Genomic DNA, 45745 nt, shown 5'->3' on the forward strand with positions numbered 1-45745 from the left:
GGCGGTCGCCCGCGACCTCGATGAGGCGCAGGCCAAGGCCACGGGCGCCCCGCCGCCCAAGCGCCGCAACATGATCGCGGTGATCGGCGACGGCTCGATGTCGGCCGGCATGGCCTACGAGGCCATGAACAACGCCGGCGCGCTGCATTCCCGCCTCATCGTCATCCTCAACGACAACGACATGTCGATCGCGCCTCCCGTCGGCGCCATGTCGGCCTACTTCGCGCGGCTGGCGTCGGGCGGCACCTACCGCTCCCTGCGCGAGACCGCCAAGCAGCTCGGCAAGCTGCTGCCGAAGGCCCTCTACCAGCGCGCGGCGGCGGCGGAGGAATACGCCCGCTCCCTCGTGGTCGGCGGCGGCACCATGTTCGAGGAGATGGGCTTCCACTATGTCGGCCCCATCGACGGGCACAACCTCGACCACCTGCTCCCCATCCTGAAGAATGTCCGCGACACCGAGCAGGGCCCGATCCTGCTCCATGTCGTCACCCAGAAGGGCAAGGGCTACGCCCCGGCGGAGGCGAGCGCCGACCGCTACCACGGCGTCGTGAAGTTCGACGTGCTGTCGGGCGTGCAGGCCAAGGCCAAGCCCAACGCCCCGGCCTACACCCGGGTGTTCGGCGAGAGCCTGATCAAGGCCGCCGACGCCGACCCGAAGGTGGTGGCGATCACCGCCGCGATGCCGGGTGGCACCGGCATCGACCTGTTCGGCAAGGCGCATCCGGACCGGACCTTCGACGTCGGCATCGCCGAGCAGCACGCCGTGACCTTCGCGGGCGGGCTGGCGACGGAGGGCTACAAGCCGTTCGTGGCGATCTACTCGACCTTCCTGCAGCGGGCCTACGATCAGGTCGTGCACGACGTCGCCCTGCAGAACCTGCCGGTGCGTTTCGCCCTCGACCGGGCCGGGCTGGTGGGCGCCGACGGCGCGACCCATGCGGGCGCGTTCGACCTCGCCTATCTCTGCTGCCTGCCGAACATGACCGTGATGGCGGCGGCCGACGAGGCCGAGCTCGTCCACATGGTGGCGACCTGCCACGCCCACGATTCCGGTCCGATCGCCCTGCGCTACCCCCGCGGCGAGGGCGTGGGCGTCGACCTGCCGGAGCGCGGCGAGGCCCTGCCCATCGGCAAGGGTCGGATCGTGCGCCGGCCCGAGGGGGCGCGGGTGGCGCTCCTGTCGCTCGGCACCCGCCTGGCCGAGGCGGGCAAGGCCGCCGACGCCCTGGAGGCCGAGGGCATCGCCGTGACGGTGGCGGATGCGCGCTTCGCCAAGCCCCTCGACGAGGCCCTGATCCTCGACCTCGCCGCGTCCCACGAGGTTCTGATCACCCTGGAAGAGGGGTCGGTGGGCGGCTTCGGCGCCATGGTGCTGCACCTGCTCACCGAAAAGGGCGCCCTGGACGCCGGCCGGGTGCGGGTGCGGACCCTGACGCTGCCCGACACCTACCAGGACCACAACACCCCCGACGCCATGTACCGCGAGGCCGGCCTCGACGCCGCCTCCATCGCCCAGACCGTTCGCGACATCCTCCCCGAGCGGAAGGCGCGCGGCGCGGCCAAGCTCGTCAGCGTCGGCCAGACCAAATCCGGCTGATCCCACCCCGGGATTCCGAAGGGGGCACCCCTTCGGCGGGTATCGGGCAAAGCCCGACGTTTCCCAGGGCCCTGCCCTGGACCCGCGAAGGGCTTGCCCTTCGAACCCGGATTTCGGTCAGGTTCCGTAATACGCGCGGTACCAGTCCACGAAGGCGGGGACCCCCTCCGACAGGGGCGTCTCCGGCACGGTGCCGATGAGGGCGCGCAGCAGCTCCGTGCTCGCGTGCGTGCGGGCGACGTCCCCCGGCGGCAGGGGTTTCAGCACCCGCTCGGCCTTGCGTCCGAGGGCCGCCTCCAGGGCGTCGATCATCGCGTCGAGGCGCACGGGCCGGCCGCCACCGATGTTGACGAGGCGGTAGGGCGCCACGGGGCTCAAGGTGTCGAACGCCCCCACGGGGCCGGCCCCGCCCGGCCCTTCCGGCGGCGCGTCCATCAGGCGGGCGATGGCCGCCACGAGATCGTCCACGTAGGTGAAATCACGCTCCGCCGCCCCGCCGGCGAAGACCTCGATGGGTTCGCCACCCAGGATCTTGGCGGTGAACAGGAACAGGGCCATGTCTGGCCGCCCCCACGGGCCGTAGACCGTGAAGAACCGGAACGCCGTGGTGGGAATGGAGAACAGGTGGCTGTAGGCGTGCAGCATCGCCTCGCCGGCAAGCTTGCTCGCCGCGTAGAGGGTGAGCGGCGACACCGCTCGGTCGGTCTCCCGGAACGGCGTCAGGGCGTTGCCGCCATAGGCCGAACTCGTCGAGGCGAACAGGAGGTGGCGCACGGGATGGGCCCGCACGGCCTCGACGAGGTTGGCGGTACCGACCATATTGGCCTGGACGTAGGCGGCCGGATTCTCGAGGCTGTGGCGCACGCCCGCCTGCGCGGCGAGATGCACGACCATGTCGGGCCGCACCCGTGCCATCGTGTCGAGGAGGAGGCCCTCCGTCTCCAGGCGCCCCTCCACGGCGTCGAACGCCGGATGCGCGGCGAGGTCCGCGTGGCGGGCGCGCTTGAGGCCGACATCGTAATAGTCGCTGAAACCATCGAGGCCCGTGACCGCGTGGCCCGCCGCCAGGAGGCGCCGGCCGAGGTGGTAGCCGATGAAGCCGGCGCTACCAGTCACGAGGACACGCATCGGATCCCTCATACGAATGCCGGTCGATTCGATCCGACGAGCCACATTCGGTCATCCGCGAAGTCCGGCCCAGATCCGGCGACACGATCCTCGCGTTGCGGGAGGCGGGATCGTATGACGGGGGCTTCGCGGAATGCCGTCCGGCGGCATGCCCGATTCCCGGCGTTCCCGCATCTCGAAAACCGCCTTCGGCCTCGGCATCGTCCTGCCGATGCGTTCAGGCCAGGGCAGGCATACGTACAAAGACTTGTTTGTGGGGCGAAGAACGCCATATATAACAGCAGCATGACGTGATCGCGTCCTGCCCGTTCCCATTTCGCCGCCTTGGTCGAGCCGTCACGTCCGTGCCGCGCGCGCTTTCAGGGCGTGAGAACCGAGCCTTCGGAGTGCGACGGGTATCCTCGATCATCCGCCGGGCCGTGGCCCGCGACACCCCGATCTTCATGAGTCGAACGCCAACATGAACCAGCTTGTCCGCATGTCCCAGGTCGGCGAGGCCGATGCGATCGCCGAACCGTCCGCCTCCCTGCGGGTTCCCTTCGCCCAGTCGGGGGCGTTCGTCTGCAAGTTCATCATCGGCGAGCCCAACGACCGCGCCGTGTGCTGCGGCGCCTCGGTGCCGGACGGCAAGAGCTGGTGCGCCTATCACCGCCGCATCGTGTTCGAGCCCGCCCGGCCCGGTCGCCTGCGCTGAGCGCCCCCGTCCCATCGCCGACCATCTCCCCCGCCGGGCCCCGCCCGGCGGGGTTTTTCGTAGGGTCCCGGTGTCGGTCACGAAGTGCCCGTCGCACCGGGCTCTGCTCGGCATTGAGACCGGCGGCCGGCTCTGGCGAACTCTTCAGTCGTCGATCTCATCGTCCACGGTGTAGGGACGGTAGCCGTAGAGGAAACGGCCGTCCGGCGCGGCGACGGTGGAGCGGCGCACGACGAGGTAACCGGCCGCCTCGGCCTGGCGGATGCGCCGGGTGCGGGGATCCTCGTCGAACACGGCCGGCGGCGGCGGCACGAAGCCATAGCGCACCCGGCGCGGATTGGGCATCCGCGCATGAACGATCCGGACGGGCGCGGGATGGAGCCGGGCCACGGCGACGGGCTGGCGCCGGATCGCCGCGACGCGGCGCTTGGGGGACACCGCGCGAAGGCTCGCGGCCGTGACACGGGGCTTGGACGACGCAGCGCGGGACTCGGACGACGCGGTGCGGTGTTCCGCCGTCGCGACGGCGGCCGGGGGCTTTTCGGCTTCCGCAGCCTTCGGCGCCTCGGGTGCGGGGCCCACGGCCGCCCCCCGGGCCGGAGGGTCGGTCCAGGCCCGGCCATCGGAGGTGGATTGCGCCGCAGCGGGACCGGCCGCGCCGAGGGCCAGCAGGGCGAGCAGGCGGGCGATGGAGCGGACAGGGATGGACATGGGGCTCTCCCGATCGGTCCCGACCCGCGTGAAGGGGAAGCCGAATCACATCCGCTCCGACCGGACCAGACGAAAGATTAAGAAAATCTCAACGCCGCGTCCACCGGATGCCCAGTGTCACGCGTGGGGCCGACTACACAGTTGCCGGCCGAGACGCCGAGGGCGATCGGCCGCCCCTGCCCCGTGAAAGCCCGGCCATCCGGGGTTTCGCGGGGCGCCATTATCGGTACGGTCCCGGATCGTCCGGGCGCTGGCTCCGTTGAGGCTTCACCAAGCCCCCGGCGTGGAGAGGAAGACCATCCCCATGAGACGCGTCCTGTCGATCATCCCCCTCCTGGCGCTCGCGGCCGGTGCCGCCCGGGCCCAGGAGACTCCCCCCGCCCAGACTCCGGCCGCTCCGGCCGCCCCCCAGACCTTCGAGAGCGACATCCGGAACGGCAAGGGCGAGACCATCGGCCGGATCGCCATCCGCGACGGGGCCAACACCCTCGTGATGCGGGTGACGATCAACCCCGGCGGCCTGCCGCCCGGCTGGCACGGCATCCACTTCCACGCGGTCGGCGATTGCTCGGACACGGAGAAGTTCGAAAAGTCGAAGGCCCACGTGAACCACGACCAGAGCAAGCACGGCCTGCTCAACGCCGATGGCCCGGACGAGGGCGACCTGCCCAACGTCTACGCCAACGCCGACGGCTCGGTGAACGCCGAGGTGTCGAGCGACACGCCGCTCACGGGCGAGGGCGCGCTCAAGGACGGCGACGGCTCGGCGCTCATCATCCACGCAAACCCCGACGACCACACGACGCAGCCCATCGGCGGCGCCGGCCCGCGCATCGCCTGTGCGGTGATCAAGTAGCAAGCCTCGCGCGGCCGGGTCCTACTCGGCCGCGAACAGGCCCGGCATCTCGGGCGCGGCTGGGGCGGGCGTGGCCTCGACCGCCGCAGCCCTGCCCTCGCCCACGGGCGCCTTGGGGTCGCCCGGCGCCGTCTCGCAGCCGAGGGCCGGCAGGGCGACGATGCGATTCCCGCGAAAATCCATCCGGCACACGATGGTGCCCCGCGTCTCGACATAGGCGAGCAGGCGTTTGGCACGGCCCGGCGAGCGGCTCCCGATGGCCCGCGCCAAGGCCTCGTCGCCGGGGCACGGCTCGCCGGCCAGCGCCGCGCGGGCGAGCATGAGGAACAGACCCTGGACCTCGTCGGGCAGGGCGGCGGCGGCGGCCTGCGCCTCGTCCCAGCGCCCGTCGGCCTCCCCCGCCGGCTCGGTCTCGTCGATCCCGGCCCGGGCGACGCCGAGGCGGCGACGGAAGGCGGCGAGGCTTAAGGATTCGCCGTCGAGGCCGCGCATGCGGCAGCGCACGAGAAAGTCCTGATACACCACCGCCACGGGCTGGCCGCCGGCATCGGGATCGGCGGCGATGCCGCGCAGCACCGCCTCGCAGCCCGCCCGCATCTCCGCCTCGCTCAAGGGTTCGGGCGCCTCCACGGGCTCGGGCCGGTAGGCGCTGAGTTCGCGCATGAGGTCGGTCGGGCTCGCGCGCGGAACCGGGGGGGTGCGCGGCGCCGGCGCCCAGGCCGGGCCGCTCTCCTCCTCCGAGCGGGTGAGGATGAGGGCGCGCAGGTCCGCGTCCGCCGGGGCCGGCAGGGGCACGAGCTTCGGCGAGCCGGACCGCGCCGAGGTGGTGACGGGGCCGATGCGCAGCGCGAGCGGCCGCCGGCTCAGGGCCGGCCCCAGGGCCACGAACTCGCCGCGCGCGAGATCGCGGAACCGCTCGGCGCCACGCCGGTCGAGGCCCAAAAGATCGGCGGCCCGCGCCATGTCGATGTCGAGGAAGGTGCGGCCCATGAGGAAGTTCGTGGCCTCCGCCGCGACGTTCTTGGCGAGCTTGGCCAAGCGCTGCGTCGCGATGATGCCGGCCAGTCCGCGCTTGCGGCCGCGGCACATGAGATTGGTCATGGCGCCGAGCGAAGCCTTGCGCGCCTCGTCCGAGACGTCGCCGGCGGCGGCCGGCGCGAAGATCTGTGCCTCGTCGACGACGACGAGGGCCGGGTGCCAGTGGGTGCGCTCGGCCTCGAACAGGCCGCCGAGGAAGGCGGCCGCCGCGCGCATCTGCGCCTCCATGTCGAGGCTCTCCAGGGTGAGCACCACGGAGACCCGATGCGCCCGCACCCGCGCGGCGATGGCCTGGAGGCTCGCCTCGCCGTGGGCGCCGTCCACCACCACGTGGCCGTAGGCCTCCGCCAGGGTGACGAAATCGCCCTCTGGGTCGACGATCACCTGCTGGACCGACCCGGCGCTCTGCTCGAGGAGGCGGCGCAGAAGGTGCGACTTGCCCGAACCCGAATTGCCTTGGACGAGGAGACGGGTCGCCAGCAGCTCCTCGAGGTCGAGGCGGGCGGGCTCCGCGCCCGGCCCCAGGCTCAGTCCCATCTCGATGCCGACGCTCATGCCCGCTCCGGTTGCCGCGCGCCGGGACCCGCCCCGCCGCATCACGGCTCTCGCACACAAAGCTTAACACGCGTGGGGGCGACGGGATCGGACCCCGCGTGGGGCATCCACAGGCTTGTTCCCTTATGTTCCCTATTCGTTTCAGAGGACTGGAATCAGACACATCGATTCAGCTATTTTATCCTAGGTCTTTAGTCCTAGGATAAAAGGCATAGAATTATTCTATCACTCGAAGCCTCATCACCATTGGAATAAATCAAGAACAAAAGAGGATCAGATCCACCCGAGTGCTGAGCCGGGTCAGTGCGACACGATGATCCGGCACTACCGTACAGGATCGGGTGCGCCCTGCTCTTGCCGCGTCGGCCGGGCGCTCCAGGTAAGCGGTCATGAACCCAGTCCTCGTCGTCGCCCTCGTCTGCGCCTCCACCGTCCAGGCTCCCGATTGCTCGCGGGAGACGGCGCTCGACATCATCACCGGTCCGGCCCACACGCTTCAGGAATGCCTGATGCAGGGGCCGGTCCTCGCCGCCAATGCGGGTCACGGCAACGACCCGGACACCTACGTGAAGACGCGCTGCGAACCACGGCGCTGATCCTCCAGAAGGAACACGCCATGGATGATGTCGCCCCCGACCGCGCGGTGATGATCCGCCTGCGCGCCCGCCTCGCCGTGGTGGAGCGCGCGGCTTGGTTCGGCCTCGTCCACGCCATGCGGACGCGGCCGGCCGAGACGGAAGCCTATCTTGCAGCCGAGCGGGCCAAATGCGCGGAAGGGTTCGGGCAGCGCGGCTGGGCCGCCGACCTCACCGACGCCGAGCGGGCGATGCTCGGCGCCGAGGTCGATGCGGGCCTCGCCGCGCTCATCACCGATGCCAAGGCTGAAGCGCAAGCCTGAGGCGGCCGCCCGTCAGCCCACCACCGGGTCCTTCTTCCGGGGCAGGGCGTCGATGAGCGCCCGGTCGATTCCCGTATGAGCCGCCACCAGGGCGTGGGGGGTGAGGGCGAGCCACTGGCGCAGGGAGATGTCGGCGTAGGTCGGCGTGCGAAACATCTCCAGGAAGGTGAGGGGCCCAGAGCCGGTGTTCTCGATGTAGTGGCCCATGGCGAAGGGCACGTAGCCGACGTCGCCGGCGCGGTAATCGAAGGTGCGCGCCTTCGATTCGGAGCCGAACACGGTCATGCGCCCCTCCCCCGCGATGTAGAACTGCCACTCGTCGCCGTTGGGGTGCCAGTGCAGCTCGCGCATGGCGCCGGGCTCGAGCTCGACGAGGGCCGCCGCGATGGTCTTCGAGGCGGGAAAGATCGTCGAATCCGTGATCCGCACGGTGCCGCCCTTGGTGCGGATCGGCTCCTGGGCCAGCATCCGGTGGCTGAAGGTCTCGGGGATGGGGCCGGCGCCACCCATCTTGTCCCCCGCGAGCGGCCCCGGCATCGGAGCGGGGAAGATGTAGAGTTCCTTCTCCGGGATATGCGCGAAGGCGCTCTCGGGCAGCCCGAAATTCTTGGCGAGCACGTCCTTCGGCGTGTGGGCGAGCCAGTCGGTGAGCAGGAAGGTCGAATCCTCCGAGAAGGCGCCGTCGTCGAACACGAGGAGGAATTCGCAGCCGTCGACGCCGTCGCTCTCCAGGGCCTGGATCGAGTGGGGGATGCCGGAGGGGAAGTACCAGAGGTCGCCGGGGCCGACATCGTCGGCGAAGGTACGCCCTTGCGCGTCGATGGCGGTGATGCGGGCGCGGCCCTGAAGCATGTAGGACCACTCCGCCTCCTTGTGCCAATGCATCTCGCGCACGACGCCGGCCTTGAGGCGCATGTTCACCCCCGCCATGGCCTTCGAGACCGGCAGTTCGCGGATCGTGGTCTGCCGGGCCCAGCCGCCCTCCTCCAGGCGCATGTGGCTGTCGGCGAACGACCATTTGAGGTTGGGCATGGTGCCATGGTCGGTCTTCGGCGGCCGCACCGTGAACGGGTCCTGCGCCTCGCGCGCCGGGTTGCGCGGGCCGATGATCGGGGCGCCGTCCGTCCCGCGTTCCGGGACGACGCCGCCCGGGGGGACAGCCTGGCCGGCGGCGCGGGCGGCCGACCCCATCAGGGCGCCCCCGGCGGTGGCGGCGGCGATGAGGCTGCGGCGGGAGAGATCGGTCATCGGGGGCTCGCTCGAAGGCTCGGTGTGGGAGATCGAGACCGGAATCGGCCTGGGGCGCCCGTCGCGCTCCGACGGGGCGGCTCGGATCCCCGGTGGGGCTCGGGGATCTAGCGGCGCTTGGGGCTCCGGCCGGGCAATGGCCCGGACCGGGGCCGTGTTCCGATTCGGCGATCACGGTTTCGCGCGGGGTCATTCCAAATCCGGTCGATCCCTTCGGGATGCCGATTTGGGCTTCGCTCAAGCACCGCGCGGGCCTCGTGATCCAGCGACCGCTTGGATCAAGCGGATGCCGGATCAGCCCCCTAAGCTGCTTCGCCCAAAGCACTGGTCCCAGGCCGGCGGCATCCGGTCGAAGCCCGGCAGGGCGGTTGCCCGGTGCACCCCGAGGGCGACGGCCCGCGCGAGCGTCCGGGCGGCGGCGTCGCCGAGGCGGGCGAGGTCGGCGATGGGATCGGAGAGGGGAACCCGGCCCGTCGCCACGGCGAAGACCACGTCGCCGTCCAACGGCGTGTGCACGGGGTGGATCGCGCGGGACAGGCCGTCCTGGGCCATCACGGCGAGGCGCTGGGCCTGGGCCTTCGTCAGGACCGCATCGGTGGCGACGATCGCCAGGGTCGTGCTGGCGCCCGCCAGCCCCTTGCGCGGCCAGTCGAACGCCTTCTCCGGCATGGTCCTCGGAAACCCCAATCCCCCGAACTCGTCGCCGACCTCGTAGGGCGCGGCCCAGAAGTTCGCCCCCTCCCCCACGGTCACCCGGCCAAAGGCGTTGACGGCGGCGAGGGCCCCGACCCGCGCGGCCACGCCCGGCACTGGCGCCGCGGCCGAGCCGAGCCCGCCCTTGAGGTTGGCGGTGCTCGCCCCCGTGCCGGCCCCGACGGAGCCGAGGGCGAAGGCGCGGTCCGCCGCCCGCGCCGCCGCGTAGCCCAGATCCCGGTAGGGCGGGAACCGGCCCCAATCCTTGTCGCCTCCGTTGAGGAGGTCGAACAGCACGGCGCAGGGGACGATAGGCACCCGGGCCGGCCCAACGGGAAAGCCGCGCCCGGCCTCCGCCAGGGCCGCCATCACGCCCGCCGCCGCGTCGAGGCCGAAGGCGGAGCCGCCCGAGAGCACGAGCGCATCGATGCGCTCCACCGTGCGCTCGGGGGCGAGGAGATCGGTCTCGCGGGTCCCCGGGCCGCCGCCGCGGACATCGACGCCGGCCACGGCGGGTTCGTCGAAGATCAGGGCGGTGACGCCGCTGCCGAGGCGAAGGTCCTGGGCGTGGCCGACCCGCAGGCCGGGAATGTCGGTGATGCGGCTCACGGGTGCACCTTCGGGTTGGCGAATGCGAAGGCGCGAAGGTCGCATGGCGGGTGCCCTCCGGGCGAGGGCGGGCGCCGATATCGGCCGGGACCGCGAGGGCATCGTCCCGAACGGTTAGCGTCCGTCTTTCGGGAAAGACGATGCAACATCAGGGACTTCAGGGCACCGTCCCAAATCCGTTCTTCGGAACGATGCCCTAGGCGGCCCCCGACACAACCGTTAGAGCGGAGCGCACCGCCTCGTTCACCCTCATGCGCCACACGAGACGCCCGGCGCCTTCGGAGTTCAGCATGACCACATGGACGGCAGGCTACGTCGCCGATATCGGCTACACCCACGGCTTCTATCGTGAGCTGACCCCGGCCCTGCTGGACTTCGTGATGCTGACCCGAGGGCAGCGCGGACCGGATTTCTCCGGACGCCTCGCCTATTGCGAGCTCGGCTGCGGCCAGGGCCTCTCGACCAACCTCCTGGCGGCGGCCAACCCGACCATCGAGTTCCACGCCACGGACTTCAACCCGTCCCAGATCGCCGGCGCCCGGGCGCTGGCGGCAGAGGCCGGCACCCCGAACGTCCACTTCTACGACCACAGCTTTTCGGAGTTCCTCCACGAGCCCGCCCTGCCGGCGGCCTTCGACGTCGTCGCGCTGCACGGCATCTACAGTTGGATCAGCCCGGAGAACCGGGCCCACATCGTCGAGTTCCTCCGCCGCCGCCTCAAGCCCGGCGGGGTCGTCTACATCAGCTACAACACCCTGCCGGGCTGGGCGGCGGCGATGCCCCTGCGCCGCCTGCTGACCGACCACGCCGGCACCCGCACGGGCCCGATCCTCCCGCGCATCGACGAGGCCGTGGCCTTCGCCGAATCCCTGCGGACGGCCAAGGCCGCGTACTTCACCCAGAATCCGGCGCTCGCCCCGCGCTTCGACAAGCTCAAGGGCCTGCCGCGCAGCTACCTCGCGCACGAGTACTTCAATCGGGACTGGACGCCGTTCTATTTCGCCGACGTCGCGGCGGACCTCGCCGAGGCCAAGCTCACCTTCGTGGGCTCGGCCGCCCTGCTGGAGGGGGTGGACGCCATCAACCTCAACGCCGAGCAGCAATCGATCCTGAAAGCCTGCGCCGATCCCGTGCGGCGTGAGACCCTGCGGGACTACATGGTCAACCAGCAGTTCCGCCGCGACGTCTACGTCAAGGGCGCCCTGCCCCACACGGTGCCGTCCTCCCGCGCCGCCTGGACCGCCTTGCGCTTCGCCCTCTCGACGCCCCGCACCGAGGTGCCCCTGAAGGTGCAGGGCAGCCTCGGCGAGGCGCAGCTGCAGGAAGAGGTCTACAGCCCGATCCTCGACGTGCTGGCCAAGGGTCCGGCCACCGTGCAGGCGATCTTCACCGACCCCGCCGTGAAGGCCCTCGACTGGGGCAAGCTCATGGAGGCCTTCGGCATCCTCGTCGGCTCGGGCCACGTCCAGCCCTGCCCGTCGGGCAAGGACGACGCGGCGCGCCTGAAGCGCACCCGGGCCTTCAACGCCGCCGTGATGCGGCGGGCCGAGGCCGCGGAGGAGATCCAGTTCCTCGCCTCGCCGGTGACCGGCAGCGGCGTGCCGGCCGACCGCATGGCGCAGCTGTTCCTCGCGGCACAAGCGAGCGGGGCCGATCCGGTGCAGCGGGCCTGGGCCGTGCTGCAGGCGCAAGGGCAGCGCCTCGTCAAGGACGGCAAGCCGCTGGACGGCGCCGAGGCCAACCTCGCCGACCTGCGCGAGCGTTACGACACGTTCGTGAAGACCCGCCTGCCGGTTCTGCGCCAGCTCGGGATCGCGTGACGGCGCCGGCCTTCGCCGAGACGTCGCGGGCGGGTCAGGCCGCCCGCGACCGGCGCGCCGCGCGGAACGCGTCCGCCGCGTAGAGGGCCAGCGCCAGCCAGATCAGGCCGAACATCGCCAGGCGGTGCGGCTCCAGGCGCTCGCCGTAGGCGGCGACGCTGAGCACGAGGAGGCAGCTCGGGGCGAGGTACTGCATCAGCCCGAGGGTCGCCAGGGTCAGGCGCTCGGCGGCTGCCGCGAACCAGATCAGCGGCAGGGCGGTGGTGACGCCCGTGAGCACGAGGAGCCCGGCCCGCGCGGGATCGCCCATCACCACGGGCGGCGCGAACAGGACGAGGTGGCCCAGGGCCACGGGCAGGAGCAGGGCGGTCTCGGCGGCGAACCCCACCATGGCATCGACCCCCACCACCTTGCGCACGAGGCCGTAGAGGGCGAAGCTCGCGGCGAGGGCCAGGGACAGCCACGGCAGGGTGCCGGCCAGCACCACCGCCAGGAGCACCGCCCCGGCGGCGAGGGCCACGGCGGCGGCCTGAACCGGGCGCAGGCGCTCGCCCAGCACCACGGCGCCGAGCACCACGCTCACCAGCGGGTTGATGAAGTAGCCGAGGCTGGCGTCGAGCATGTGCCCGGACTGCACGGCGCGCAGGTAGAGCAGCCAGTTCACTCCGATGAGGCCGGCCGAGAGCGCGAGCAGCCCGTGGCGGGGCCGCAGCGGGAACGGGCTGCGGATGCGGCGGCGCAGGGCCACGAGGAGCCCGGCCACGAGGACGGCCGACCAGACGATGCGGTGCGCCAGGATGCTGGTGGCCGGCACCGCGTCGAGGAGCCGGAAATGCACGGGGACGACGAGGCCCCAGCTGAGATAAGCGCCGAGCGCGTAGATCAGGCCCAAACGGTCGCTCCCTCGCGGGCCGTCCCGCGGGCGGGGCTTGTAGCAGAGCCGGATCAGCGCGTCCGCGACAGGGTCACCGCCGGATCGCCGCGCATGAGGGCGTTGAGGCGCTCGGTGTCGAAGCCCTCCACCGCCTTGCGGGCGGCCTTGGCCTTGGCCGGAGCGGGCGCCTCGGCGAGCGCGGCCACGATCGGCGAGGCCGGGGCGAGGGAGCCCGTCGCGGCGGGATCGGCCAGCGCCGGGGCGGCCGGGGCGGGCACCGGGGCCGCCACCCGTGCCGGATGGCCGAGGCGGTCGACGCAGGTGAAGCCGATGATCGTCAGGCTGACCCCGAACAGGCCAGCCGTCATGAGGGAACGCAGGATACGCACGGGAACGCACTTCCAAGATACGCAAGGAACGTGGACCGCAACAGCTTTAGCGCAGAGCCGTTAACGAACCGCACGGCGCGGTCCGCGCCGCCGTTTTCCCGAGGAGTCCCCATGGCCACCGATCCCGACGCCACGGTCACCGCCAGCGACAGCGCGTTCATCCAGGGGCGCAACGCCCGCCTCTACGGCAAGCCCGCCGATGCCTGCCCCTACCCGGAGGGCTCGGGCGACCGGCAGGCCTGGCTCCAGGCCTGGGAGGAGGCCGGCGCGCCGGAAGCCGAGGGCTGAGTGTCTCTCCCGAAACGCCCGCTGCGCCGCTATGCCCTGGGCGAGAACCGGCGGAGATCGGGCGTTTTGTGAGGCACTCTGACGGTTCGCTCCGCCGGGCGTCGCTGATAGAAGGCCCCCGGATGGACACCCGATCGCGGAGACGGATGCGCGTGGTTCGACCCAAGGCGGGCCTGCTCCTGGCCCTCGCACTCCCGGCCCTCGCGCTCCTCGCGCCCCTCCCCGCCCGGGCCGCCCCGGCACCGGCCGAGCGCACCCTGGCGGACATCAAGGCGCGCGGGCACCTCGTCTGCGGCGTCAGCCCCGGCGTGGCGGGCTTCAGCGTGCCCGACGGCCAGGGCCGCTGGACCGGCCTCGACGTCGATTTCTGCCGGGCGCTCGCGGCCGCCATCTTCGACAACCCGGAGGCGGTGCGCTTCATCCCGCAATCCTCGGCCGCGCGCTTCACCGCCCTGCAATCGGGCGAGATCGACGTGCTCGCCCGCAACACCACCTGGACCCTGTCCCGCGACACGGCGGCCATGAACTTTCCGGCCATTACCTTCTACGACGGGCAAGGGTTTCTCGTCCGCAAGGCCCTGAACATCACGGAGGTCAAGCAACTCGACCGGGCGACGATCTGCCTGCAGCAGGGCACCACCACGGAGCTCAACCTCGCCGACTGGTTCCGCACCCGGGGCCTGACCTACCGGGTCGTCACCTTCGCCAACAGCGAGCAGACGCTCGGCGCCTACGAATCCGGCCGTTGCGACGCCTACTCGACGGACCAGTCCTCCCTCTACGGCGAGCGCCTGAAGACCGCGCATCCCGACGATCACGTGATCCTGCGTGAGGCCATCTCGAAGGAGCCGTTCGCCCCCGCCGTGCGCCAGGGCGACGACCAGTGGCGCGACATCGTCGCCTGGACCCACTACGCCATGCTGGACGCCGAGGAGGCCGGGATCGCACAGGACAACGTCGAGCGGATGCACCGCGAGGCCCTGAGCCCCGATGTGAAGCGCATCCTCGGCCTCGAAGGCACCTACGGCGAACGCCTGGGGCTCACCGCCGATTGGGCCTTCCGCATCGTCCGCCACGTCGGCAATTACGGCGACAGCTTCGCCCGCAACCTCGGCGACGCCACCCCCCTGAAGATCCCGCGCGGCCTCAACGCCCAGTGGAACCAGGGCGGTCTGCAGTACGGGCCGCCGATCCGGTGAGGGGATGTTTTCGGAACGATCGCGTGCCACGGCGAAACGCAAACGGGTCTGATGGAAGCGCGGGTCCCCTCTCCTGGAAGGAGAGGGACAGGGTGAGGTGTGTGACCTTTCCGGAGAGTTCGCACACCTCACCCCAGCCCTCTCCTTCCAGGAGAGGGAGCCTGTCGCGCCTCGAACCTGTCGGCCCGATCGTTCGGCGAGGAACGGCACGCCATGCCTGATCCCCGCTCCACCCCGCGCTGGCGGGCCCTCGTCGTCCAGGCCGTCCTCGTCCTGGCGCTGGCCGGGCTGGCCTACCTCGCCGCCGCCAACGCCGCGCAGAAGCTCGCGCGCCAGGGAATCGTCGCCGGGTTCGGCTTCCTCGGGCGCGCCGCCGGGTTCGATATCGGCCAGAGCCTGATGCCGTACGCGGCCGCGACGGCGACCTATTTCGATGCGTTCCTCGTCGGGCTCCTCAACACCCTGCTGGTGTCAGGGCTCGCCATCGTGCTCTCGACCGCGCTCGGCTTCGCCATCGGCATCGCCCGGCGCGCGGAGAACCTCCTCGTCCGCGCCTTCGCGGCGGCCTATGTCGAGGTGTTCCGCAACCTGCCGCTCCTGCTCCAATTACTGGTCTGGTACGTCGCCGTGCGCGTCGCCCTGCCGGCGCCGGACGATCCGGCCGCCTGGGGGCAGGCGGTGTTCCTCAGCCAGCGCGGCCTCTTCCTCCCGCGCCCGGATTTTTGGGGGTTCGCCGCCCTGGTGCCCCTGGCCTGCGCCGCCGGCCTTTTCGCGACGGGTTTGCTGATCCGCGCGAGCCGCCGCGCCGTGGCCCTGGGCCAAAAACCCGTGCCTGTGCTGTGGCCCGGCGCCCTCCTCGTCCTCGGCCCGCCGGCGCTCGCCTGGGCCGGCCTCGCGCTCGCGGGCCATCCCGTGCCCGTGGCGTATCCGGCGCGCGGGCCCTTCGACATCGAGGGCGGGTTGCCCGTGCGGCCGGAATTCGCCGCCCTCCTCATCGGGCTCTCGACCTACTCGGCCGCCTTCATCGCCGAGATCGTGCGCTCCGGCCTCGACAGCGTGGGGCGCGGCCAACGCGAGGCCGCCGCCGCCCTGTCGCTCAGCGGCGCCCAAGCCCTGCGCCTCGTGGTGCTGCCGCAGGCCATGCGGGTGATCGTGCCGCCGCTGACGAGCCAATACCTCAACACGACGAAGAACTCGTCGCTGGCCGTGCTCATCGGCTACCCCGACCTCGTGCACGTGTTCATGGGGACCGTGCTCAACCAGACCAACCAGGCGGTGGAGGTGGTGACCCTCACAATGTGCGTCTACCTCAGCTTGAGTCTCGCCACGGCCCTTCTGATGAACCGGTACAACGCCCGCGTCGCGGGGGCCCGGCGATGAGCCTCGAGACCGAGGGTTACGTACGCAAAACCCTGATCCCGCCGGCGCCGCCGCCGCGCCGCCTCGGCGGCCCCCTCGCCTGGGTGCGGACGAACCTGTTTCCCGACCTCGCGAACGGCCTCGTCACCCTGGCGATCCTGGCGTCCCTCGCCTGGCTCGTGCCGGAAGCCCTGCGCTTCCTCGTCCTCGACGCCGTCTGGACCGGGACCTCGGGCGAAGCCTGCCGCCCGGAGGTGGTGGGCCATCCGGTGGGGGCCTGCTGGGCCTTCATCGGGGAGAAAATCAACTACCTCGCCTACGGCTCTTACCCGGCGGCCGAGCGCTGGCGGCCGAACCTGTTCTTCGCGCTCCTGGGGCTGGGCGCCGCCTGGATGCTGTGGCTCGACGCCCCGAAGCGGGCCTGGGGCGCGGCCTACCTATTCCTTGTGTTCCCGGTGCTCGCCTACGCGCTCCTGGCCGGGATGCCGGCGCTTGGCCTCGCATCCGTCGCCACGGGCCTGTGGGGCGGCCTCCTCGTCACCGTGGTGGTGTCCATGGTCGGCATCGTCGCCTCCCTGCCGCTCGGCATCCTCCTGGCGCTGGGGCGCCGCTCCGACTGGCCGGTGGTGCGCTATGCCTGCATCGGCTTCATCGAGTTCTGGCGCGGGGTGCCCCTCATCACCGTGCTGTTCATGGCCAACGTGATGCTGCCCCTGTTCCTGCCCGGCGACCTCACCGTGGACCGGCTGGTGCGGCCGCTCGTCGGCATCGCGCTGTTCGCCTCCGCCTACATGGCCGAGGTGGTGCGCGGCGGCCTCCAGGCGATCCCGCCGGGGCAGATGCGGGCCGCCCTGGCCCTCGGCCTCACGCCCCTCCAGGCCACGCGCGCCGTGGTGTTGCCCCAGGCTCTGAAGATCGTGGTGCCGGGCATCGTCAACACCCTCATCGGCCTGTTCAAGGACACGACGCTGGTCTCCATCGTCGGCATCGCCGACTTCATCCGCGTGCTCGAGGCCGCCCGCGCCGATCCGCGCTGGTCGGCCCCCGCCGTGCCCGTGACGGCCTACGCCTTCGCGGCCCTGTTCTATTTCGCGGTCTGCTTCTCCATGGCCCGCTACGCCGGCTTCATCGAGCGGCGCCTCGCGGCGGGGGATGCGCGATGACGGACACCACGCCCGCCGTCGCGATGCAGGGCGTCAACGCCTGGTTCGGCGCCACCCACGTCCTGCGCGCCATCGACCTCACGGTGGCGCCGGCCGAGACCCTGGTGATCTGCGGCCCCTCGGGCTCGGGCAAATCCACCCTCATCCGCGCCGTCAACGGCCTCGTCGCGCACCAGTCCGGCACGATCCGGGTCGCGGGCCTCGCCCTCGACGGCAGCGCCAAGGCCACCGATGCCGTGCGCGCCCGGGTCGGGATGGTGTTCCAGGCGTTCAACCTGTTCCCGCACCTCACCGTGCTGGAGAACTGCACCCTCGCCCCCCTGCACGTCCGCCGCCTCGGGCTGAAGGCCGCGCGCGAACTCGCCCTCGGCCACCTCGACCGGGTCGGCCTCGCCGACAAGGCCGACAGCGCCCCCGCCGAACTCTCGGGCGGCCAGCAGCAGCGGGTCGCCATCGCCCGCGCCCTGTGCCTCGAACCGCAAGTGATGCTGTTCGACGAGCCGACCTCGGCCCTCGACCCCGAGATGGTGGGCGAGGTCCTCGACGTCCTCACCGACCTCGCGGCGGGCGGCACCACCCTGCTCTGCGTCACCCACGAGATGGGGTTCGCCCGCGCGGTGGCCGACCGGGTGGTGTTCATGGACGAGGGCCAGATCGTCGAGATCGCCCCGCCGGAGGACTTCTTCGACCGGCCCCGGCATCCCCGGACGCAGGGGTTTCTCAGCCGCATCCTGGGGTGAGGCGCCTCGTCGTGTGCGTTCCCCTCTCCCCGCAAGCGGGGAGAGGGGAACGCACACGACCCGGCTGCTCCACGGCCTCAAGGCTCCCCATCGGCGGAAGGCGCCACCGCCCGACTTGACGGCCCAGGGCAAGCCGGGCTGTGGTCGCCGACATCCCAAAAATCCCGCCCGAAGGCGCCGATGTCCAACTCCCCGCCCCGCGATCCCGCACGCTTCGGCCCGAGCACCCGGCTCGTCCATGCCGGGCGCGACCCGTCTGCCCAGCACGGCTTCGTCAACACCCCGATCTATCGCGGCTCGACGGTGCTGTTTCCCACCTACGACGACCTTAAGCATCGGCGCGGGCGCTTCGATTACGGCACCTCCGGCACGCCGACGACGGAATCGCTCACCACCGCCTGGAGCGAACTCGCGGGCGCCGCCGGCACGGTGCTGACCCCGTCGGGCCTCGCCGCCCTCACCGTGGCCCTCATGGCCGTGGTGTCGGCCGGCGACCACCTCCTCGTCTCCGATTCCGCCTACCGCCCCACCCGCATCTTCTGCGACGGCGTCCTGAAGCGGTTCGGGGTCGAGGTGGAGTATTACGATCCCCTGGTGGGCGCCGGCATCGGTGCGCTCCTGCGCGACACCACCAAGGCCGTGCTCGTCGAGGCGCCGGGCTCGCAGAGCTTCGAGATGCAGGACGTGCCGGCGATCAGTGAGGTCGTCCACGCGCGGGGCGCGGCCGTGATCATGGACAACACCTGGGCGACCCCCCTGCTGTTCCCGCCGCACGCGCGGGGCGTCGACATCGCCGTCGAGGCCGGGACGAAATACCTCTCGGGCGGCTCCGATCTCCTGCTCGGCCTCACCTCGGCCAACGCGCAGTACTGGCCGGCCCTGCACCGGACCTTCGAGCACTTCGCCATGTGCCCCGGCCCCGAGGACGTCTTTCTGGCGCTACGAGGCCTACGCACCATGGCGTTGCGCCTGCGCGAGCACGGCGCGCAGGGCCTCGCCATGGCGCGCTGGCTGCAGGCCCGGCCGGAGGTGGCGCGCGTGCTCCATCCGGCCCTGCCCGAGGATCCCGGCCACGCCCTCTGGAAGCGCGACTTCTCCGGCGCCTCCGGCCTGTTCGGCGTGATCCTCAACCCCGCCCCCGAGCGCGCCGTGGCGGCGCTGCTCGACGGCCTCGAACTGTTCGGGATGGGGTTTTCCTGGGGCGGCTTCGAGAGCCTCGTGATCCCGTTCGATTGCCGCACCTACCGCACGGCCACCACCTGGGCCCCGGAAGGGCCGGGCCTGCGCTTCCACATCGGGCTCGAGGATATTTCGGATCTGCAGGCGGACCTCGACGCCGGCTTCGCGCGGTTGCGCGCGGCGATGTGAGCCGTCACGGCGCCAGCCACGTCCCCGTCCAACCCGCCGCGTCGCGCGTCCATCCCGCCCGGCGGTGGCCGCGCCGGTCGAGGAACAGGAAGTCGAGGCGGGTCGCCGTCACCACCACGGCGCAGAAATGGGCACGGCCGAGATCCATCTCGGCGCCGTCCTCCGGCTGGGTGTAGCCCTCGCCCGTGGGGATGGCCGTGCCGGGGGCCGGACTGATCCCGTAGCAGGTCCGGCTCATGACCCGCGAGCCGTCCCAGGCCGCGTCCGCCACGGCATCGTCCGTGTGGAGGCGGGCGGTGCCGGCGACCCGGATCTGGATCTTGGAGGCCGTATCGTAGCCGTGCAGGGCGGCCCGGCCCGACGCGTCGATCTCGGCGGCCTTGGCCGAGCGGCGGTCGCAGTGGAAGCGCAAGGTCCCCGTCGCGGGATCGGCCGCGCGCAGGACCACGGTGCGCACCTGCGGCCGGCCGTCGGCGTCGACGGTGGCGAGGGCCGGCATGTGGAAGGCGTTGCGGCGCAGGGCCGGCCCCTCCTCCAGCAGGCGCCAAACCTCAAGGAAGCTGGCGTCGAGATCGTCGTAGAAGGGCGGCAGGGGCGCGGGGGTCATCGGGCGCGCCGCTCGCGCAGGATGAGGGCGACGTTGCGCAGATAGATGCCCGTCGAGAGAGCCTGACCGAAGATGATCACGGGTTCCCGCCGCACCAGGCCATAGACCAGGGTCATGAGCCCGCCCGCGATGGAGAGGAACCAGAACGAGAGCGGCATCACGCTCTTTCCCGCCCGCTCGGAGGCAAGCCATTGCAGGATGAAGCGGGCGCCGAACACCGCCTGCGCCAGGATCCCGAACACCAGCCAGCCGTCGAACCGGGTCACGAACACATCGTAGACGTAGCCGCGCAGGTCCGTGGCGAGCTGGATGATCATGGGCGCACCGTCACGGCGTCACCTCGGTGACCGGGGGCGCCGGGCGCTTGCGGCGGATCAACCACCACACCCCGGCAAGATCGAGCATCCCGACCCAGAGCCGGTCGAACAGGCCGTAATTCGAGCGCCCGGTGAAGCGAGGCCGGTCGACCACGTCGCGGTGGACCACGGCGAACCCCTCGCGGGCCACCAGCGCCGGCATGAAGCGGTGGAGCGCATCGAAGGCCGGCAGCGCCCGGTAAACCTCGCGGCGAAAGACCTTGAGGCCGCAGCCGGTGTCGCGGGTGGCGTCGCGCAGGATGCGGCCGCGCACCCCGTTGGCGATGCGCGATTGGAACGTCTTGAGGCGCCCGTCCTTGCGGCCGACCCGCTGGCCCTGCGCGAGGCCGGCCCCGGGGCCGGCCTGTTCCAGGGCCGCGAACAAGGCCGGGATGAAGGCTGGATCGTTCTGGCCGTCGCCGTCGAGGGTGGCGACGACGGGGGCGCGGGCCGCCGCGACGCCGCTGCGCACGGCCGCCGACTGGCCGCCGCTGCGGGCGTGGCGCAGCACCCGCAGCCACGGCCGGGCGCGGGCCGCCTCGGCGAGCAGGTTCGGCGTCGCGTCGGTGGAGCCGTCGTCGACGTAGATCACCTCAAAGGGGGCGAGCGCCGCGCAGGCCGATTCGATCTCGGCGAGGAGGCTCGCGATGTTGCCGGCCTCGTTCTTCACCGGCACCACCACGGAGAGGCGCAAGGCTGGGGTCTGAGCGTTCAAGGGATCACCGCATAGGCCGAGAGGTCGACCCGCCGGCCGCCGTTGATGTTGAAGCCGGACACCTGCCCGACCACCCGGGGCAGAATTGTGCCCGCCGCGATGGCCGCGTCGAACGCGGCCGCCTGCCGGCTGTCGACGAAGACGAGGCGGCAGCCGCCCTGCGTGAGGAAGTCCGCCGCCTCCGTAGCCGTGGAGGGGGTGGAAAGATCGGTGCCGATCAGAAAGACGAGGCTCGGCTCGCGGTAGCCGAAACTCGCGACCTTCGGGTCCGCGCAGGGCAGGGTGTCACGGATGGCGGCGAGGCGCGGCGACACCTTGAGGGCGGGGAGATCCGGCTGGGTCAGGCCGAGCACCGCCGGGGAGAGCAGGCAGGCGGCGAGGACCGCGAGCAGCAACGCCCTCTCTGGCAGCGCCAGGCCGAAGGCGCGCCAGGACAGGATCGCCACGGCGCAGGACGCGAGCAGCAGGGGCAGGCCGGCCCACGGCACCGTCCGGTCGAGGCTCCAGGCCGCCCAAGTCAGGCCGAGGGTGAGCCCCACGGGGACGAGAACCACGAGGCCCGCCACGATCCGGGCACCGCGCCGGGCGGGATCGAGGGCGCCGGCGGCCATCGCCAGCACGGTCAGGATCGCCACCGCCGGCATCAGGGGCAGAACGTAATGCGGCAGCTTCGTCGGGACGGTCTCGAACAACGCCCAGGCCGGCACGATCCAGGCGAGGAGGAAGGCGACCGGGTCGGTGCCGCGCCGCGCCCACGCGAACGGGATGGCCAGTGCCGCGAAGGCCGCACCCGGCCAGAAGGTGGCGTAGAACACGACGGCGTAGGTACCGGGCGGCGCCCAGTGCTTCTCGGCGCCGCCGCCGACCTTGGCCAGCATGTCGTGGCCCACCGCCTCGCCGTAGAACGCGCCCCCGCTCTTCCAAGCGATGGCGAGGAACCAGGGGGCGACCAGCGCCAGGGTCAGGGGCAGGCCGAGGCCGGGGCGCAGGGCCAGCAGCCACGCCGCCGAGCGGGCCCGCACGGACAGGACGACGGCCGGCAGGGCGCAGAACAGGGGCACCATCGGCCCCTTCACCAGGATGCCGAGGGCGAGGCCGAGCCAGAAGGCCACCACCGTGCCGGTGTCGAGGTGATTTCCATGAGAGGATTCGCCGCGCCGCAGCCACGCCCGGGCGAGGCCGCCGAGGCTCGCGACGGCGCAGGCGCACAGCAGGGCGTCGGTCTTGGCGAGATGCGCTTCCGCCGCGAGCATCACGCAGGCCCCGAACAGGGCGGCGGCGAGCAGCGCCCCGCGCCGGGGCAGGAATGCGAGGGCCGCCCAGTAGGTCAGCAGGATGGCACCGAGGGCCCCGAGGAGCGAGGGGATGCGGTAGAGCCCGATGACCGTGCGGGCCCCCGGCACGCCGAGGGCCTCGGCGGCGCCGACGATCGCCGCCTGCGCCCAGTAGATCCCCACGGGCTTCTTGTGCCGGGCCTCCCCCTGGAAGCGGATATCGACGAGGTCGCCCGTCTCCAGCATCTGCTTGGAGGCCTGGGCGAAGCGCGGCTCGTCGCGGTCCATGGGCTGGAGCGAGGCGAGGCCGGGCAGGAAGCAGATCAGGCCGATGGCCACGAGGAGGGCGCAGGCGCGGGCGTGGCTCAGGGCGGCGAGACCGAGGAGGCGGTCGAGGAACGCGAACGCATCGCCGCCGGCCGTTGGGAGCCGGACTTCGCTCGATCTCATGCGGCGGGCATCACGGGAGAGGCTTGGCGGGAAAGGACCTGGCGGGAAAGGACCTGGAAGGCGGTCATGCGCGGGCTCCGGACCGGTCACCGGCCCACGGATTCGGTCGACGCCCCAACGGGCGGCGGTGTCGATGATGCGGAACGGAATGTCAAATGCCTCCCCGGGTCGGGGGCGGGCACGACACGCCGCGAGCCTTGTGCGATCCCGGTGTTGCCGCTTCATGTCCGGGCATGACATCGTGCAGCCCGCTGCGGCGGCGCGGCCCCTCCCAGCGGGACAGACTCCATGAGCCTCCAGATCGGCCTCCTCGCCTTTCCGAACGTGCAGCAGCTCGACCTCACGGCGCCCTACGAGGTGTTCGCGATGATCCCGGGGGCCACGGTCCACCTCGTCGCCGCCGGGCTCGAGCCGATCGTCAGCGCCACGGGCCTCGTGCTGACCCCCACCGTGCGGATGGCCGATTGCCCGGCCCTCGACGTGCTGTGTGTGCCGGGCGGGGTCGGGGTGAATGCCCTGATGACGGATCGCGAGGTGCTCGCCTTCGTGCGCGAGCGGGCGGCGGCGGCGCGCTTCGTCACCTCCGTCTGCACCGGCGCCCTGGTGCTCGGCGCCGCCGGCCTGCTCGCGGGCCGGCGCGCCACCACGCACTGGGCCTCCCTCGACCTGCTGGCCGCCTTCGGCGCGACGCCCGTCGCCGAGCGGGTGGTGCGGGACGGCAACCTCGTCACCGGCGGCGGCGTCACGGCGGGGATCGATTTCGCCCTGGCGCTCGCCGCAGACCTCGTCGGGCAAGAGCAGGCGGAAGCGATCCAGCTCGGCCTCGAATACGCGCCCGCCCCGCCCTTCGAGGCCGGCACGCCGGACACGGCGTCGCCCCCCGTGCTCGCCGCCGCGCGGGCCCGCCTCGCCGCCTCCCGCGCGGCCCGCGAGGCCCTCGTCCACACGATCACGGGAGTTCGGCCGGAGCCCTGGGGCGGCGGCGCCGCCTGAGCGGGCCCCCGCGCCTTTTGCAGGTTCTCAAGTATTCTGCGCGCAGGATCCGGCGAGCCGGTCGCGCTATCGTGCGGCGATCCTTTCACGAATCTCCGGGGGCCGGGCCCGTCCCCGGCGCCGTCGCGCGGGAGTTGGCATGTCGATGACCACGGGAATCGCCGCCTCGCCGGCACCGGTGCCCCTCCGGGTGCCCGATGCCCTGCGCCTCGGCGCCCTGGCGACGATTCTCCTCGTGATGCTCGTGGGCGCCAACCCGTTCCACGACGGCACCGCCCCCGAGAACGCGGCCTCCGGAGCGGGCGGAAACCTCGGCAACCAGATCCTGTTCCTGATCATGGGCACGATCGCGGGCGCCATCCTCCTCGCCCGGGGCCGCGCGGCCCTGCGGCCCCTGGCGAGCCTGCCGATCCTCCTCATGCTCGCCTGGCTCGCCGTCTCGACGGCCCTCTCCATCGAACCCCTGGTCTCGGTCCGCCGCCTCGTTTCCCTCGTGATCATGACCGCCGCCGCCGTGGCCTTCCTCGTGGCGGCGCGGGACGCGCGCCAGTTCGCCTCCGTGCTCGGGGCCACGGTCCTGGGCATCGTGACCGTGAGCTATCTCGGCCTCGTCCTCGCCCCCGAACGGGCCATGCACACGGCCTTCGACCTCATCGAGCCCGAGCACGCGGGCAGCTGGCGCGGGATCTACCCGCACAAGAACGCCGCGGGCGCGGCCATGGGGGCGTTCGTGTTCGTCGGCTTGTTCTGGGCGGCGATGGGCCGGCGGGTGCTCGGGTTCCTCCTCGCCGCGGCCGCCGCCGTGTTCCTCGTGTTCACCAACGCCAAGACCTCCGTCGCCATCACCCCCGTGGTGCTCGTCCTCACCTGGCTGTGCACGTGGTCCGGCTCGACCCTCTGGCGCCGCCTCGTTCTCCTCACCCCCCTCGCCCTCCTCCTGACCCTGACGGTGGGATCGGTCCTGGTGCCGCAGATCGGCGCCTTCGTGGCGGGCCTCGCCGGCGACCCGACCTTCACGGGCCGGACGGAGATCTGGGAGTTCGCCGTCGACAACATCGCCAAGCGTCCCCTGGCCGGCTACGGCTACGGCGCCTTCTGGGAGAGCGTGTTCTACGGGGGCGGGGCCGATGCGGCGACCTGGGTCAACCGCGCCACGGACGCCCATGACGGCTACCTCAACACCGCCCTCGAATCCGGCCTCGTCGGCCTCGCCCTCACGGCGTGGTGGCTCGTCTGGGCCCCCGTGAGCGATCTGCAGCACCGGCCCGAGGGGCGCCGCCTCGATCCGCTGGCGATGCTGTTCCTGCGCCTGTGGCTGTTCGCCATCCTCGTGGCAGTGTTCGAATCGGTGTTCTATCAGGCCACCAACGGCCTCTACTTCCTCCTCGTCGTCTCGGTGCTCGGCCTGCGCTACCGGGCGCGGGCCCGGGTGATCGCGGGCGGGGAGGACCGGTCTTGAGCCGTTCCCCGGACCGTCCCGCGCCCGCCGGCCCCCATCCGGCGGTGGAGCCCCTGCCGGCCCTGACCGCCCTGCGCTTCGTGGCGGCGGCCTACGTGCTGGCGTTCCACTTCGGCACCTACGCGATGAGCCGCGCGGCGATGCCCGACGCGGTCTTCCTCGGCTATTCCGGGGTGACGTTCTTCTTCCTGCTGTCGGGCTTCATCCTGGCCTACAATTACCAGCGGGTGGACCTGTCGGAGCGCGCGGCCCTCGTCCGCTTCCTGCGGGCGCGGGTGGCGCGGGTCTATCCCGTCTACCTCCTGGCGCTGGCCGTCGGCGTGCCGTGGTTCGTCGTCTGGACGGCGAAGGTCGCTCCCCCGCTCCAGACCCTGATGGCCGCCAGTGCGGTCCTGGCGCCGCTGGGCCTGCACGCCTGGGTGCCGGGGGCGGCCTGCGCCCTCGACTGCCCGAGCTGGTCGGTTTCGGCGGAGCTGTTCTTCTACGCTCTGTTCCCCCTCCTCCTGCCGCTGGTCCTGCGACGGCCGGGGGTGACGGCCCTCGTGACCCTCGCGGCCTGGGCCACCGCCACCACCCTGGCGATCCTGGCCTGGAACCGCTACGCCCCCGGCCTCTCCCTCATCGCGCCGACCACGGACGCGGCCGCGCTCCTGGCCCAGGCCATCAAGTACAACCCCCTGATGCGCCTGCCCGAATTCGTGGCCGGCCTGCTGCTGTTCGTCCTGTGGCGCCGGGTTCGCCTGCCGATTCCCCTGCTGCTGGCCGGGGCGGGCGCGGCGGCGGCGGCCCTGGTCGCGAGCGTCGGGGCCATTCCCGAAGTGCTCACCCATAACGGCCTCACCGCCCTCGTCTGGGCCCCCGTGATCCTGGCGGGCGCCCAGGCCCGCTCCGGCCCGCTGACGGCCGGATGGTTCGTCTTCCTCGGCCGCATCTCCTTCGCCCTCTACCTCCTGCACGTGCCGGTCTACGTCTTCGTGTCGGGCCTCCACCGGGCCCTGCTCGCCGGCCGCCTCGACGGCATCCCCTGGCTCACCGCCGCGCTGGCCACGTTCCTGTCGCTCGCCGCCGCCAGCGCCGTGCATCTCTGGGTCGAGGAGCCGGCGCGCCGACGCATCCTGCGCCCGCGCGCGCAGGGGCGGCCGGCGACGGCCATGCCCTCGGCCTGACGGAACGGCGCGAGTCCTCCCGGCATGATCCCGACCCGCACGACTCCCGCGCCGGCGCCTTGCCCGCAGCCCCCTGCCCCGGCTTTGGCCTATCGCCCGGACATCGACGGCCTGCGGGCGCTGGCCGTCCTCGTGGTGCTGGTCTTCCATGCCGGCGTGCCGGGCCCCTCCGGCGGGTTCGTCGGCGTCGATGTGTTCTTCGTGATCTCGGGCACCGTCATCACCCGGGGCATCCTCGCCGACGTGGCGGCGGGCCGGTTCTCCGTCGCCCGGTTCTACGAGCGCCGCATCCGCCGCATCCTGCCGATGCTCGTGGCGACGATCCTGGCCACCTACGCCCTCGCCCTTGCGTTCCTGCTGCCCACCGCCCTGGACGACTACGCCCGCAGCGTCGTGGCGGCCGCGGCCTTTTCCGCCAACGTGTTCTTCTGGAAGAGCGCCGGCTACTTCGACGTCGAGGCGCAGACCCGGCCCCTGCTGCACCTGTGGTCGCTCTCCGTCGAAGAGCAATACTACCTCGTGATCCCCGTCGCCCTGCCGCTGCTGCTGGCGCGCTCTCGGCGGGTCGCGGCGGCCGGCCTCCTCGTCGCCCTCCTCGCCTCCCTAACCTTGAGCGTCGCCCTCACCGGGACGGCGCCGGGGGCCAACTTCTACCTGTTGCCGACCCGGGCCTGGGAACTCCTCGTCGGCGCCCTCCTGGCCTTTCCCTCCCGATGGGCGGCCCCGCGTCCCTTGCGCGAGGCCATGGCGGCGGGCGGCCTCGGGCTCATCCTCGTGGCGGTCTTCACCTATGACGAGACGACGCCGTTTCCGGGGCTCGCCGCCCTGCCGCCCTGCCTCGGGGCCGGCCTGATCATCGCCGCCGGGGGCGGCGGGGCGCAGACCCTCGCGGGCCGGCTGCTGTCGGCGCCGCCCTGCACCGGGATCGGGCGCCTGTCCTATGCCCTCTACATGGTGCATTGGCCCGTGGTGGTGTTCACCCGCTACGCCCTGTTGCGCGAACCGGCCGGGTGGGAGGTGGCCGGAATCCTCGCCGCCTGCCTCGCCCTCGCCTACGCCGCCTGGCGCTGGATCGAGACCCCGCTCCGGCATCCGCCTCGGGGGCCCGCCGCCGACCGCCGACCGCTCTTTGCCGCCACAGCCGCCCTCCTCGCGGGCCTCGGGGGGCTCGGCCTCGCCGGTGTTCTCACGCACGGCTATCCGTCGCGCTTTCCCGGCGTGCATCCGGGGGCGCTCGCCGCCCTCGAGCGCGAGGGCTGGAAGGGCGGGCGCTGCTTCCTCGAGAACGGGCGCTTTTCCGATTGGGCCGGGCCCGCGTGCCTCATCACGGCGGGGCAGCGGGACACCGCCCTCCTGTGGGGCGATTCCTACGCGGCGCACTACGTCCCCGGCCTCGAGCAGAACGCGCCCGCCCTCAGCCACGCCATCCTGCAATACACCTTCGCCGGCTGCCCACCCCTCCTCGCCTACAGGTCCCGGGCGAAGCCCGGCTGCCGGGATTTCAACGCCCACGTCTTCGACGTGATCCGCGCCCACGGCGTCGGCCGGGTGGTGCTGGCCGCCCGCTGGGACCTCCTGCCCGCCCGGACGCTGGCAAGCCTGCCCGACACCCTCGCGCGTCTCGCGGCCCTGGGGGTGTCGGTCTCGGTCATCGGCCCCTCGCCGCTCTTCGCGTTCGACGTGGCGGTGCTGAGCGCGCGCGGCGCGGGCGCCCGGGCCGACGGCTCGGCGGCGTGGTTCGCTCACCCGGGCGACCCGGCCATCCGCCGCCTCGCGGCGGGCGCGGATTTCATCGACCCCCTGCCGACCTTCTGCGACGGCGCCCTGTGCCGCTACCGCACGGAGGGCACCGACCTGTTCCTCGACACCGGCCACCTGTCGCGGGCGGGCAGCGCGTTGGCGGTGCGGGCGTACTTTCCCCTCCTGCGTCACGGCGCGGCCTCGGCGGAGGCGGCCGGCCGGTAACGCCGTGGCGCGGACGCGCGAACCGGCCTAGACCCGGCCCGCAGCCGAGGTCGTTCCATGCGTCGCCGAGTTCCGTCCTGCCTTGCCCTCGCGGCCCTCGCGCTTACCGCGAGCTCGCCCCCCGTTCGCGGCGAGGCGGCGGGGACGCCGCCCGCCGGGCCGGTGCTCCAGACCGTTGACGCGGCCAACACCCGCTATTCACCCCTCGACGCCATCACCGCCGGGAACGTGGGCCGGCTGCAGGTCGCCTGGACCTTCTCGACCGGCATCTTGCGCGGCCACGAGGGCGCGCCCCTGGTGGTCGGCTCGGTGATGTACGTCCACACGCCGTTCCCCAACGTGGTCACCGCCCTCGACCTCGACCATGACGGCCGGATCCTGTGGCGCTACGAGCCGAAGCAGGACGCCTCCGTCGTGGCCATGCTGTGCTGCGACACGGTCAACCGGGGCCTCGCCTATGCCGACGGGGCGATCCTGCTCCACCAAGCCGACACCACCCTGGTCTCCCTCGACGCCAGGACCGGCCGGGTGAACTGGGCGGTGAAGAACGGCGACCCGGCCCGGGGCGAGACCAACACCGCCACGGTGCTGCCCGTGAAGGACAAGATCCTCGTCGGCATCTCGGGCGGCGAGTTCGGGGTGCGCTGCCACCTCACCGCCTACGACGCGAGATCCGGCCGGCGCCTCTGGCGCGCCTATTCCATGGGTCCGGACGCGGACATGCTCGTCGACCCGCAGACCACCACCACCCTCGGCCGGCCCGTGGGCCGGGATTCCTCCCTCGCCTCCTGGGAGGGCGACCAATGGAAGACCGGCGGCGGCTGCACCTGGGGCTGGTACGCCTACGACCCCAAACTCAATCTGATGTATTACGGCACCGGCAATCCCTCGACCTGGAACCCGGCCCAGCGCCCGGGCGACAACCGCTGGGCCCAGTCCATCGTCGCCCGCGATCCCGACACGGGCCGGGCGCGCTGGCTCTACCAGATGACGCCCCACGACCAGTGGGATTACGACGGCGTCAACGAGATGATCCTCACGGACCAGACCGTCGACGGCCGGACGCGCCCGCTCCTGACGCATTTCGACCGCAACGGCTTCGCCTACACCCTGGACCGCGCGACCGGCGAACTCCTGGGCGCCGAGAAGTTCGATCCGGCGGTGAACTGGGCGACCCGCATCGACCTCGACCCCGCCTCGAAGACCTACGGCCGCCCCGTCCTCGACCCGCGCTACGCCCCCGAAACGGCGGGCGAGGACGAGACCACCGCGGGCATCTGCCCCGGCGCCATCGGCGCCAAGAACCAGCAGCCGGCGGCCTATTCGCCGAAAACCCACCTGTTCTACGTGCCGACCAACCACATCTGCATGACCTACGAGCCGTTCCGGGTCACCTACGCCCTGGGCGTGCCCTATGTCGGCGCCACCGTCGGCCTGGAGCCGCCGCCCGGCGAGACCCGGACGGGCGCCCTCACCGCCTGGGACGGGGTGCGCGGCCGGAGCGTCTGGTCGATCCCCGAGCCGTTCTCCGTGTGGTCGGGCGTGCTCGCCACCGCCGGGGACGTGGTGTTCTACGGAACCCTCGAGGGCTACCTCAAGGCCGTCGACGCCCGGACCGGCCGGGAGCTCTACCGCTTCAAGACCCCGTCCGGCATCGTCGGCAACGTCACCACCTACACCCACGGGGGCCGGCAATACGTGGCGGTGCTCTCAGGGGTCGGCGGCTGGGCCGGCATCGGCCTCGCGGCCGGCCTCACCGACCCGCATGACGGCGCAGGCGCGGTTGGCGGCTACGCGGCCCTGTCGAGCTACACGGCGCTCGGAGGCCAGCTCACGGTGTTCGCCCTGCCGGAGTGAACCTGGGTTCGAAGGGCAAGCCCTTCGCGGGTCCAGGGCAGAGCCCTGGGTCCTTCGTCGGGCCCTGCCCGACACCCGCCGAAGGGGTGACCCCTTCGGGATCCCGGACCGGAGGAGGCCTCACGCCGGATCGGCCTCCTCCGACGGGGCGTAGACCGCGTCGCCCAGGCGCCGCAGGGGGCCGCCGGGGCCGGAGCGCTTCCACAGGCGGGTGTTGAGGGCCGCCACCGGATCGTGACCGGGCAGGTCGAAGCCCCGCGCCGTCAGGCCCGGCAGGATCTCGCCGGCATGCAGGGGACGTCCGGCCTCGTGGAGAATCTCCAAGGCGGCCGCCACGAGGGCGCGGCCCTGGCGGCGGGCGGCGGCGATGTCCTCACCTGGGTGCGCCTCGGGTTCGGCCGCCGGCAGGGGCGCCGGGGGCGGAAGGGAGCCGGCACCGAGGCGGCGGCCGAGTTCGAGGTAGAGGGCATGGTCGGCGATCTGCCGGTCGAGGGCGTCGCGCTGCCGGCGCAGGGCGGCCAGGGCGGCCTCGACCTCGGCCTCGTTCGGAAACATCGCTCACGCCTTGGAATATTCTAATCTGTGCCGTTCCACTGGCGTACCAGAATATTCCGCCAAGACAAGGGAATGCGCGTCATTCCGTATGGTCCAGGCGTCGCGCTCAGGCCGCGACGGCCTTTCGGGCCGGCTTGCCGGCCCGCGGCGGGATCAGCAGGGCGCCGGCATCGGCGGGCTGGAGCAGCATGCCGTTGTCGTCCAGCCGGATCGGCAGCTTCGGAAACACCTCCTGCAGGTGGGCGAGGTCGGCCTTGAACGCCTGGCGGAAGCTGCGCAGGCTCGCATTGTCGGCGCCGAACTGCTTGTGCAGGTTGTCCCAGGTGAGGCGTAGGGGCCGCTGCAGGGCACGCAGGCGGTAGCCGACCCAGAACAGGAGGTCGAGTTTGCGCGCCGAGCCCGAGAAGGCCCTGGCCGCCCGGATATCGACGGGCAGGGCGTGCTGGATGAGGTTGTCGTAGAAATCCTGGTGGAACTGGACGCTCTTCTGCCACACCACCCCGTCGGCGCCCTGGGGCAGCCACAGGTCGAGCTGGCGGAACGGCGGGACGTTGAGGGTGCTGGCGCTGCCCTCCCCGTCCCACAGGCCAATCTGAAGGGTGCAGGCGGCGAGGCGCGCGAGCTGCTCCTTGAACTGCCGGATGGTGCCGCGCTCGCCGCCGGTGACGGCAAAGCCCATCTCCTTCATAAAGCCCGATAGGCTGTCGGCCACCGCCACCGTGGGGCTGCGCTGGCGCACGGCCTCCGTGCAGAGGTGCAGGAGCACGAGGCGGGCCTTGGGGCCGTAGGGCAGGCCCTGGAACTCCATCTCGCCGGTTGCGGGGTTCTTGAGGCGCCCGGCCAGGAGGCTGAGGGAATTCCTGCCGTATTCCCGGAAGAACTCGCGGGAATCGCCGGGGTCGCGGTAGGGCAGGCCGCACAACGCCAGCACGGAATGGATGTGCTGGAGGTTCTCCGGCCCCGTCGGCTCGTTCTCGATGACCTCGCGCACGGCGTCGCGGCGGCGCTGGTCGCGCCCCATGGCCTGACGGCGCCCGGCCACGGCCCCGCGCGCGGCGGCCTCGGCATCCCGGGCCCGCTGCCGGTGCAGGATGGTCTCCGCGATGGTGGCGAACAGGAAGCCACCCCGCGCCGCCTCGACCTCGGCGAGGAGATCGGCGTCGCGGATGCCCGCCAAGGTGTCCTCGATCCCCATGAGCCCGGTGCGGTGCCTCGACGCGAAGCGGGCCGATGCGGCGCCGCGAAGGCCGGACCATGCCCGATTCGGGGCGCGGGAGTCTTGGGGGACACCGGCGTCATCCCGGCTATCCACCGGCCCAGACTCGGGAATTCCCGGCCGCCGGCCCGACCCGGAGGCGCCGCCGAGCCGCCACGCAGAGTTCGATACGGGGTCGGTTTTCGGGCTATCCCCAGAGTTCACCGGCCGGCCCGGGTTTCCACGCCGATCTCGATACGGGCCCGCGCCGAATCCCATACGCCCCCCGGGTTTTTCGCGCAGAATTCGATACGCAACCACGCAGAGTTCGATACGCGGATACGCAGAGTTCGATACGCGAAGGGGGCTCAACGCGCTGGGATCACAGCCGTTTTGGCGCCCCCATATAACCCTCATAACTGACTCTCTGAGAATCTCTTACTGATACCTTTCCTAAGGGCCCTGACAGCCGTTCGGTTTAAAGAACGCACCGGGCAAGAAGGATTTTGGGGGTACTTTTGCAGGGATGCGCACCGCCTGTCCCGGATCCGTCCCCAGCCTCACCCCTCCCCGCCGGATCGGCTAAAGGATTTTTCGCGGGCGCCCCCGGAAGCGCCCTGCCATCGCCAACCCAACGGGATTGTTCGCAGCCGTGACCATCGAACCGCTCCTCGCCCTCATGGCGGCCCTGCGCGACCCCGAGACGGGCTGCCCCTGGGACATCGCCCAGACCTCGGCCTCCATCGCGCCCTACGCGGTGGAGGAGGCCTACGAGGTCGTGGACGCGATCCGGCGCGACGACGCAGGCGATCTGCGCGACGAACTCGGCGACCTGCTGTTCCAGGTTGTGTTCCATGCCCGTATGGCGGAGGAGGCGGGGCGCTTCACCTTCGCGGACGTGGTCGGGGCCATCGTCGCCAAGATGATCCGGCGCCACCCGCACGTGTTCGCCTCCGACGGCAGCCCGGTGCCGGCGGGCTCGGCCTTGCGCGATCCGGGGGCGGTCGCGCGGCAATGGGCGGCGATCAAGGCGGCCGAGCGGGCGGGGCGGCCCGAGCGCGATCCGGGCCCCCTGGGAGGCATCGCCCACGCCCTCCCCGCCCTCAGCCGGGCCGAGAAACTCTCGGCCCGCGCCGCGACCTACGGCTTCGACTGGACGGATCCGGCCGACGTCATCGCCAAGGTGCGCGAGGAGACCGACGAGGTCGCCGATGCCCTGGCCCACGGCACCCGGGCGGAGCTGACGGAGGAGGTCGGCGACCTCTTGTTTTCCGTCGCCAACCTCGCCCGGCACCTCGGGATCGATCCGGAATATTCCTTGAATTCAGGGAATATGAAGTTCGAGCGGCGCTTCACCGCCATGGCGGCCCGCCTCGCGGCCAACGGGACGACGCTGGAGGACGCGTCCCTCGACACCATGGAAACCGCCTGGACGGCAGCGAAGCGGGCCGAGAAGGAGAGTTAAGTCGGGGTTCGAAGGGCGAGCCCTTCGCGGGTCCAGGGCAGAGCCCTGGGTTCTTCGTCGGGCTCCGCCCGACACCCGCCGAAGGGCTTGCCCTTCGGAATCCCGTTCTCAAGCCCGGCGGGGCCAGTCGATGACGTGGGTGGCGTAGAGGGCCCACCACACGAAAACCGGCTGAAACGCGAGGCGCGGCCCGTGGTACCACCACGAATCCGGCAGGCCCGGCACGGGAATGCCCTCCACTGCGTGCTTGATGTTGGCCGGAAACACGCAGACGGCGTAGAGGGCGAGGCCGATGCCGGCCCAGCGCCGGGTCGGGGGCCAGATCAGGCCGGCGACCCCGGCGAGTTCGCAGAGGCCGGTGAGGATCACCACGAGGCGCGGGGCCGGCACCCAGTCGGGCATGATCGGCAGGAAGGCATCGGGGGCGGCCAGATGTACGATCCCGATGAAACCGTAGGCCGCCATCAGGGCGAAGCGCAGCCAGACGCGGTGATCGCGCACCCGGCTCACAGGCCCATCTCCGCGCGCAAGGCCTCGCTCAGGGCCGTCACGGCCGGTTGCGCGGCGAACGGCGTCGCGCCGATGGCCCGCACGGGCGCGATCCCCCGCAGGGAATTGGTGAGGAACACCGCCTCGGCGCCGAGGACGTCTTCAATCTCGAGGGGACGTTCCTCGGCCACGAAACCGAGCTTCGGGGCCAGGGCCAGAACCTCGGCGCGCACGATCCCGGCGAGCACGCCGTCCGAGAGGGGCGGGGTGACGAGGCGGCTCCCGAACACAGCGAACAGGTTGCCGGTGCCCGCACACGCGACGCGGCCGCGCGTGTTGCAAAACAGGGCCTCGTCGAACCCGGCCGCCCGGGCCTCGGCCGCCGCCAGCACGGCGTCGAGGTAGCCCAGAGTCTTCCAGCGCGCCGCCGGCGAGGTGTCGTTGCGGCGGATCGCCGTCTCGTGAAGCGTCAGGGACGCGAAGGGCAGGGCGGGCGGGAGCGGCGCCGCGCTCGCCCACAGGACCGGGCGCGGCTCGAGCGGCGGCGCGAGGCCGCGCGGACCCGAGCCCCGGGTCACGGTGGTGCGGACCGCCGCCAATCCCCCTGCCCCGCCAGCCACCGCCCGCATGGCTTGCCCCATCCGCTCCGGGTCGACGAAGAACCCGAGGGCCTGCGTGGCGGCGGCCAGACGCGCGACATGCGCCGCCTCGAACACGAGGCGGCCGTCGATGGCCAGCGCCGTGTCGAACACCCCGTCGCCCAGCGTCAGGCCGCGGTCGGAGAGGTCGAAGGGCACCGGCCCCTCGACGAGGGCGCCGTCAAACCATGGCATGGGACGGCGCCTGCCCCGCGCGCCAGGCGCGGGCCAACTCCAGAAAATTGCCGAACAGGGCGTGGCCGTGCTCGGTCAGGACCGATTCCGGGTGGAACTGGATGCCCCAGGTCGGGTGGCGCGTGTGCGACAGGGCCATCACCTCGCCCTCGGCCGAGACGGCGTCCACGCTGAGGTTTTCACCCATGCCGGGCTCCGGCGTGACGATGAGCGAATGGTAGCGCCCCACCTGCATCGGGCTCGGCAGGCCGGAGAACAGGCCCGCCCCGCCATGCGTGATGGGGGTCGCCTGGCCGTGGAGGGGCCGGCCGGCCCGCTCGACCCGGCCGCCGAACGCCGCCCCGATGGCCTGATGGCCGAGGCAGACGCCGAGCAGGGGGATCTCGCCCGACAGCTCGCGGATGGCGGGCAGCGAGATGCCGGCCTCGGCGGGCGTGCACGGCCCCGGCGAGATCACGATCGCCTCGGGCGCGAGCGCCCGGATGCCGGCGACGTCCACGGCGTCGTTGCGGGCGACCCGCACGGTCTGCCCGAGTTCCTCGAAGTACCGCACCACGTTGAAGACGAAGGAATCGTAATTGTCGATGACGAGGATCACGGGGCGCCCTCCCCGGCCGGCTCGAACGCCTGGAACACCCGGGCGGCCTTGGTCAGGGTCTCCTCGTATTCACGGGCCGGGTCGGACAGCAGGGTGACGCCTCCGCCCGCCTGGAGCACGGCCGTGCTCCCGTCCATCACCACCGTGCGGATGGCGATGGAGGTGTCGAGGCTGCCGTCGAAACCCAGCGCCCCGATGGCGCCGCAATAGAGTTCTCGGGCATCGCCCTCGATCTCCGTGATGATGTCCATGGCCCGCAGCTTCGGCGCTCCCGTAATGGAGCCACCCGGAAAGGTCGCGCCGATGAGGTCGATGGCGTCCATCCCACCTTTTAGGGTTCCGGTGACCACGGAGACGAGATGGTGGACGGAGGCGTAGGATTCGAGGCCGCACAGGACCGGCACCCGCACGCTGTGCGGCTCGCAGATGCGCGAGAGGTCGTTGCGCAGGAGATCGACGATCATGATGTTCTCGGCCCGCTCCTTGGGATCGGCCTGGAGGGCAGCCCCCAGGCGCGCATCCTCGGCGGGGTCGGCGACGCGGCGCACGGTGCCCTTGATCGGCCGGGTCTCGATCGCCCGGCCCGCGAGCTTGAGGAAGCGTTCGGGGCTGCTCGAGGCGATGCGCAGGTCCTCGAAGGCGAGATAGGCGCCGAAGGTCGCCGGGTTGGTGGCGCGCAGGCGGCGGTAGAGGCTGAACGCGTCGAAGCCCGCCGGCAGATCCGCTTCGAAGCGCTGGGCGATGTTCGCCTGATAGATGTCCCCGGCGCGGATGTAGTCGCGCACCCGCTCCACCGCCGCCTCGTAGGCGTCGCGCGAAAAGTTCGAGCGCCAGGCGAGCGGCCCCGCGACCGGTACAGGTACCGGTCGCGGGGCCGGTTCAGGCACCGGTCGCGGGGCGGGTTCGGGCGTCGGGTGGGCGGTGGACAGGCATTGCGCGAAGAGCGCCAGGCGGGCCTGCGCCCGGGCCTGTCGGGCTTCGGGCTCCCGTTCGGGAAATCCCGTGGCCAGGAGGCGGCAGGTGCCGGCCTCGTGGTCGATGCTCAGGATGGTGTCGTAGAGGTTGAACGCGATGTCGTCGCACTGGCCCGCCCGCCGGGCCGGCGCCGCCACCCGCTCCAGGCGCGCGCCGAGATCGTAGGCGAAGTAGCCGATGGCCCCGCCGGTGAAGCCGGGGGCGTCCGGGTCCGGTTCGATCCGGTAGGGCGCGAGGCAGGCGCGGAGCGCATCGAGGCCGGTGCCGGGCACGGGGTGCCCGTCCACGGTCGCCACCCCGTCGCGGTAGCGGAAGCGGGCGAACGGGTCCGCCGCCAGGGTCGAGGTCCGGCCGAGCGTCGGGTGATGCATGGCGCTGTCGAGGAAGGCGAGCCCCGGCAGATGCGCCAGGGCCTGCGCCGCCGCGACGGGATCGACGAACGGGATGTCTACGGTCCACATGATTGGCGGCTTAGAGATTCGTGCGGGAAACGGATACCCGCCCTGCCCTGCGGCAAGGATTCCGGGTTTTTCTGAGTTGGCATGCACGCGGCCGTGGGAGAAGCGGCAAAGGCGCATGACGCCCCTCAGGCCCGTGAGGCTCGCAAGCGGCTTCGGATGCGGCTATAGAGTTGTCAACTCAACCGATTTCCCGCGAATCCCCGCTCGGTCGGCCCTAATCGACCGCGCCCGACGAGTGCTCATGACCGCATCGCCCCTGTTGCCGGCCAAGGCCGCGCCCAAGATTTCCTTCGTCTCCCTCGGCTGCCCCAAGGCCTTGGTCGATTCCGAGCGCATCCTCACCCACCTGCGGGCCGAGGGCTACGAACTCGCCCGGCGGCACGACGGGGCCGACGTGGTGATCGTCAACACCTGCGGCTTCCTCGATTCGGCGAAAGCCGAGTCCCTCTCGGCCATCGGCGAGGCCATGGCGGAGAACGGCCGGGTCATCGTCACCGGCTGTATGGGCGCGCAGCCCGAGGAAATTCGCGAAAAGTACCCGAACCTTCTCGCCGTCACCGGCCCTCAGGCCTACGAATCCGTGGTCGCGGCCGTGCACGAGGCGGTGCCTCCGGCCCATGATCCGTTCCTCGACCTCGTGCCGCCGCAGGGGGTGAAGCTCACCCCGCGCCACTACGCTTATCTCAAGATTTCAGAGGGTTGCAACAATCGCTGCACCTTCTGCATCATCCCTTCCCTACGCGGCGACCTCGTCAGCCGCCCGGCCGGCGACGTGCTGCGGGAAGCCGAGAAGCTGGTCAAAGCCGGCGTCAAGGAACTGCTGGTGGTCTCGCAGGACACCTCCGCCTACGGCGTCGACATCCGCTACGCCACGAGCCCGTGGCAGGGCCGCGAGGTCCGGGCGAAATTCTACGACCTCGCCGCTGAGCTCGGTGAACTCGGGGCCTGGGTGCGGATGCACTACGTCTATCCCTACCCGCACGTGGACGACGTGATTCCCCTGATGGCCGAGGGCAAGATCTTGCCCTACCTCGACATGCCGCTGCAGCACGCCTCGCCCACCGTGCTCAAGCGCATGCGCCGCCCTGGCAACCAGGAACGCCAACTCGAGCGCATCCGGCGCTGGCGCGAGATCTGTCCGGATCTCGCCATCCGCTCGACCTTCATCGTCGGCTTCCCCGGCGAGACCGAGGCCGAGTTCGAGGAGCTTCTGACCTGGATCAGGGAAGCCAAACTCGAGCGCGTCGGCTGCTTCACCTACGAGCCGGTGAAGGGTGCCTCCGCCAACGAACTCGGGGACGCGGTGCCCCCGGAGGTCCAGGCCGAGCGCAAGCGCCGGTTCATGGAGGCGCAGCAGGTCGTCTCCACGCGCCTGCAGAAGGCGCGGGTGGGCAAGCGCCTGCCCGTGATCATCGATTCCGTCGCGGGCGGCGTCGCCAAGGGCCGCTCGAAATACGACGCCCCGGAGATCGACGGCAACGTCCACGTCACGTCCCGCCGTCCGCTTCGCGTCGGCGACATCGTCACCGTGAAGATCGAGCGGGCGGACGCGTACGATCTTTACGGTAGCGCGGTGTAGGCCCCGCTCTCGATGAAACCGACCCCGGCCGCCGCCATGGCGGCCAGGGCGCGGTCCACCGACCCGTCGACGTCGATGCCTCTCACGGCATCGGTGACCACCACCGCCTCGAACCCCGCCGCGCGGGCGTCGAGGGCGGTCCAGGCGACGCAGTAATCCGTCGCGAGGCCGCAGACGACGACGCGGGTGAGCCCGCGCTCGCGCAGGTAGCCGGCGAGCCCCGTGGGGGTCGTCCGGTCGGCCTCCAGGAACGCCGAGTAGCTGTCGACGCCGGGTTGGTGTCCCTTGCGGATCACCAGTTCGGCGCGCTCGGCCCGCAGCCCGGTCGCGAGGGCGGCCCCTCCGGTTCCCCGCACGCAATGCTCCGGCCACAGCACCTGATCGCCGTAGGGCAGCGCCACGCTGTCGAACGGCGCCCGCCCGGGATGGCTCGCGGCGAACGAGACGTGGCCCGGGGGGTGCCAGTCCTGGGTCACCACCACGTGGGCGAACCGGTCGATGAGGCGGTTGATCGGCGCGATCACCGCGTCGCCGTCCGGCACGGCCAGGGCACCGCCGGGCAGGAAGTCGACCTGGACGTCCACCACGAGGAGAACGTCCGACGATCCGGGGATCACGGCGTCCTCCGATCCGGGGAGGACGGGATCACGGGATCATCACCGTGGCGCCCGTGGTCTTGCGGCTGGCCAGATCCGTGTGGACCTGGGGGGCCTCCGAGAGCTTCGCCTTGGCATGGACGGGAATCGTCACCGCGCCGCTCGCCACCACGGAGAACAGGTTCTTGGCCATGGCGTCCAGGGTCTCGCGCTTGCCTGCATGGGCGAAGAGCGAGGGGCGGGTGGCGTAGAGCGACCCCTTCTGGCCGAGGAGCGCCAGGCTGAAATCGTCGACGGGCCCGGAGGCCGAGCCGAAGCTGACGAAGAGGCCGAGGGGGCTGATGCAGTCGAGCGACGCCGGGAAGGTGTCGCGGCCGACCCCATCATAGACCACGGGCACGCCCTTGCCGCCCGTGATCTCCTTCACGCGGGCAGCGAAATCCTCGTCGCGGTAGAGGATGACGTGGTCGCAGCCATTGGCGCGGGCCAGCTCCGCCTTCTCGGCCGAGCCCACGGTGCCGATGACGGTGGCACCGAGGTGCTTCGCCCACTGGCAGGCGATGAGGCCGACGCCGCCGGCGGCGGCGTGGAACAAGATCGTGTCTCCGGCCTTCACCTGATAGGTCCGGTGCAGGAGGTACTCGGCGGTGAGGCCCTTCAGCATCATCGCGGCGGCCGTGGTGTCCTCCACCCCGTCGGCGAGGTGCACGGCGGCGCTGGCGTTAATCACCACCTCCTCCGCATAGGTGCCGGCGGCCGAGCCGTAGGCCACGCGCTCGCCGACGCGGAAATCGGTGACGCCCTCGCCCACCGAGACCACGGTGCCGGCGCCCTCGTTGCCGGGGGTGAAGGGCAGCTGCGGGGCCTTGTAGGCGCCCGAGCGGAAGTAGATGTCGATGAAGTTGACGCCGATGGCGCTCTGGCGGACGCGGATCTGCCCGGGGCCGGGCTCGGGCACCGTGACGTCCTCGTAGCGCATCACCTCGGGGCCGCCGTACTCGTGGACTCGGATCGCCTTCGACATGGGGCTCGCTCCTCGTGCGTGTCGCGTCACGCCCGACATAGACGGTGGGCGCCGCAGCGCAATGGCGGGGTGCCCCCGGTACCGGACGGGACGCCTCCGGATCTCACACGAGGCCGGTGAGATAATAGACGCCGATCACCAGGAACACGGCGGACGTCTTCAGGAGGGTGACGGCGAAGATGTCGGCATAGGCCTGCCGGTGGGTGAGGCCCGTCACGGAGAGCAGGGTGATCACCGCGCCGTTGTGCGGCAGGGTGTCCATGCCTCCGCTCGCCATGCTGGCCACCCGGTGAAGCACCTCCATGGGGATGTTCGCCGCCTGCGCCGCCGCGATGAAGGAGCCCGACATGGCGGCGAGCGCGATGCTGAGGCCCCCCGAGGCCGAGCCGGTGATGCCGGCGAGCGCCGTCACCGTCACGGCCTCGTTGACAAGCGGATTCGGGATCGCTGAGAGCGCGTCGCGGATCACAAGGAAGCCCGGAAGCGCCGCGATGACGGCGCCGAAGCCGTATTCGGAGGCGGTGTTCATGGCTGCCAGCAGGGCGCCTGCCACCGCCGCCCGGCTGCCCTCGGCGAAGCCCCGCGAGACCGGGTGCCACGCGAAGGCCAGCACCGTGAGGATGCCGGCGACGAGGGCGAGTTCCACGGCCCAGATGGCCGTGACCGACGCGATGGGCGTCACGATGGGCTTGTCGAGGCCCGCGAGGCCCGTCTCGACCTTCGTCCCGTAGAGGAGTGGGATCGCCGCCGTGAAGACGAGGTTGGAGAGGCCCACCACCACGAGGGGCAGGAGGGCGACGGCCGGATGCGCGAGCGCGGCCGTCTCCGTCGTCGCCGGTTCGTTGCCGTGGCCGGTGCCGTAGCCCTCGCCCCGGCGCCCGGCCGCCGCGATGCGGGCATCGAGATAGGCGACGCCGACCACGAGGATGAAGGCGGCCCCGATGAGGCCGAGCCAGGGAGCGGCCCAGGTGTTGGTGTTGAAGAAGGTGGTGGGGATGATGTTCTGGATCTGCGGCGTGCCCGGCAGGGCATCCATGGTGTAGGAGAAGGCGCCCAGCGCGATGGTGCCGGGAATGAGGCGCTTGGGGATGTCGCTGAGGCGGAACGCTTCCGCCGCGAACGGGTAGACCGCGAAGACGACCACGAAGAGCGACACGCCCCCGTAGGTGAGCAGGTTGCACACGAGCACGATGGAGAGCACGGCGCGGCGCGCGCCCACGAGGCCGATCACCGCCGTGACGATGGAGCGCGAGAACCCCGACAGCTCGATGACCTTGCCGAACACGGCACCGAGCAGGAACACGGGCAGGTACAGCTTCACGAAGCCGACCATCTTCTCCATGAACAGCCCGGAGAACACCGGCAGCACGGCGGAGGGATCGGTGAGGAGCACGGCGGCCAGCGCCGCGATGGGGGCGAACAGGATGACGCTGAAGCCGCGATAGGCCACCAGCATGAGGAAGCCGAGGGCGAAGAGCGCGATGGCGAGGTTCATGGGTGTTCCTTCCCGCGCGCCCGCAGCCGCGCCACCTTCGTCCCGGGATGCTAACCGGCGCTGTTTTCCCGCACCATCGTGTCCCTTGACCGTTTCGGCCGGCTCCCTCTGTAAGACGTGACGGATCGGCCGGTCTGTCCCACTTCATCGCCGTCGTCGGCCGGCCCGCGTGCAGGAGAACAGCCCCGTGGCCCCATCGCCCCAGAGTGTTTCGCCCGGCGCCTTCGCCGTGGCCGTCGTCGGCGCCGGAGCCGCCGGTCTCGGCGCCGCCCTGGCGCTGGCCCGCGACGGGGTGCCCACCGCCCTCGTTGGCCGGCACGCCCCCGTGGCCGACGGGCGCACGGTGGCCCTCCTCGACGGGTCGGTGCGGTTCCTGCGGGCGCTCGGGGCGTGGGACGGCATCGCCCCCCATGCCAGCCCGCTCGCCGAACTCCACATCGTCGACGACACCGGCAGCCTGTTCCGGCCGCCGCCCGCCCGCTTCGTCGCGACCGAGATCGGCCTTGAGGCCTTCGGTTGGAACGTCGAGAGCGCGCGCCTCGTCGAGAGCCTGCGGGCGCAGGCCCGCGCGACCCCGAATCTCACCCTTTTCGAGAGCGACGCGACCGGGTCCCGCGTCGGTGCCGAGACGGTCGACCTGACGCTCGCGGACGGCACGGGACTCTCCGCCCGCCTCGCCGTCGGGGCCGATGGCGCCCGCTCGAAGCTGCGGCAGGCGGCCGGCCTCGTCCCGCGCGAATGGTCCTACCCGCAGGCGGCCGTCACCACGATCCTCGCCCATGCCCGCCCGCACCGGGACATCTCGACGGAGTTCCACACGCGGGAGGGGCCCTTCACCCTGGTGCCCCTGCCCGGTGGTCGTCGCTCCAGCCTCGTGTGGGTCATGGGCGAGGCCCGGGCGCAGACCGTGGCCGCCCTCGACGACGCGGCCCTGGCCCGGGCCGTCGAGACCCGGGCGCATGCGATGCTCGGGACCATGCGGATCGACGGGCCGCGCGGCCTCGTGCCCATGCGCGGCCTGGCCTTGCCGAGCCCCGTGGCCGCCCGCCTCGCCCTCATCGGCGAGGCGGCCCACGTCTTCCCGCCCATTGGTGCGCAGGGCCTCAACCTCGGCCTCCGCGATGCGGCGGCTTTGCGGGATGCGGTGCTGGAGGCTGTGGCGGATGGGCGCGATCCGGGGTCCCGAGCGGCGCTGGCGGGCTTCGCGCGCGGTCGAAGCCGCGATGCGCGCCTGCGCACCCTGGCGGTGGACACCCTCAACCGCAGTCTGCTCACCGATGTCCTGCCCGTGGATGCCCTGCGCGGCCTCGGGCTCCTCGCCATGACGACGATCGCCCCCTTGCGCCGGATCGTCATGCGCGAGGGCGTGGTGCCGCGCCTCGGGGCGCCGAGCCTGATGCGCTGACGAGGATCAGCGCCCGGCGAGGTCCTGGGCGGCCGCTTCGCCCGCGGCGGAGGTCCGCAGGCCGCCCACGCCGGTGAGGGAGACGGCCGGCAGATCCGTGGCTCCGGCCGAACGCCCGCTCTCCGGGGTCCCGTCGTCGCCCGCGAAGGCGGTGCCGTCCCGGCCGAGGGACTCGCCATGGGCGAACAGGGCCTTCATGTAGGCCTGATCGAAGGGCGCTGTGGTGGTCTGGGTGAAGCGTCCGTCGATCTCGGCCACGCGCAGGTCGAGGCCCGTGCGCCGGGCGAAGCCCCGGCTGAGGGCGAGGGCCGCGCGCATCTGGGCCTTGATCGCCGCCGACATGGAGCGGCCGAGGACGCCGAGGGTGGTGCGCGCGGCCATCTGGAATTGCGGGGTCAGCACATTGTTGACCACGAGGTAGACACGCTGCGCCGGCAGGGGCGCCGGATGGGCGGCCAGCAGCGTCGCCTCGGGGGCGAGGTAGTAGGGGGCCGTGGTGCCGCCGTCGTCGTGCATCTCCTGGATGCGCTTGGACCCGGCCACGGCCTCGACCATCACCGGCGGAAACACGCCCGGCACCGCCGAGGAGGCGAGGATGATGTCCCGGAACAGGGCGAGCGCCTTCGGGCCGCCGGTGCCCGCGATGGCGCCCATGTCCCACAGGACCGGCCGCTCGGAATCCACCGCCGTGGTGGCGACGAGGAGGCGCCGGCCCTTGGCGTGCTCGGCCGCGACGGCCTGGAGGAGCTTGGGGGTCACCGACCGGTCGATGCGCCGCTTCAGCGGCCAGGTGTCGGTGAGGGACTCGCTGGTGCCGCCGAACTCGAACACGTCGGCGGCCGAGATCTCGGTGTAGGCCTGGCGCAGGGCCTCGTCGCCGGAAGGTCCGATGAAGGCGAAGGGGGCGATCATCGCGCCCGTGCTCACACCGGTGATCACCCCGAAATCCGGCCGGGTGCCCGCCTCGCTCCAGCCCTTGAGGAGGCCGGCCGCGAAGGCGCCGTTCTCGCCGCCGCCGGACAGCACGAGCCAGGGCTGGGCAGCGGCCCGCGCGTCCGCGACGAGCCGGGCGAAGGCGGCGGGATCGTCCCCGGGAATGCGCACGCGCGCGGCGAACCCGTCGGGTTTTGCCGCAGCGGCTTCGGTGACGGTGAAGCTGCCGCGCTCCGGCGTCTTCACGCGCTCGGCGGACTGGGCCGGCTGCACCAGGGCGAGGCCGAACACGGTGAGCAACGCCGTGGAGCGCAGGCCGATACGCTTGATCGATGATCCGGACATGGGGTCCGTCCTTCGTTCAGTGTCGAGGTGCCCGCCTCGTTCGTCAAAACTCCAGAGGACAGCTCCCGTTCCGGATGGTCCTCCCATCGCGGGCCCAGGGCAATGGGTTTGGTGCGGCCGTGCACCTTTACGGCGGGGGCAGGCTTGAACTAACCGCTGGAGCGGGACCCCGACACACAAGAACCCGGAGCCTGAGACGCCGATGAAATTGCCCCGCCGCTTCTTCCAGCCGCTTGCCACCGGCGCGCCGGCTCCGTTCCGCGACCTTCCGGTCAAGCTCGAGCGGATGATCCACTTCGTGCCGCCGCACAACGACAAGGTCCGCGCCCGCGTGCCCGAGCTCGCTGCCACCGTCGACGTGGTGCTGGGCAACCTCGAGGACGCGGTGCCCGTCGATCAGAAGGAGGCCGCGCGCAAGGGCTTCGTCGCCATGGCGCAGGCCACCGATTTCACCGCCTCCGGCACCGGCCTGTGGACCCGCATCAACGCCCTGAACAGCCCTTGGATTCTCGACGACCTGTTCGAGATCGTCTCTCAGGTGGGCGACAAGCTCGACGTGGTGATGGTGCCCAAGGTCGAGGGTCCGTGGGACATCCACTACATCGACCAGCTGCTCGCCCAGCTCGAGGCGAAGCACGGCGTGAAGAAGCCCATCCTCGTCCACGCCATCCTGGAGACGGCCGAGGGGGTCGCCAACGTCGACGCCATCGCCTCCGCCTCGCCGCGGATGCACGGCATGAGCCTCGGGCCCGCCGATCTCGCGGCGTCCCGCGGCATGAAGACCACCCGCGTCGGCGGCGGCCATCCCGATTACCGCGTCATCGCCGATCCGACTTCGGACGGCGCCCCCCGCGCCTCTGCCCAGCAGGATCTCTGGCACTACACGATCGCGAAAATGGTCGATGCCTGCATGGCCAACGGCCTCAAGGCCTTCTACGGCCCGTTCGGCGACTTCTCCGACGGCGACGCCTGCGAGGCCCAGTTCCGCAACGCCTTCCTCATGGGCTGCGCCGGAGCCTGGACCCTCCATCCCAACCAGGTCGCCATCGCCAAGCGCGTCTTCGCGCCGGATCCGGCCGAGGTCGCCTTCGCGGTGCGCATCGTCGAGGCGATGCCCGACGGGACCGGCGCGGTGATGCTCGACGGTAAGATGCAGGACGACGCCACCTGGAAACAGGCCAAGGTGATCGTCGACCTCGCTCGCCTCGTGGCCGACAAGGACCCGGACCTGGCCAAGACCTACGGTCTGAAGTGAGATCTGCGGCCTGACGTGACGCGCCGTTTGTCATCGGCGGCCCGACCGCCGATGACAAGCGCACCGGGTCGGCTTATCTGGCAGGGATGAGCGATACGATGACCGCCACGCCCAAGATGAGAACCGCGAAATTCGGCCTCGGAGCCGTCGTCCGGCATCGGATCTATCCGTTCCGCGGAATCGTGTTCGACGTCGATCCGGTGTTCGACAACACCGAGGAATGGTGGCTGGCGATCCCCGAGGAGCTCCGGCCGCGCAAGGACCAGCCGTTCTATCACCTGTTCGCCGAGAACGCCGAGAGCGAGTACGTCGCCTACGTCTCCGAGCAGAACCTCGTGCCCGACACCTCCGGCGAGGCCCTGCGCCACACCGGCATCGCCGACGTGTTCGAGCGCGATGCGGAAGGCACCTACCGGATGCGCACCTCCCCGGCGAACTGATCCCGAGGGTACCCCAGACGAGAAAGGCCGGGC

43 protein-coding genes are annotated in these 45745 nt (G+C 71.6%); 22 read left to right on the plus strand and 21 right to left on the minus strand.

Annotated features, from left to right (window positions below; genetic code table 11):
* Window positions 1–1597, plus strand: a 1597-nt coding sequence (gene dxs, locus MFF01_RS11285; RefSeq protein ID WP_238225374.1) for a 1-deoxy-D-xylulose-5-phosphate synthase, incomplete at its 5' end; no start/stop codon positions are given.
* Window positions 1598–1714: 117 nt separating this feature from the next.
* Here dxs and MFF01_RS11290 read toward each other — a convergent pair.
* Window positions 1715–2725: an NAD-dependent epimerase/dehydratase family protein gene (locus MFF01_RS11290; RefSeq protein WP_238225376.1), complete on the minus strand. Its 1011-nt coding sequence runs from the start codon at window positions 2723–2725 to the stop codon at window positions 1715–1717.
* A gap of 460 nt (window positions 2726–3185) precedes the next feature.
* Here MFF01_RS11290 and MFF01_RS11295 point away from each other — a divergent pair, with 460 nt between their 5' ends.
* Complete coding sequence (locus MFF01_RS11295; protein ID WP_056168086.1) at window positions 3186–3419, plus strand: hypothetical protein; 234 nt, start codon at window positions 3186–3188, stop codon at window positions 3417–3419.
* A gap of 144 nt (window positions 3420–3563) precedes the next feature.
* Here the strand turns inward: MFF01_RS11295 and MFF01_RS11300 are convergent, their stop codons facing one another.
* On the minus strand, window positions 3564–4130 hold the full coding sequence (locus MFF01_RS11300; RefSeq protein WP_238225378.1) for a hypothetical protein: 567 nt from the start codon (window positions 4128–4130) through the stop codon (window positions 3564–3566).
* A 304-nt stretch (window positions 4131–4434) separates the two neighbouring features.
* On the opposite strand from MFF01_RS11300, the gene MFF01_RS11305 reads away from it, so the two are divergent.
* Window positions 4435–4986 carry a superoxide dismutase family protein gene (locus tag MFF01_RS11305; protein ID WP_238225380.1) on the plus strand — a complete coding sequence of 184 codons (552 nt, stop codon included), beginning with the start codon at window positions 4435–4437 and terminating at the stop codon, window positions 4984–4986.
* Between the two features lie 21 nt (window positions 4987–5007).
* On the opposite strand, the gene MFF01_RS11310 is transcribed toward MFF01_RS11305, so the two are convergent.
* Entirely contained in the window at window positions 5008–6579 is a 1572-nt protein-coding gene (locus MFF01_RS11310) for an ATP-binding protein (RefSeq protein WP_238225382.1), read from the minus strand.
* Between the two features lie 389 nt (window positions 6580–6968).
* Between MFF01_RS11310 and MFF01_RS11315 the strand changes: the two genes are divergently transcribed.
* Entirely contained in the window at window positions 6969–7175 is a 207-nt protein-coding gene (locus tag MFF01_RS11315; RefSeq protein WP_238225384.1) for a hypothetical protein, read from the plus strand.
* Between the two features lie 20 nt (window positions 7176–7195).
* Window positions 7196–7477 (plus strand): hypothetical protein, encoded by a 282-nt coding sequence (locus tag MFF01_RS11320; protein WP_238225386.1) that lies wholly within the window; start codon window positions 7196–7198, stop codon window positions 7475–7477.
* Window positions 7478–7489: 12 nt separating this feature from the next.
* On the opposite strand, the gene MFF01_RS11325 is transcribed toward MFF01_RS11320, so the two are convergent.
* Together MFF01_RS11325 and MFF01_RS11330 are read right to left on the minus strand one after the other, a co-directional pair.
* Window positions 7490–8725, minus strand: coding sequence for an oxalate decarboxylase family bicupin (locus MFF01_RS11325; protein WP_283207178.1), 1236 nt, complete (start codon window positions 8723–8725; stop codon window positions 7490–7492).
* A 294-nt stretch (window positions 8726–9019) separates the two neighbouring features.
* Complete coding sequence (locus tag MFF01_RS11330) at window positions 9020–10072, minus strand: P1 family peptidase (protein WP_238225388.1); 1053 nt, start codon at window positions 10070–10072, stop codon at window positions 9020–9022.
* A 245-nt stretch (window positions 10073–10317) separates the two neighbouring features.
* Here MFF01_RS11330 and MFF01_RS11335 point away from each other — a divergent pair, with 245 nt between their 5' ends.
* Window positions 10318–11847: a class I SAM-dependent methyltransferase gene (locus tag MFF01_RS11335; protein ID WP_238225391.1), complete on the plus strand. Its 1530-nt coding sequence runs from the start codon at window positions 10318–10320 to the stop codon at window positions 11845–11847.
* A gap of 34 nt (window positions 11848–11881) precedes the next feature.
* Here the strand turns inward: MFF01_RS11335 and rarD are convergent, their stop codons facing one another.
* Window positions 11882–12739: an EamA family transporter RarD gene (rarD, locus tag MFF01_RS11340; RefSeq protein WP_238225393.1), complete on the minus strand. Its 858-nt coding sequence runs from the start codon at window positions 12737–12739 to the stop codon at window positions 11882–11884.
* 53 nt (window positions 12740–12792) lie between these two features.
* The gene (locus tag MFF01_RS11345) at window positions 12793–13110 is read right to left on the minus strand and encodes a hypothetical protein (protein ID WP_238225395.1); all 318 of its coding nucleotides are present in this window, start codon (window positions 13108–13110) and stop codon (window positions 12793–12795) included.
* 111 nt (window positions 13111–13221) lie between these two features.
* Between MFF01_RS11345 and MFF01_RS11350 the strand changes: the two genes are divergently transcribed.
* From MFF01_RS11350 to metC, 6 genes are all read left to right on the plus strand, one after another.
* Complete coding sequence (locus tag MFF01_RS11350; RefSeq protein WP_238225397.1) at window positions 13222–13398, plus strand: ribosome modulation factor; 177 nt, start codon at window positions 13222–13224, stop codon at window positions 13396–13398.
* Between the two features lie 179 nt (window positions 13399–13577).
* On the plus strand, window positions 13578–14597 hold the full coding sequence (locus MFF01_RS11355; protein ID WP_238225451.1) for an amino acid ABC transporter substrate-binding protein: 1020 nt from the start codon (window positions 13578–13580) through the stop codon (window positions 14595–14597).
* A 213-nt stretch (window positions 14598–14810) separates the two neighbouring features.
* Entirely contained in the window at window positions 14811–15977 is a 1167-nt protein-coding gene (locus MFF01_RS11360; RefSeq protein WP_238225399.1) for an amino acid ABC transporter permease, read from the plus strand.
* Window positions 15974–17119, plus strand: coding sequence for an amino acid ABC transporter permease (locus MFF01_RS11365; protein WP_238225401.1), 1146 nt, complete (start codon window positions 15974–15976; stop codon window positions 17117–17119). Before MFF01_RS11360 ends, MFF01_RS11365 begins: the two co-directional genes overlap by 4 nt.
* Window positions 17116–17859, plus strand: coding sequence for an amino acid ABC transporter ATP-binding protein (locus MFF01_RS11370; RefSeq protein ID WP_238225402.1), 744 nt, complete (start codon window positions 17116–17118; stop codon window positions 17857–17859). The genes MFF01_RS11365 and MFF01_RS11370 overlap by 4 nt, the downstream gene beginning before the upstream one ends.
* Before the next feature lie 180 nt (window positions 17860–18039).
* Entirely contained in the window at window positions 18040–19227 is a 1188-nt protein-coding gene (gene metC / locus MFF01_RS11375) for a cystathionine beta-lyase (protein WP_238225404.1), read from the plus strand.
* A 4-nt stretch (window positions 19228–19231) separates the two neighbouring features.
* Here metC and MFF01_RS11380 read toward each other — a convergent pair whose 3' ends face one another.
* From MFF01_RS11380 to MFF01_RS11395, 4 genes are read right to left on the minus strand one after another with little or no spacing between them, the layout of a single operon-like run.
* The gene (locus MFF01_RS11380) at window positions 19232–19834 is read right to left on the minus strand and encodes a pyridoxamine 5'-phosphate oxidase family protein (protein ID WP_238225406.1); all 603 of its coding nucleotides are present in this window, start codon (window positions 19832–19834) and stop codon (window positions 19232–19234) included.
* Window positions 19831–20151 carry a lipid-A-disaccharide synthase N-terminal domain-containing protein gene (locus MFF01_RS11385; RefSeq protein WP_238225408.1) on the minus strand — a complete coding sequence of 107 codons (321 nt, stop codon included), beginning with the start codon at window positions 20149–20151 and terminating at the stop codon, window positions 19831–19833. The genes MFF01_RS11380 and MFF01_RS11385 overlap by 4 nt, the downstream gene beginning before the upstream one ends.
* A 10-nt stretch (window positions 20152–20161) precedes the next feature.
* Complete coding sequence (locus tag MFF01_RS11390) at window positions 20162–20905, minus strand: glycosyltransferase (protein WP_238225411.1); 744 nt, start codon at window positions 20903–20905, stop codon at window positions 20162–20164.
* Window positions 20902–22629, minus strand: a complete 1728-nt coding sequence (locus MFF01_RS11395; RefSeq protein ID WP_238225413.1) for an ArnT family glycosyltransferase — start codon at window positions 22627–22629, stop codon at window positions 20902–20904. The genes MFF01_RS11390 and MFF01_RS11395 overlap by 4 nt, the downstream gene beginning before the upstream one ends.
* A gap of 288 nt (window positions 22630–22917) precedes the next feature.
* Here MFF01_RS11395 and MFF01_RS11400 point away from each other — a divergent pair, with 288 nt between their 5' ends.
* From MFF01_RS11400 to MFF01_RS11420, 5 genes are all read left to right on the plus strand, one after another.
* Entirely contained in the window at window positions 22918–23622 is a 705-nt protein-coding gene (locus MFF01_RS11400; protein ID WP_238225415.1) for a DJ-1/PfpI family protein, read from the plus strand.
* 139 nt (window positions 23623–23761) lie between these two features.
* Window positions 23762–25081 carry an O-antigen ligase family protein gene (locus MFF01_RS11405; protein WP_238225417.1) on the plus strand — a complete coding sequence of 440 codons (1320 nt, stop codon included), beginning with the start codon at window positions 23762–23764 and terminating at the stop codon, window positions 25079–25081.
* Window positions 25078–26247 (plus strand): acyltransferase family protein, encoded by a 1170-nt coding sequence (locus MFF01_RS11410; protein ID WP_238225419.1) that lies wholly within the window; start codon window positions 25078–25080, stop codon window positions 26245–26247. The genes MFF01_RS11405 and MFF01_RS11410 overlap by 4 nt, the downstream gene beginning before the upstream one ends.
* Window positions 26248–26271: 24 nt before the next feature.
* On the plus strand, window positions 26272–28212 hold the full coding sequence (locus tag MFF01_RS11415; RefSeq protein ID WP_238225421.1) for an acyltransferase family protein: 1941 nt from the start codon (window positions 26272–26274) through the stop codon (window positions 28210–28212).
* 57 nt (window positions 28213–28269) lie between these two features.
* A complete protein-coding gene (locus tag MFF01_RS11420; protein WP_238225423.1) occupies window positions 28270–30069 on the plus strand; it encodes a methanol/ethanol family PQQ-dependent dehydrogenase in 1800 nt (599 codons plus the stop codon).
* Window positions 30070–30189: 120 nt separating this feature from the next.
* Here MFF01_RS11420 and MFF01_RS11425 read toward each other — a convergent pair whose 3' ends face one another.
* Complete coding sequence (locus tag MFF01_RS11425) at window positions 30190–30624, minus strand: winged helix-turn-helix domain-containing protein (RefSeq protein WP_238225425.1); 435 nt, start codon at window positions 30622–30624, stop codon at window positions 30190–30192.
* Window positions 30625–30730: 106 nt separating this feature from the next.
* A complete protein-coding gene (locus MFF01_RS11430; protein ID WP_238225427.1) occupies window positions 30731–31819 on the minus strand; it encodes a replication protein RepA in 1089 nt (362 codons plus the stop codon).
* A gap of 652 nt (window positions 31820–32471) precedes the next feature.
* Here MFF01_RS11430 and mazG point away from each other — a divergent pair.
* Window positions 32472–33284, plus strand: coding sequence for a nucleoside triphosphate pyrophosphohydrolase (gene mazG, locus MFF01_RS11435; RefSeq protein WP_283207179.1), 813 nt, complete (start codon window positions 32472–32474; stop codon window positions 33282–33284).
* A gap of 108 nt (window positions 33285–33392) precedes the next feature.
* Here mazG and MFF01_RS11440 read toward each other — a convergent pair whose 3' ends face one another.
* Genes MFF01_RS11440 through pabB form a run of 4 tightly spaced genes read right to left on the minus strand, consistent with a single transcriptional unit; the run spans window position 33393 to window position 36640 of the window.
* Window positions 33393–33785: a DoxX family protein gene (locus tag MFF01_RS11440; protein WP_238225455.1), complete on the minus strand. Its 393-nt coding sequence runs from the start codon at window positions 33783–33785 to the stop codon at window positions 33393–33395.
* A gap of 5 nt (window positions 33786–33790) precedes the next feature.
* Entirely contained in the window at window positions 33791–34606 is an 816-nt protein-coding gene (locus tag MFF01_RS11445; protein WP_238225429.1) for an aminotransferase class IV, read from the minus strand.
* Window positions 34593–35204, minus strand: coding sequence for an anthranilate synthase component II (locus MFF01_RS11450; protein WP_238225431.1), 612 nt, complete (start codon window positions 35202–35204; stop codon window positions 34593–34595). The genes MFF01_RS11445 and MFF01_RS11450 overlap by 14 nt, the downstream gene beginning before the upstream one ends.
* A complete protein-coding gene (pabB, locus tag MFF01_RS11455) occupies window positions 35201–36640 on the minus strand; it encodes an aminodeoxychorismate synthase component I (protein ID WP_238225433.1) in 1440 nt (479 codons plus the stop codon). The genes MFF01_RS11450 and pabB overlap by 4 nt, the downstream gene beginning before the upstream one ends.
* Window positions 36641–36881: 241 nt before the next feature.
* On the opposite strand from pabB, the gene rimO reads away from it, so the two are divergent.
* Window positions 36882–38219: a 30S ribosomal protein S12 methylthiotransferase RimO gene (gene rimO, locus MFF01_RS11460; RefSeq protein ID WP_238225435.1), complete on the plus strand. Its 1338-nt coding sequence runs from the start codon at window positions 36882–36884 to the stop codon at window positions 38217–38219.
* On the opposite strand, the gene pncA is transcribed toward rimO, so the two are convergent.
* The 3 genes from pncA to MFF01_RS11475 form a co-directional block, all read right to left on the minus strand.
* Window positions 38201–38836 (minus strand): bifunctional nicotinamidase/pyrazinamidase, encoded by a 636-nt coding sequence (gene pncA / locus MFF01_RS11465; RefSeq protein ID WP_238225436.1) that lies wholly within the window; start codon window positions 38834–38836, stop codon window positions 38201–38203. The two genes, rimO and pncA, sit on opposite strands and share 19 nt — an antisense overlap.
* A gap of 28 nt (window positions 38837–38864) precedes the next feature.
* Window positions 38865–39839, minus strand: a complete 975-nt coding sequence (locus tag MFF01_RS11470; protein WP_238225438.1) for a quinone oxidoreductase family protein — start codon at window positions 39837–39839, stop codon at window positions 38865–38867.
* A 103-nt stretch (window positions 39840–39942) separates the two neighbouring features.
* Window positions 39943–41334 (minus strand): GntP family permease, encoded by a 1392-nt coding sequence (locus MFF01_RS11475; protein ID WP_238225440.1) that lies wholly within the window; start codon window positions 41332–41334, stop codon window positions 39943–39945.
* A 187-nt stretch (window positions 41335–41521) separates the two neighbouring features.
* Here MFF01_RS11475 and MFF01_RS11480 point away from each other — a divergent pair, with 187 nt between their 5' ends.
* The gene (locus tag MFF01_RS11480) at window positions 41522–42739 is read left to right on the plus strand and encodes an FAD-dependent monooxygenase (protein ID WP_238225442.1); all 1218 of its coding nucleotides are present in this window, start codon (window positions 41522–41524) and stop codon (window positions 42737–42739) included.
* A gap of 6 nt (window positions 42740–42745) precedes the next feature.
* Here MFF01_RS11480 and MFF01_RS11485 read toward each other — a convergent pair whose 3' ends face one another.
* Window positions 42746–44017 (minus strand): patatin-like phospholipase family protein, encoded by a 1272-nt coding sequence (locus MFF01_RS11485; protein ID WP_238225443.1) that lies wholly within the window; start codon window positions 44015–44017, stop codon window positions 42746–42748.
* Between the two features lie 202 nt (window positions 44018–44219).
* Between MFF01_RS11485 and MFF01_RS11490 the strand changes: the two genes are divergently transcribed.
* The gene (locus MFF01_RS11490) at window positions 44220–45272 is read left to right on the plus strand and encodes an HpcH/HpaI aldolase/citrate lyase family protein (RefSeq protein ID WP_238225446.1); all 1053 of its coding nucleotides are present in this window, start codon (window positions 44220–44222) and stop codon (window positions 45270–45272) included.
* 98 nt (window positions 45273–45370) lie between these two features.
* Window positions 45371–45712 (plus strand): heat shock protein HspQ, encoded by a 342-nt coding sequence (hspQ, locus tag MFF01_RS11495; protein WP_238225448.1) that lies wholly within the window; start codon window positions 45371–45373, stop codon window positions 45710–45712.
* The last annotated feature ends 33 nt before the right edge of the window (window positions 45713–45745 follow it).

Origin of the sequence: Methylobacterium adhaesivum (assembly GCF_022179065.1) — a bacterium.
Lineage (GTDB): Bacteria > Pseudomonadota > Alphaproteobacteria > Rhizobiales > Beijerinckiaceae > Methylobacterium > Methylobacterium adhaesivum.

Bases quoted from the DNA above. Each gene is read 5' to 3' on its own strand.
- MFF01_RS11290 (WP_238225376.1), bottom strand. From the start codon at position 2,725: ATGCGTGTCCTCGTGACTGGTAGCGCCGGCTTCATCGGCTACCACCTC.
- MFF01_RS11295 (WP_056168086.1), top strand. From the start codon at position 3,186: ATGAACCAGCTTGTCCGCATGTCCCAGGTCGGCGAGGCCGATGCGATC.
- MFF01_RS11300 (WP_238225378.1), bottom strand. From the start codon at position 4,130: ATGTCCATCCCTGTCCGCTCCATCGCCCGCCTGCTCGCCCTGCTGGCC.
- MFF01_RS11305 (WP_238225380.1), top strand. From the start codon at position 4,435: ATGAGACGCGTCCTGTCGATCATCCCCCTCCTGGCGCTCGCGGCCGGT.
- MFF01_RS11310 (WP_238225382.1), bottom strand. From the start codon at position 6,579: ATGAGCGTCGGCATCGAGATGGGACTGAGCCTGGGGCCGGGCGCGGAG.
- MFF01_RS11315 (WP_238225384.1), top strand. From the start codon at position 6,969: ATGAACCCAGTCCTCGTCGTCGCCCTCGTCTGCGCCTCCACCGTCCAG.
- MFF01_RS11320 (WP_238225386.1), top strand. From the start codon at position 7,196: ATGGATGATGTCGCCCCCGACCGCGCGGTGATGATCCGCCTGCGCGCC.
- MFF01_RS11325 (WP_283207178.1), bottom strand. From the start codon at position 8,725: ATGACCGATCTCTCCCGCCGCAGCCTCATCGCCGCCGCCACCGCCGGG.
- MFF01_RS11330 (WP_238225388.1), bottom strand. From the start codon at position 10,072: ATGCGACCTTCGCGCCTTCGCATTCGCCAACCCGAAGGTGCACCCGTG.
- MFF01_RS11335 (WP_238225391.1), top strand. From the start codon at position 10,318: ATGACCACATGGACGGCAGGCTACGTCGCCGATATCGGCTACACCCAC.
- MFF01_RS11350 (WP_238225397.1), top strand. From the start codon at position 13,222: ATGGCCACCGATCCCGACGCCACGGTCACCGCCAGCGACAGCGCGTTC.
- MFF01_RS11360 (WP_238225399.1), top strand. From the start codon at position 14,811: ATGCCTGATCCCCGCTCCACCCCGCGCTGGCGGGCCCTCGTCGTCCAG.
- MFF01_RS11365 (WP_238225401.1), top strand. From the start codon at position 15,974: ATGAGCCTCGAGACCGAGGGTTACGTACGCAAAACCCTGATCCCGCCG.
- MFF01_RS11370 (WP_238225402.1), top strand. From the start codon at position 17,116: ATGACGGACACCACGCCCGCCGTCGCGATGCAGGGCGTCAACGCCTGG.
- metC (WP_238225404.1), top strand. From the start codon at position 18,040: ATGTCCAACTCCCCGCCCCGCGATCCCGCACGCTTCGGCCCGAGCACC.
- MFF01_RS11380 (WP_238225406.1), bottom strand. From the start codon at position 19,834: ATGACCCCCGCGCCCCTGCCGCCCTTCTACGACGATCTCGACGCCAGC.
- MFF01_RS11385 (WP_238225408.1), bottom strand. From the start codon at position 20,151: ATGATCATCCAGCTCGCCACGGACCTGCGCGGCTACGTCTACGATGTG.
- MFF01_RS11395 (WP_238225413.1), bottom strand. From the start codon at position 22,629: ATGAGATCGAGCGAAGTCCGGCTCCCAACGGCCGGCGGCGATGCGTTC.
- MFF01_RS11400 (WP_238225415.1), top strand. From the start codon at position 22,918: ATGAGCCTCCAGATCGGCCTCCTCGCCTTTCCGAACGTGCAGCAGCTC.
- MFF01_RS11405 (WP_238225417.1), top strand. From the start codon at position 23,762: ATGTCGATGACCACGGGAATCGCCGCCTCGCCGGCACCGGTGCCCCTC.
- MFF01_RS11415 (WP_238225421.1), top strand. From the start codon at position 26,272: ATGATCCCGACCCGCACGACTCCCGCGCCGGCGCCTTGCCCGCAGCCC.
- MFF01_RS11420 (WP_238225423.1), top strand. From the start codon at position 28,270: ATGCGTCGCCGAGTTCCGTCCTGCCTTGCCCTCGCGGCCCTCGCGCTT.
- MFF01_RS11425 (WP_238225425.1), bottom strand. From the start codon at position 30,624: ATGTTTCCGAACGAGGCCGAGGTCGAGGCCGCCCTGGCCGCCCTGCGC.
- MFF01_RS11430 (WP_238225427.1), bottom strand. From the start codon at position 31,819: ATGGGGATCGAGGACACCTTGGCGGGCATCCGCGACGCCGATCTCCTC.
- MFF01_RS11445 (WP_238225429.1), bottom strand. From the start codon at position 34,606: ATGCCATGGTTTGACGGCGCCCTCGTCGAGGGGCCGGTGCCCTTCGAC.
- pabB (WP_238225433.1), bottom strand. From the start codon at position 36,640: ATGTGGACCGTAGACATCCCGTTCGTCGATCCCGTCGCGGCGGCGCAG.
- rimO (WP_238225435.1), top strand. From the start codon at position 36,882: ATGACCGCATCGCCCCTGTTGCCGGCCAAGGCCGCGCCCAAGATTTCC.
- MFF01_RS11470 (WP_238225438.1), bottom strand. From the start codon at position 39,839: ATGTCGAAGGCGATCCGAGTCCACGAGTACGGCGGCCCCGAGGTGATG.
- MFF01_RS11475 (WP_238225440.1), bottom strand. From the start codon at position 41,334: ATGAACCTCGCCATCGCGCTCTTCGCCCTCGGCTTCCTCATGCTGGTG.
- MFF01_RS11485 (WP_238225443.1), bottom strand. From the start codon at position 44,017: ATGTCCGGATCATCGATCAAGCGTATCGGCCTGCGCTCCACGGCGTTG.
- MFF01_RS11490 (WP_238225446.1), top strand. From the start codon at position 44,220: ATGAAATTGCCCCGCCGCTTCTTCCAGCCGCTTGCCACCGGCGCGCCG.
- hspQ (WP_238225448.1), top strand. From the start codon at position 45,371: ATGACCGCCACGCCCAAGATGAGAACCGCGAAATTCGGCCTCGGAGCC.